The sequence below is a fragment of the Corynebacterium nasorum genome, assembly GCF_022345765.1.
Lineage (GTDB): Bacteria > Actinomycetota > Actinomycetes > Mycobacteriales > Mycobacteriaceae > Corynebacterium > Corynebacterium kefirresidentii.
Window position 1 is genome coordinate 57207 of record NZ_JAKRDR010000005.1, and the last position, 57671, is coordinate 114877.

At 58.5% G+C, this 57671-nt stretch carries 45 protein-coding genes and 1 tRNA gene (1 of these 46 only partly in view); 20 read left to right on the top strand and 26 right to left on the bottom strand.

Annotation, left to right across the window (positions count from 1 at the left end; all coding sequences use genetic code 11):
* Positions 1–228: 228 nt before the first annotated feature.
* The 4 genes from MHK04_RS12265 to MHK04_RS05465 form a co-directional block, all read right to left on the bottom strand.
* A complete protein-coding gene (locus MHK04_RS12265; protein WP_367404176.1) occupies positions 229–1287 on the bottom strand; it encodes an SGNH/GDSL hydrolase family protein in 1059 nt (352 codons plus the stop codon).
* Positions 1170–1970 carry a GDSL-type esterase/lipase family protein gene (locus MHK04_RS05455; protein WP_232212561.1) on the bottom strand — a complete coding sequence of 267 codons (801 nt, stop codon included), beginning with the start codon at positions 1968–1970 and terminating at the stop codon, positions 1170–1172. Before MHK04_RS05455 ends, MHK04_RS12265 begins: the two co-directional genes overlap by 118 nt.
* 48 nt (positions 1971–2018) lie before the next feature.
* Positions 2019–2849, bottom strand: coding sequence for a GDSL-type esterase/lipase family protein (locus tag MHK04_RS05460; RefSeq protein ID WP_239208198.1), 831 nt, complete (start codon positions 2847–2849; stop codon positions 2019–2021).
* 800 nt (positions 2850–3649) lie between these two features.
* The gene (locus MHK04_RS05465; RefSeq protein ID WP_239208199.1) at positions 3650–3973 is read right to left on the bottom strand and encodes a hypothetical protein; all 324 of its coding nucleotides are present in this window, start codon (positions 3971–3973) and stop codon (positions 3650–3652) included.
* Positions 3974–4315: 342 nt separating this feature from the next.
* Between MHK04_RS05465 and MHK04_RS05470 the strand changes: the two genes are divergently transcribed.
* From MHK04_RS05470 to MHK04_RS05500, 7 genes are all read left to right on the top strand, one after another.
* Complete coding sequence (locus tag MHK04_RS05470) at positions 4316–5716, top strand: NAD-dependent succinate-semialdehyde dehydrogenase (RefSeq protein WP_239208200.1); 1401 nt, start codon at positions 4316–4318, stop codon at positions 5714–5716.
* 137 nt (positions 5717–5853) lie between these two features.
* Entirely contained in the window at positions 5854–7800 is a 1947-nt protein-coding gene (locus MHK04_RS05475; RefSeq protein WP_023027781.1) for an alpha/beta hydrolase-fold protein, read from the top strand.
* Positions 7801–7802: 2 nt separating this feature from the next.
* Entirely contained in the window at positions 7803–8234 is a 432-nt protein-coding gene (locus tag MHK04_RS05480; protein ID WP_239208201.1) for a hypothetical protein, read from the top strand.
* A 22-nt stretch (positions 8235–8256) separates the two neighbouring features.
* Positions 8257–9171 (top strand): cutinase family protein, encoded by a 915-nt coding sequence (locus MHK04_RS05485; protein WP_023020061.1) that lies wholly within the window; start codon positions 8257–8259, stop codon positions 9169–9171.
* Positions 9172–9230: 59 nt separating this feature from the next.
* A complete protein-coding gene (locus MHK04_RS05490; RefSeq protein ID WP_239208202.1) occupies positions 9231–10943 on the top strand; it encodes an AMP-binding protein in 1713 nt (570 codons plus the stop codon).
* A 78-nt stretch (positions 10944–11021) separates the two neighbouring features.
* The gene (locus MHK04_RS05495) at positions 11022–15716 is read left to right on the top strand and encodes a type I polyketide synthase (protein WP_239227004.1); all 4695 of its coding nucleotides are present in this window, start codon (positions 11022–11024) and stop codon (positions 15714–15716) included.
* Positions 15691–17247, top strand: a complete 1557-nt coding sequence (locus MHK04_RS05500; RefSeq protein ID WP_239208204.1) for an acyl-CoA carboxylase subunit beta — start codon at positions 15691–15693, stop codon at positions 17245–17247. Before MHK04_RS05495 ends, MHK04_RS05500 begins: the two co-directional genes overlap by 26 nt.
* A 196-nt stretch (positions 17248–17443) precedes the next feature.
* On the opposite strand, the gene MHK04_RS05505 is transcribed toward MHK04_RS05500, so the two are convergent.
* The 5 genes from MHK04_RS05505 to trmB are packed head-to-tail and all read right to left on the bottom strand — an operon-like array spanning position 17444 to position 22323.
* Positions 17444–17773, bottom strand: coding sequence for a DUF3054 domain-containing protein (locus MHK04_RS05505; protein ID WP_239208205.1), 330 nt, complete (start codon positions 17771–17773; stop codon positions 17444–17446).
* Positions 17770–18786 carry a lysylphosphatidylglycerol synthase transmembrane domain-containing protein gene (locus MHK04_RS05510; protein ID WP_200288553.1) on the bottom strand — a complete coding sequence of 339 codons (1017 nt, stop codon included), beginning with the start codon at positions 18784–18786 and terminating at the stop codon, positions 17770–17772. The genes MHK04_RS05505 and MHK04_RS05510 overlap by 4 nt, the downstream gene beginning before the upstream one ends.
* A complete protein-coding gene (locus MHK04_RS05515) occupies positions 18787–20940 on the bottom strand; it encodes an MMPL family transporter (protein ID WP_200288554.1) in 2154 nt (717 codons plus the stop codon).
* Positions 20941–20952: 12 nt separating this feature from the next.
* A complete protein-coding gene (locus MHK04_RS05520; RefSeq protein WP_239208206.1) occupies positions 20953–21546 on the bottom strand; it encodes an NYN domain-containing protein in 594 nt (197 codons plus the stop codon).
* Positions 21547–22323, bottom strand: a complete 777-nt coding sequence (gene trmB, locus MHK04_RS05525; protein WP_200288555.1) for a tRNA (guanosine(46)-N7)-methyltransferase TrmB — start codon at positions 22321–22323, stop codon at positions 21547–21549.
* Positions 22324–22670: 347 nt separating this feature from the next.
* Between trmB and MHK04_RS05530 the strand changes: the two genes are divergently transcribed.
* From MHK04_RS05530 to MHK04_RS05540, 3 genes are all read left to right on the top strand, one after another.
* On the top strand, positions 22671–24494 hold the full coding sequence (locus MHK04_RS05530) for a phosphoenolpyruvate carboxykinase (GTP) (protein WP_239208207.1): 1824 nt from the start codon (positions 22671–22673) through the stop codon (positions 24492–24494).
* Between the two features lie 384 nt (positions 24495–24878).
* Entirely contained in the window at positions 24879–26843 is a 1965-nt protein-coding gene (locus MHK04_RS05535; RefSeq protein WP_239208208.1) for a bacteriocin-associated integral membrane family protein, read from the top strand.
* Positions 26844–26847: 4 nt separating this feature from the next.
* A complete protein-coding gene (locus MHK04_RS05540) occupies positions 26848–27501 on the top strand; it encodes an ABC transporter ATP-binding protein (protein WP_200288558.1) in 654 nt (217 codons plus the stop codon).
* Here the strand turns inward: MHK04_RS05540 and MHK04_RS05545 are convergent.
* Entirely contained in the window at positions 27482–28249 is a 768-nt protein-coding gene (locus tag MHK04_RS05545; protein WP_200288559.1) for a class I SAM-dependent methyltransferase, read from the bottom strand. The two genes, MHK04_RS05540 and MHK04_RS05545, sit on opposite strands and share 20 nt — an antisense overlap.
* Before the next feature lie 24 nt (positions 28250–28273).
* Here MHK04_RS05545 and MHK04_RS05550 point away from each other — a divergent pair, with 24 nt between their 5' ends.
* Positions 28274–29383, top strand: coding sequence for a glycosyltransferase family 4 protein (locus MHK04_RS05550; protein WP_023020049.1), 1110 nt, complete (start codon positions 28274–28276; stop codon positions 29381–29383).
* On the opposite strand, the gene MHK04_RS05555 is transcribed toward MHK04_RS05550, so the two are convergent.
* Positions 29298–30716: an MmpA family trehalose lipid delivery protein gene (locus MHK04_RS05555; RefSeq protein WP_239208209.1), complete on the bottom strand. Its 1419-nt coding sequence runs from the start codon at positions 30714–30716 to the stop codon at positions 29298–29300. The genes MHK04_RS05550 and MHK04_RS05555 overlap by 86 nt on opposite strands.
* Positions 30706–31863, bottom strand: coding sequence for a PorA family protein (locus MHK04_RS05560; RefSeq protein WP_023020047.1), 1158 nt, complete (start codon positions 31861–31863; stop codon positions 30706–30708). The genes MHK04_RS05555 and MHK04_RS05560 overlap by 11 nt, the downstream gene beginning before the upstream one ends.
* Before the next feature lie 51 nt (positions 31864–31914).
* Here MHK04_RS05560 and MHK04_RS05565 point away from each other — a divergent pair, with 51 nt between their 5' ends.
* Positions 31915–33033 (top strand): acyltransferase family protein, encoded by a 1119-nt coding sequence (locus MHK04_RS05565; RefSeq protein ID WP_023020046.1) that lies wholly within the window; start codon positions 31915–31917, stop codon positions 33031–33033.
* Here the strand turns inward: MHK04_RS05565 and MHK04_RS05570 are convergent.
* Genes MHK04_RS05570 through MHK04_RS05580 form a run of 3 tightly spaced genes read right to left on the bottom strand, consistent with a single transcriptional unit; the run spans position 32954 to position 36751 of the window.
* Entirely contained in the window at positions 32954–36022 is a 3069-nt protein-coding gene (locus tag MHK04_RS05570; protein WP_239208210.1) for an alpha-(1->3)-arabinofuranosyltransferase domain-containing protein, read from the bottom strand. The genes MHK04_RS05565 and MHK04_RS05570 overlap by 80 nt on opposite strands.
* Positions 36023–36024: 2 nt before the next feature.
* A complete protein-coding gene (locus MHK04_RS05575) occupies positions 36025–36222 on the bottom strand; it encodes a DUF2613 domain-containing protein (protein ID WP_005325448.1) in 198 nt (65 codons plus the stop codon).
* Positions 36223–36244: 22 nt separating this feature from the next.
* Entirely contained in the window at positions 36245–36751 is a 507-nt protein-coding gene (locus MHK04_RS05580) for a universal stress protein (RefSeq protein ID WP_034655562.1), read from the bottom strand.
* A 58-nt stretch (positions 36752–36809) separates the two neighbouring features.
* Between MHK04_RS05580 and MHK04_RS05585 the strand changes: the two genes are divergently transcribed.
* Genes MHK04_RS05585 through MHK04_RS05595 form a run of 3 tightly spaced genes read left to right on the top strand, consistent with a single transcriptional unit; the run spans position 36810 to position 40006 of the window.
* Complete coding sequence (locus MHK04_RS05585) at positions 36810–37970, top strand: glycoside hydrolase family 3 N-terminal domain-containing protein (protein ID WP_034656046.1); 1161 nt, start codon at positions 36810–36812, stop codon at positions 37968–37970.
* A gap of 34 nt (positions 37971–38004) precedes the next feature.
* The gene (locus tag MHK04_RS05590; protein ID WP_239208211.1) at positions 38005–39693 is read left to right on the top strand and encodes a VanW family protein; all 1689 of its coding nucleotides are present in this window, start codon (positions 38005–38007) and stop codon (positions 39691–39693) included.
* A gap of 13 nt (positions 39694–39706) precedes the next feature.
* Positions 39707–40006: a hypothetical protein gene (locus tag MHK04_RS05595; protein ID WP_023020041.1), complete on the top strand. Its 300-nt coding sequence runs from the start codon at positions 39707–39709 to the stop codon at positions 40004–40006.
* 22 nt (positions 40007–40028) lie between these two features.
* Here the strand turns inward: MHK04_RS05595 and MHK04_RS05600 are convergent.
* Positions 40029–40102 (bottom strand) — tRNA-Gly (locus MHK04_RS05600).
* 65 nt (positions 40103–40167) lie between these two features.
* Here MHK04_RS05600 and dcd point away from each other — a divergent pair.
* Both dcd and MHK04_RS05610 read left to right on the top strand, forming a co-directional pair.
* Complete coding sequence (gene dcd / locus MHK04_RS05605; RefSeq protein ID WP_034656041.1) at positions 40168–40731, top strand: dCTP deaminase; 564 nt, start codon at positions 40168–40170, stop codon at positions 40729–40731.
* Between the two features lie 42 nt (positions 40732–40773).
* Entirely contained in the window at positions 40774–42102 is a 1329-nt protein-coding gene (locus tag MHK04_RS05610) for a UDP-glucose dehydrogenase family protein (RefSeq protein WP_239208212.1), read from the top strand.
* A 65-nt stretch (positions 42103–42167) separates the two neighbouring features.
* On the opposite strand, the gene MHK04_RS05615 is transcribed toward MHK04_RS05610, so the two are convergent.
* From MHK04_RS05615 to MHK04_RS05655, 9 genes are all read right to left on the bottom strand, one after another.
* Positions 42168–43331, bottom strand: a complete 1164-nt coding sequence (locus tag MHK04_RS05615) for a YibE/F family protein (protein WP_156900709.1) — start codon at positions 43329–43331, stop codon at positions 42168–42170.
* 149 nt (positions 43332–43480) lie between these two features.
* Positions 43481–44710, bottom strand: coding sequence for a pyridoxal phosphate-dependent aminotransferase (locus MHK04_RS05620; RefSeq protein ID WP_023020037.1), 1230 nt, complete (start codon positions 44708–44710; stop codon positions 43481–43483).
* Between the two features lie 55 nt (positions 44711–44765).
* On the bottom strand, positions 44766–45368 hold the full coding sequence (locus MHK04_RS05625; RefSeq protein ID WP_034656035.1) for a DUF1707 SHOCT-like domain-containing protein: 603 nt from the start codon (positions 45366–45368) through the stop codon (positions 44766–44768).
* A 96-nt stretch (positions 45369–45464) separates the two neighbouring features.
* Positions 45465–46739 carry a cation:proton antiporter gene (locus MHK04_RS05630; protein ID WP_023020035.1) on the bottom strand — a complete coding sequence of 425 codons (1275 nt, stop codon included), beginning with the start codon at positions 46737–46739 and terminating at the stop codon, positions 45465–45467.
* 34 nt (positions 46740–46773) lie between these two features.
* Complete coding sequence (locus MHK04_RS05635; protein WP_239227008.1) at positions 46774–49557, bottom strand: (Fe-S)-binding protein; 2784 nt, start codon at positions 49555–49557, stop codon at positions 46774–46776.
* A gap of 106 nt (positions 49558–49663) precedes the next feature.
* Positions 49664–50563 carry an oxygenase MpaB family protein gene (locus MHK04_RS05640; RefSeq protein ID WP_200288563.1) on the bottom strand — a complete coding sequence of 300 codons (900 nt, stop codon included), beginning with the start codon at positions 50561–50563 and terminating at the stop codon, positions 49664–49666.
* Positions 50563–51369 carry an NAD(P)-binding protein gene (locus tag MHK04_RS05645; protein ID WP_200288564.1) on the bottom strand — a complete coding sequence of 269 codons (807 nt, stop codon included), beginning with the start codon at positions 51367–51369 and terminating at the stop codon, positions 50563–50565. The genes MHK04_RS05640 and MHK04_RS05645 overlap by 1 nt, the downstream gene beginning before the upstream one ends.
* Positions 51370–51535: 166 nt before the next feature.
* Positions 51536–53122 (bottom strand): succinic semialdehyde dehydrogenase, encoded by a 1587-nt coding sequence (locus MHK04_RS05650; RefSeq protein ID WP_200288565.1) that lies wholly within the window; start codon positions 53120–53122, stop codon positions 51536–51538.
* A 78-nt stretch (positions 53123–53200) separates the two neighbouring features.
* Positions 53201–54277 carry an oxygenase MpaB family protein gene (locus tag MHK04_RS05655; protein WP_200288566.1) on the bottom strand — a complete coding sequence of 359 codons (1077 nt, stop codon included), beginning with the start codon at positions 54275–54277 and terminating at the stop codon, positions 53201–53203.
* Positions 54278–54686: 409 nt separating this feature from the next.
* On the opposite strand from MHK04_RS05655, the gene MHK04_RS05660 reads away from it, so the two are divergent.
* Genes MHK04_RS05660 through MHK04_RS05670 form a run of 3 tightly spaced genes read left to right on the top strand, consistent with a single transcriptional unit; the run spans position 54687 to position 56648 of the window.
* The gene (locus tag MHK04_RS05660) at positions 54687–55265 is read left to right on the top strand and encodes a DUF6230 family protein (protein ID WP_200288567.1); all 579 of its coding nucleotides are present in this window, start codon (positions 54687–54689) and stop codon (positions 55263–55265) included.
* The gene (locus MHK04_RS05665; protein WP_200288568.1) at positions 55255–56022 is read left to right on the top strand and encodes a DUF6114 domain-containing protein; all 768 of its coding nucleotides are present in this window, start codon (positions 55255–55257) and stop codon (positions 56020–56022) included. The genes MHK04_RS05660 and MHK04_RS05665 overlap by 11 nt, the downstream gene beginning before the upstream one ends.
* 59 nt (positions 56023–56081) lie before the next feature.
* The gene (locus MHK04_RS05670; protein WP_238801341.1) at positions 56082–56648 is read left to right on the top strand and encodes a hypothetical protein; all 567 of its coding nucleotides are present in this window, start codon (positions 56082–56084) and stop codon (positions 56646–56648) included.
* An 18-nt stretch (positions 56649–56666) separates the two neighbouring features.
* On the opposite strand, the gene MHK04_RS05675 is transcribed toward MHK04_RS05670, so the two are convergent.
* Positions 56667–57671, bottom strand: partial view of an ABC transporter ATP-binding protein gene (locus MHK04_RS05675; protein WP_275434444.1) — the 3' portion only. Its footprint extends 933 nt past the window's final position; the window shows 1005 of its 1938 coding nt (coding positions 934–1938); its start codon lies beyond the right edge, outside the window; its stop codon occupies positions 56667–56669.

Consider the following 57671-nt stretch of genomic DNA (forward strand, 5'->3'; position numbering starts at 1 on the left):
AAAATCCTTTCTCGCCTGGCTACACGAATGCCGCGGCCGCATTAACGCGTTTTGTAAACAGTCACCGCAACCAAAGGTCTCCGGCAGACGCATGAACGACCAGATAACCGCGCTCGGTGTTTACAATCTGAGGAAATCACGAGCCTCCGAACTACCTAAGGCTCGAATTGCTCGACTGTCTAGGCCAGTAGCCACTGAAATTTTCAACTGCTCCGCTCGGGCAGGAGGTTAGCGAACCTTGCGGGCGATTTCTTGTGCCATGTGTTGTTGGCCTAATGCGGTGGGATGAGCGATTAGATTGCCCTCGGGAAGCCCGTGGAAGTTGGAGTTTCGTTGATGCGGCGGTTTGCACCAACCTTCATCGTCATTTGGGGGGCTGATGTAAGTCGTGTGTGACTCCAAAGCTGCCTGTTTAAGCGTATAGTTCACCTTAGTGAGAAAGCTTTCAATGTATCGTCGATCGCTTAGGGAGAGAAAGCCACTTTCTGGGCACGTGTGCTCTGGGGTCGCGGCTGTGTAGTAACCTGTGAAGAATATTTGGGCTGCCGGTGCGCGTCTCTTTACATCGTTGGCTATATCGATCAGTCGCTGTTTAAGATTCCTGCCAGTGAAATCGGGGTTGTAGATACTTCCATCTGTTACAGGCTCGGCGAGGGGCGCGCACTCGGGTAGTCCGGGAATTTGAACGTGGGGTGCGCAACTAGCAAAAAGGGCGGCTAGGCCTGCGTCGTTTCCCCCGAGACTAATGGTGACTATTTTTGTGTCGGGGGTGAGATGTTGCTTCTGAGGACTTGGAGCGGTGAGAGGCAGAGCGTGATGTTGAGGGTTGTCATATTGGTAGGTAAACGCCCAAGCGCAGGTGGCATCGTCGAGCTGGAGGTTGAGGAGCTCAGCTAGTCGGTGGGGGTAGTTGTCTCGGTCCCTGACGCAGGCCGGGGTGCTCCCCGGAGCAGGCCGTGTGATTGTGCCCGTGGAGGCGTAGGAGTCCCCGAGTGCTACGTATTTGTCTCCTGGTCGGAGGGCTTGAGCGGAGGGTGCTAGGGCCGTGGTTGTAAGTATTGCGGTTAAAAGTGCGGCAGTGATTCTTTGGGCGTGCAAGAGTCTATCCAATGTACTAGGGAAGAAAAGCCTAGGCCTTTGATTGTTTACTCGGAACTGGCGGCATGGGGCTATTTTGCAATGTTTCGTCCAATGAAACGGCCGTATTCGTGTGTGCCGTGGGCATTGAGGTGGAAAGGCAGGTTTCCTGGTGCTGGTGGCATGATGTCGACGAGATTTACCCACCATCGGTCTGGGGAGCAGGCGTCGTGTCCTTGGGACATCGGCCATGCGTCGAGGAAGGTAGCGTTGTTTTGTTGCGTGACTTCACGGAGTGTGTTTTGGAGGCGCTGTTCGGTGCCAGCGGTATTACCGGCTGGGATGGGTAGTGGGTTTGATGACCCCAAGCCACTGTTGTAGCAGGACATGTTATTGAAAGATACATGTGGGTAGCCGACAACAGTGACTTTAGCATTTGGAGCATGGCGATGTGCTACGTTAATGGCGTTACGCAGACCGCTTCGGATTGCGCGTTCCGAAGCAGCAACATCAGACCCGTATGGGTATGTATCGTTGGCGCCTGCGACAATGACTACGTTTTTGGTCTGTGGGTTGAGATCGCCGCGTTGTGCGGCAGTTCGAAGCGTGTCTTCAATGTGTATACCGCCAGTTGCGAAAGAGGCGCCTGCGCATTGGTACTGATCCACGTGGGCGCCCCCAGAAGCGATGGCTATTTCATTGGCAATGGAGCCGTCGGTGACGCAGCCTACTCCGGTATTTGTCTTGACTTTGGCTTTATTTTGCAAGAAATCGGTGAGCGTTGGGTTTGCTACCACGCTGTCTCCGGTGAGGACAGTGTTGCCTGCTACTGCGGCTGTTGCAGTGATATTTCCGGCCATGAGAGCTGCGGCTGCGATGGAAGTTGCAACCATTTTAGTGTGGAGTCGCATTCTTAGGTTCTTCCTGGGATTGTCGTCTGGTTAACGCTTTTGAAGTTCGCTGGTGATGATTCTGGCCATTCCGTCGTGTCCGATATCTGTCGGGTGCATAGGCATGACGGAAGGTGCCGCTTGAGTTTTCAACGCTACAGTCCAACGCTGAGTGGCGTCAGGTTGGCAAGTGTCGTGGGTCTTGGCCTGGTCATAGAGGTTGATGAAGTTGGCTCCTAAAGCTTGTGCTGCGCGTCCGATTTCACGGTTGAATTCGGCTTCCGCATTAGTAGCACCTGGGAAGGAGATAGGCACAACTCTGATGCCATCGTTAATCGCGCACAGCGTGTCATTTACAGTCATTGGCAGGTAGTTGACCATAGTGATCCGCGCTTTGGGGGCAACTCGGCGGATTTTGCCGAACTCTAAGCCAAGCAGCGCTCGATAGTTGGATCCTTTAGGAATGTTTGGGAGGGTGGAGTTGGCTAGGGCATCTATGTGAGTGTCTGGCTGAAGGCCCCCATACATGAAAACGACTTCTTTAGTGTTGAGTCCGATATTGCCGGTACGAATAGCGTCATATACGTAGGCGTCGACCGAGTAGCTGGTCCCGTTACAGGAATAATCTGCGAGGGTGTAATGGAAGTTATCGGCGGTTTGATGCGCCCAGTTCCGTTTGTCATTAAAGCAGGGGTGGAATTGGATGTAGGGCTTGTAGGGGCTTGTAGATGCGCGGCTACCAGGTGCTCCGCCGTTGGCGGTAATAGAATCACCGAAGGTAACCATTTCCTGCCCTTGGCTTGCGTTGGCAGTTTGGGCGAGGGAGAAACTCGCGGTGAGGGCGATGAAGCCGGCAGCTATCCTGTTTTTTATATTTTTCATGGTCTTAGGGATCGGGAACAATAGGAGTGTGTGAGGTTTGCTCATCACCCCGACAAACGTAGTGCTTATACAGAGAATATCCAACTCTGAGGTGCAGTAATTCCTGTTATGGGGGGTGAAAATTGGTAGCCGTGTGAGCTTAGAGGCTCTTGAATCCGAGTCTGTGAAAGTATCATTTTTCCGTTTGTGACAAGTGCGAGTTTCCCGGCCTAAGTGTTTTGAAACAGTAACGCGTGAATAGGCGCTGATGCACCGGTGTATATTTAACTAGCAGAGGGAATAGGTAGGGAATAGGTGCAACGGGAGTGCGCGAACGCTATGAAATACTGCAACGTCGCGTATAGAAAACCGGTTTTCCGCTGACTTGCAACCGTCGTCCGAAACGATGGCCGTACGGCCACTGACAGCCAGTCAGAGGAGGGGGAATTAAAGAGCGGCTCAAACGCATCGCATTGGGGAGGAGATCGACAGGGAAGACTGTCCGAATGGTGCCTCCCCTCGAAAACGCGATTGTCTAACGACTTGATCCAATTCGACATGTAGTAGAGTTTTGGAAAAGAAAACTGGTTAAAGTCGACAATCTTCTACGTCCATGCTGTACTAACCGATTGCTTCGCTTTTCATAAGATCTGAAAGAACCTATGGCCTAGCAATAGGCGCCCAACCTGTAGCACGCCAATCAAGAGGACGTTTTCCCTAAAACTAGATGATAAAAGATTGCGGGTGGGAGGCGCATGCCTAAACTAGTGCCGTGCTGCAGGAGCTTTCAATATCACTAGCATGTGGTAAGGTGCCGAGTGTTAAATGGGGGGGTAACCGCCCAAAACACTGCCTAGTGCGCTGAGATCCAGTTCGGAAGACTGAAAGTCGTTCAGTAGCTCGGAAGAGCCAGTCTCGTTGAGGAAATTCGAGGAACCCAAGTCGCCGAAAGAGGAACCGCCAACCTCAAGGTTAACCTCTTCTGGGTAAGTCGGAGACGACATTGGTGGAAGCTCCGGGAGGTTTACTTCCGGCAAAGATATGTTCGGGAGCTTAATTTCTGGGAAGTTTCCTCCAGAAATGTGAACTAGAAGGTCTTTAATGGGACCAGAAACGATTTCGTTGATTTGAAGCAGTACGGCCATAGCCATTCCTTCAATCGTGGGGATAGTACTGGGTGGTACGTTCACAGGTGTTACAAAAGGGTGCAACAGTTACGTCTCATATGTTTTTGCGTCAGTACAGGTTCCGAGAAGCTACGTGGGCTGCTTCTTAGTGGCATTCAAGCCGGACATAGGTGTTGGATCTGGATGGGGGGCATTGGCCTGTCGCTTGGCATCAAATAATCATTAAATAAACGATCCTTAAATTATTCGTTTACTGGGGTTTCGGGGAGTTGTAAATCCTGCGTAACTAGCCCAATCTAGAGCCGAGTTCGTCGCTCCATAAGCTTGCGTGGGTTGTGATCCGCGACTATACAGGGGCCCATGTTCGCTATTGAGAATCCAAGCACAGGCAAGAGTGAAGACAAGTTTGAACGCATCGATGATTCGCAGCGCGATGACATCCTAGACCGTTCCACCGCGGCCTACGATGCATGGCGTAGTACTCGCATCGAGGAGCGTGCCGCGGTTTTGTCCCGCGCTGCAGACCTTTATGAAGAGCGCATCGATGAGTTGGCAGACCACATCGGTCGTGAAATGGGCAAGCTGACCCGTTGGGCGAAGGCTGAAGTGCAGATTGTTGCCGATATCTATCGCTACTATGCCGAGCATGCGCACGAGCTGCTCGCAGATGAGTACCTGCCGGCTCAGAACGCGCACAAGACCGTGGTACGCAAGGAGCCGATTGGCCCATTGTTGGGCATTATGCCGTGGAACTTCCCGTACTACCAGGTAGCCCGCTTCGCAGCTCCTAACCTGCTGCTGGGTAACACCATCGTGCTCAAGCACGCTTCCATCTGTCCGCTGTCTTCCCAGGCATGTCAGGACATCTTGGAAGAAGCTGGTCTGCCGAAGGATGCGTATATCAACATTTATGCTTCCGGTTCCCAGATGGATGCTTTTGTAGCGGATAAGCGCATCAAGGGCGTTTCTTTGACCGGCTCCGAGGGTGCAGGCTCTGCCGTTGCTAAGACCGCTGGTGAAAATTACAAGAAGTCCGTGCTGGAGCTGGGTGGCAATGACCCATTCCTGGTTATCGATGATGAGAATCTGGAGTGGGTATTGGATCAGTACAACCTGATTCGCATGTATAACACCGGCCAGGCCTGCAATGCGCCGAAGCGCCTTATCGTTCTAGAGGACTTCTATGACCGCACTGTGGAGTACCTGGAAAAGAAGATCGGGGACATGAAGGTCGGTACTTATGATGAGGAGAATGCCGATATCGGTCCGCTGTCTTCCATCGGCGCCCGCGATGAGATTGTGGAGCGCCTCGAAAAGGCCGCGGCCAACGGCGACGCCAAGATTCGCGTAGGCGGCAAGAAGATCGATCGCGAGGGCGCCTACATGGAGCCTACCCTGCTTACCGACGTCGACCCATCCGCCGACGTAGGCTGCAACGAGATCTTCGGCCCAGTGGCGATTGTGTACAAGGCCAAGGACGTCGAAGAGGCCATCGAGATTGCCAATAACTCTGAGTACGGTCTGTCTAGCTCCGTGTGGGGCACTGACTTGGATGCTGCGTTTGAAGTAGCCAACCAGCTCAACGATGGCATGACGTTTGTTAACGAGGCGTCGGTAACCGCAGCAGGCCTGCCATTCGGCGGCGTGAATCGCTCCGGCTATGGCCGCGAGTTGGCGCGCTGGGGCGTAGGCGAGTTCGTCAACGAGCACCTGTACCGCGTGAGCGGACAGGATAATCCGGGTAATTCCCCGGCAATGTAGCGGCGTGTCTGTCTAGCGTAAGTCTCAAGTTCAACTTAAACTTGAGTACACGATAGACAGCTCACGCCGTAGGCATCGGTCCGGGGGAGGGGAACCCTCGGAAAGGTACCGCGGCAAATCTTCAAGGACGTTTACCTATGCGCAAAAGCACTTCCCCGAGCAAGGCTCGCAAGGGCCTTGCTGTGGCCGCAGTACCTACCGCCATCGCCGTGGGTTTGGCCCTGCTGCCAAACGCCACCGCACAATCTTCTGTAGGCGATCTCTCTTCCGCAATCGGCGGCGATTCCAGCCTGTCCGATCATTTCGCACCGAAGGATCCACCCGCCCGCACCCCGCTGAACACCGAATACCCGGATGTTAAGGGCCTGCCGGAGGGCGTGAAGATCAACCGCGTGGAGTACCTAACCAACCGCCACTTGATGGTCTACATCAAGTCTGCGGCGATGCCGGACAAAGAGCAGAAGGTGCAAATCCAGCTCGCCCGTGACTGGTACTCCCACCCAGAAAAGAAGTTCCCAGAGGTATGGGCACTGGATGGCCTGCGTGCACGTGACGATGAGTCCGGCTGGACCATTGAAACCAATATTTTGAACCAGTACGCCGACCGCAACGTCAACCTGATCATGCCGGTAGGCGGCGAGTCTTCCTTCTACTCGGACTGGGAGCAAGCAGACCGCGGTAAGCACTATATGTGGGAGACCTTCCTGACCAAGGAATTGATCCCGATCCTGGACAATGAGTACCGCTCCAACCACAAGCGCGCGGTAACCGGCCTGTCCATGGGCGGTACTGCCGCGATGAACCTGGCTGAGCGCAACCCGCACCTGTTTAGCTTCGTGGGTTCTTTCTCCGGCTACCTCGATACCACTACGCGTGGCATGCCGGAAGCCATCATGGCTTCGCAGCGCGATGCCGGCGGTTATGATTCCCGCAAGATGTGGGGCCAGCCGGGCTCCCAAAACTGGATCGACCATGATCCAAAGCTGGGCATTGAAAACCTGAAGGACATGAAGGTATATGTCTCCGCAGGTTCGGGCAAGGATGACTTTGGCAACGCCAACTCCGTGGCTAAGGGCCAGGCAAACCTCGCTGGCATGGGCTTGGAGGTCATCTCCCGTATGTCCACCCAGACCTATGTTGATTATGCGAAGCGCGCCAAGATTGACCCTGTGGTTAAGTTCCGCCCATCCGGCGTGCACAGCTGGGAATACTGGCAGTTTGAGATGCAGCAGGCATGGCCATACATCGCAGATGCATTGCAGATGGACAAGGCCGACCGCGGTGCGGACTGTGAGGCAATCGGAGCCATCGCTAAGGAGACCAAGAGCGGCGTTATTGGCTCTTGCTTGAATAATGAGTACGACGTCGCTAAGAAGGGCAAGGCCCAGGACTTCGAGTCTGGCACCGCTTACTGGTCTCCAGACACCGGTGCGCATGCCCTCTTCGGCCGCATTGGTGCTCGCTACGCCGAAATCGGCGGACCAACCTCCTGGCTTGGCTTCCCGAAGACCGGCGAGTCCAAGACGCCAGATGGCAAGGGCCGCTTCGTGCACTTTGAGCACGGCTCCATCTACTGGTCCCCGGAGACTGGCGCTTGGGAGATTACCGGCGATATGTTCCAGGCTTGGGGCAAGAATGGCTACGAAAAGGGCGACCTGAAGTACCCGACCGGCTCGGTAAAGAAGGTTGGTGAGGGCTACATGCAGGAATTCCAGGACGGAATCCTTACCCGTAACCCGGATGGCTCCAACCAGGTAGTACACGGTGCTATCGGCGCCAAATACAAGGACATGGGCGGCGCGGAGTCTGCGCTCGGCTTCCCGACGTCAGGAGAGAACGCCGTCAATGGCGGCTTCTTCCAGACCTTTGAAAAGGGCAGCATCTACTGGTCCCCGAAGACTGGTGCGCACTACATTCTGAAGAGCAAGATTATGGACCGCTGGGGCCAGGCTGGCTGGGAGCAGGGCGAGTTCGGCTGGCCTACCTCTGACTACTCCGAGATTGCCGCTGGTGGCTTGAGCCAGGAATTCCAGCACGGCAAGATCAGCGAGGTTCTGGGCCAGGTTCGGACCGAGAAGAAGTAGTCATGCGCAAGCTAGTAGTAGTGGGCGCGGCGCTGTGCTTGACCCTTGCGGGGTGCGGTTCTGCCACGGTGGATAGCAAACCTTCGCAAGAGACCGAGGTCGCGCCCCTCGAGCGGGAGTCGGAGGCCCCTACCTCTGCGGAAGAGACATCCTCTAAGTCGCAGGAAGACCGCGGTGCGCGTGAGATCTCTGAAATTCCCACCGCCGAGCTGCCGGAATCGGAAGCCAAGTACCTAGGCAGGCTAAAAGACGCCGGCGTCAACGTTGATGGCGTAGAAGATCAGCTCCTCGGCGCGGGCAAAGCAGCCTGTGATGAGAATGATGTCACCCTCTCTGCGGTCGCCGGCCAGCTTGTTGAGCAACAGCGCACCACGATGGGCTTTGAAGAGCTTTCTAAGCTGATTACGGATTCCGCACGTACAGGGATTTGCTAGGTTCACCTGGTACAACTAATCCATGAGAAAAACCATTACCGTTGTCGCAGTCCTCGTCGTTTTAGCTGTTATCGGCGTGGGCGCGTCGCGTTACCTCAATAGTGGAACGGATGACTCCCCAGCTCCGCATTCCACGGAGCAGGCTGCGCCACCGCCGCAGCAGCCCGAGTGGTGCCCGCGCGTGGAGTTCATTTCCGCCCCGGGTACGTGGGAATCTGCGGCTGACGACGATCCCCTTAATCCTTCTGCCAATCCGCGCTCGTTCATGCTGTCTATTACGAAGCCATTGCAGGAGGCCTACGGGGAGGACGTGAAGGTATGGACCCTTCCTTATACCGCGCAGTTTAAAAACATCAATGCACAGCATGAAATGAGCTACGACGATTCCCGCAATGAGGGAACCGCCAAGATGAATGATGAGCTGCGCAGTGTGCATGAGAGCTGCCCGGCAACCAAATTCATTGTGAGTGGCTTTTCTCAGGGGGCGGTCATTGCAGGTGACGTTGCCGATGAGATCGGTGGCGGCCAGGGTGCAGTGCCGGCGGAAAGCATTGCAGGTGTGGCCCTTATTGCAGATGGTCGCCGCCAAAATGGCGTTGGCCAAAACCCAGGCCGCAAGGTCGGCGGCGTGGGTGCGGAAATTGCCCTCCAGCCGGTATCCGGTTTAGTTCAGCCCATCGTTCCGGGTGCGTCCATGCGTGGTGCGCGCCCGAATGGGTTCGGTAGCTTGGCGGATCGGACCTTCCAGATTTGTGCGCCCAATGATTCAGTCTGTGATGCCCCGCCAAACGTGTCTAATGCGCTGGAGCGCGCGCAGGGTTTGATTGCCGCGAATGGCGTCCATGCGCAGTACGCCTCTAATAGTGGTGTCATTGATGGCACGACGGCTAACCAGTGGGTAGTGGGCTGGGCCCGACAGCTTATCGACGCCGCGTAACAGCAATTCCCCACCCTCCGATAGTTTTATTAAAGAAACCATTCACTTAAGGAGATTCCATGGATCTGAAAGCGCAGATGGGGCAATTCCTAGCGCCCGAGTTCAGTTTGGCCCAGCTGGCAGAAAGGCTCTACCAGGCGGAGACTGACCCAGACCGTGTGGTTATGCGCCAGTGGATCTACGGTGAGGAAGAAACCTGCCGGGAGCTTAGCCGCGCGCAGGTCAATAAACGCATCAAGGTGGTGGCGGCGCGACTGCAGCAGGTAGCAGATCCGGGCACCCGCGTTGCCATCTTGGCTGGTAATTCACCGGAATACGTCTTTGGCTTCTTGGGTGCACTGTACGCGGGTATGGTGCCGATTCCGCTTTATGACCCCAATGAACCGGGCCACGCGGACCACCTGGAGGCGGTATTCGGTGATTGCGAACCGCCTATCGTGGTGACGAATCGTGTTTCTGCCGCCGCTGTGCGTAAGTACTTCTCTGCCCAGCGTGAGCGCCCGCGGATTATTTCCCTCGATGCTCTTCCTGATTCCTTGGCTGGTTCTTGGACACCCGTGGAGGGAAGCGCGGAGGACACCGCTTTCCTGCAGTACACGTCTGGGTCCACTCGGACCCCGGCCGGCGTGGAGCTCACCAACCGAGCGATTATCACCAATGTTGCGCAGATCTTCCAAGCACTGCAATTGCAGATGCCGGCTCGCATCGTCTCCTGGCTGCCAATGCACCACGATATGGGCATCATTTTGGCCGTATTCGTTACCATTTTGGGCTTGGACTTCGAGATGATGACCCCACGCGATTTCATCCAACACCCAGACCGCTGGATCCGGCGTTTGACCGCCGGCGAGCAAGCTACGTACTCCGCTATCCCCAACTTTGCGCTGGAACTGGCCGCGCGCCATGCCAAGGATGCTGATTTCTCGCACGTAGCAGGCATCATTATCGGCTCAGAGCCGGTAACGGAGGCGGCCGTGGATTCCTTCTTGAATGCCTTCAGCGTGGATCGTTCCGTGCTGCGCCCGTCCTATGGTCTGGCAGAGGCGGCGCTTATTGTATCTACCCCGCAAACCGACAAGCGCCCAGTCATCTCCCACTTCAATCGTGCCGAACTGGCCGCGGGACGCGCCATCATCGAGGATAAGTCCGACGCGACTGTGGCCTATGCGTCCAATGGGCAGTGCGTGCCGCATCAGCACCTTGCCATCGTGGACCCGGAAACGCGCGCTGAGGTCAAGGACGGCGTAATCGGTGAAATCTGGGTGCATGGTCCCAATATGGCTACCGGCTACCTCAATCGGCCTGAGGAAACCGCCGTGACCTTCCGCAATACCTTGGGTGAGCGCCAGCAGGACGGCCTGCCAGAAGACGATTACTGGATGGCAACCGGTGACCTAGCCGCCATCGTGGATGGTGAGCTTTATATCACTGGCCGCCTGAAGGACCTCATCGTCATCGCTGGGCGCAATCACTATCCGCAGGATATTGAAAGCACCGTACAAGCAGCGTCCACGCAGGTGCGACCGGACTCCGTTGCCGCCTTCTCTGTGGAAGGCAAGGATTCTGAATCTCTCGTATTGTTGGTGGAGCGCGCCGATGATGCGCAGCCGGCCGGCGATGCAGAGGCGTCCGCAGTCATCCGCACCGCCGTCACCTCGCATCATGGAATTACGCCAGATGACATCGTGTGGAAGGCCCCAGGGGAAATCAACCGTACTTCTTCCGGCAAGATTGCGCGCCGTGTAGCTAAGAAGAACTATGTAGGGATCTGATTTATCGCTAACAAAGTGACAAAATATAGCGATATACCCTCTTGCCATTTAATAACTTCTCGTAATGAAAGACCTTTTATGACCATCGAGCAACTGCGAGCATGGCTGCGTGACTGGGTCGCCCAGGCCACCGGTGTTTCCCCAGAAGAGATCCTAGATTCCAAGCCCCTGGAAAACTATGGTCTTTCTTCGCGGGATGCTGTAGTGCTATCTGGCGAACTGGAAAATCTACTCGGTACCCGCCTCGATGCCACCGTGGCATACGAGTACCCAACCATCGAATTGCTGGCAAATCGCCTGTTGAACGCTCCAGCGCCTCAGCCTGAGGCGCACTCTCCTCGCATAGCGCATGGAGCCGATGTCGCGGTTATTGGTCTTTCGGGCCGCTTCCCGGGTGCAAAAAATGCCCAGGAATTCTGGTCCATGCTGGCCGAATCCCGCGCCGGAACAGGTCCACTGCCGGTAGGACGTTGGTCCGAGTACTCGGCGGACCCTGTAATGAGCGAGAAGATCGCCCAGCAAAATACCGATGGTGGCTATATCGAGGATATTGCTTCCTTCGACGCTGAATTCTTTGGTCTTTCTCCACTCGAAGCCGCCAATATGGACCCCCAGCAGCGCATCCTGTTGGAGCTGGTGTGGGAAGCGCTAGAAAACGCTGGTGTTCCTGCCAACGAGCTGCGCGGCACGCAGACTGGTGTGTACATGGGCTCGACCAATAATGACTATGGCATGCTCATCGCCGCCGATTCTGCCGAGATGCATCCTTATGCGCTGACCGGTATTTCTTCGGCTGTGGTGGCCAATCGCATTTCCTATGCCCTGGATTTCCGCGGCCCTTCCATCAATGTGGATACGGCCTGCTCCTCCTCCCTCGTAGCCGTCAATCAGGCGGTGAAGGACTTGCGCACGGGAAGCGCGGACGTGGCGCTGGCCGGTGGCATAAATATCCTCGCCGCTCCCCACGCGTCGACGGCGTTTTCTGAATTGGGCGTTACCTCTCCGACGAGTGCCATTCACGCTTTTTCTGACGACGCCGATGGCATCGTGCGCGCCGATGCCGCTGGTGTCCTCGTCCTCAAGCGTTTGGAGGACGCGGAGGCGGACGGCGACGATATCTTGGCTGTCATTAAAGGCTCGGCCGTCAACTCCGATGGGCACTCCAATGGCTTGACCGCCCCGAATCCGGAGGCACAGGAGGATGTTCTCCGCCGAGCTTATGCCGATGCGGGCGTGAATCCGCAGGACGTGGACTATATCGAAGCCCACGGCACCGGCACCATCTTGGGTGATCCGATCGAAGCTTCCGCTTTGGGGCGGGTGCTCGGCGCCGGTCGTGGCGCGGATGCGCCGATTTTGCTGGGATCTGCCAAAACCAATATCGGCCACTCCGAATCTGCTGCGGGCGTGGTGGGCCTTATCAAGGTCATCCAGGCCATGCGCAATGATGTGATTCCGGCGAATATCAATTACTCGGCGCCGAACCGTTATATCGATTTCGAAGCCGAGCGCCTGGAAGTAGTCGAGGACCCGCGCGAGTGGCCCGAATACTCCGGCCGCAAGGTCGCTGGCGTATCCGGTTTTGGCTTTGGTGGCACCAATGCGCACGTCGTGCTCACCGATTACCGCGGCACCCCGGCCGAGCGCGAGCCGCAGCTTTCCACCGACACGGTCGCGTTGCCGGTCTCTGGCCTCTTGCCATCGCGCCGGGCACGCGCTGCGGCCCTGTTGGCGGACTTCATTGAGGCGGAAAAGCCCGCGCTTGTCGACGTCGGCCGTACCGTCGCCCGCCGCAATCACTCCCGCTCTCGCGCCGTCGTGGTGGCTAGCTCCGCCGAGGAAGCAGTCAAGCGCCTGCGCCAGGTGGCCGAGGGCAAGGTTTCCGTGGGAATTGCCGCTGCGGATTCCCCGCAGGTGCCGGGTCCGGTATTTGTGTACTCCGGATTTGGCTCTCAGCACCGCAAGATGGCCAAGGACATGATTGCGCTCTCGCCACAGTTCAAGGCCCGCTTGGAAGAGCTAGATAAAATCGTGGACTTTGAGTCCGGGTGGTCCATCATGGACATTGTCAACGATGATGCGCAAACATATGACACCGAGACTGCTCAGGTAGCCATTACTGCTATCCAGATTGCAGTGACGGACTTGCTGGCCTCCTTTGGTGTGCGCCCTGCCGGTGTGATGGGCATGTCCATGGGCGAGATCGCAGCGGCCTATGCCGCGGGCGGTATTTCCGCCGAGGACGCTATGGTAATCGCCTGCCACCGCGCGCGGTTGATGGGTGAAGGTGAGGCGTCGCTAAGCGATGCCGAACAAGGAGCCATGGCCGTAGTTGAGCTCTCTGCCGAGGATATTGCCGCGCTTGATGGAAACATCGAGCCTGCCGTGTACACCGGTCCAGGTATGACCACCGTGGGCGGCCCGCGCCAAGAGGTGCTGGACTTGGTGGAAAAGCTCGATGGCGAGGGCAAATTCGCCCGCGCTCTCAATGTGAAGGCGGCCGGGCACACTTCGGCCGTAGACCCCATCCTGGGAGAGTTGCATGCTGCCATCGCAGGTATGGAAGCCAAGCCGCTGCACACCCCGCTATTTTCCTCCGTCGATAAGGGCACGGTCTATCGTCCTGGAACCACCGTGCATGATGAGGATTACTGGCTGCGCATGACCCGCCACTCGGTCTACCTGCAGGATGCCACCGAGGCGGCCTTCGCTGCCGGGCACAACCAGCTGGTAGAAATCTCGCCAAACCCGGTTGCGCTCATGGGGCTCATGTCCACCGCCTTTGCGGTAGGCAAGGCCGATGCGCAACTGCTGTATGCCCTAAAGCGCAAGGTAGATCCCACCGAGTCTCTCCTCGACTTGCTCAGCAAGCTCTATGTCGCCGGCATGCCGGTGGACTTCGGTGCGGTCTTTGGCTCTGGCGCACGCGTAGAGGCTCCCTATACCCAGTTCAACCGCCAGCGCTTCTGGACCAATGCCCGTCCATCGGCTGGCGTTTCTGGCCTGCCGGGCGCACGCGTTAACCTGCCCGAGGGCAAGGTTGCTTTCTCCACCAATGCGGACCAAGCGCCATCCGCCCTGGCCATCGTCGAGGCTGCGGCCGAGGCCGTCAAGCCAGGAGCACGCATCATCGCCACCGAGGAACACGCCGATTTGCCACCGCACGGCGAGGTCACCACGGTGGTAAATCAGTCCATCGGCGGTATGTCCGTGGCTGTCTACGCTGTTCGTGGTGCACAGACAGAGCTGGTGGCGGAAGGCTTTGCCTCCGCTTTGGATTTGGGTGCGGCGCCTATTCCAGGCGTGGCTGAGGTTCCTGAAAGCGCGCCTGCAGCGACGGAAGAAGTCGATGCCGTGCGCTGGGATCCCACGGAGGAAACCGTGGAGGACCGTCTCGCGCTCATCGTTTCTGAGTCCATGGGCTATGACGTCTCTGACCTGCCGCGAGAGCTGCCGCTCATTGACCTGGGCCTGGATTCCCTGATGGGTATGCGCATTAAGAATCGCGTGGAAAATGACTTCCAGATTCCGCCGCTGCAGGTGCAGGCGCTGCGCGACGCCTCCCTGGCGGACGTCATTGCCATGGTGGAAGAGGCCGTAGCCGGCGGTAACGTAGATACCAGCGAGATTGCTTCCGAGGACACTCCTGCGCCAGAAGAAGATGAGCCGGGCCAGGGCGTGGGTGTTGCCCCGCGCGATGCCTCCGAGCGCATGGTCTTTGGCACGTGGGCTACCTTTACCGGCAAGGCCGCGGCGGGAGTGACCTCTGCACTGCCCAAGATAAGCGACGAGGTTGCTAGCAACATTGCCGAGCGCCTTACCGAACGTGCAGGCATCGAAGTCACTACCCAGCAGGTCCACGAGGCTGAGTCCTTGGAGAGCCTGGCTGACTTGGTCCGTGAGGGACTAGAGACCGAGGTAGAGGGCAATATCCGCGTGCTGCGCGAGGCCGACGGCCCCGCTGTATTCATGTTCCACCCAGCCGGTGGCACCACGGTGGTCTACCAGCCACTGACCCGCCGCCTGCCCGAGGATGTGGCTGTCTACGGAGTCGAGCGCATCGAGGGTTCGCTAGAGGAGCGAGCCAAGGTATATGTCGAGGACATCCTGCACTACGCTCGTGGCCGCAAGGTCGTGCTCGGCGGTTGGTCCTTCGGCGGCGCGCTGGCCTACGAGGTGGCCTACCAGTTGCACAAGCGCACCCAGGACTCGGTAGAGGTGGCGTTTATTGCGCTGCTAGATACCACCCAGCCATCCCACCCGGCCCCGGATACCCCGGAGGAAACCCGTGCTCGCTGGGAGCGCTACGCGGCCTTTGCCAAGAAGACCTACGGGCTGGACTTTGAACCGCCGTACGAGATGCTCGAGACCATGGGCGAGGATGCGCTCATGACCATGTTGGCGGAGTTCCTCGCTACTACCGACGCCTCCGAGCACGGCCTAGCCGCGGGCGTGCTAGAGCACCAGCGTGCCTCCTTCGTGGATAACCAGATTCTGGCCAAGATTGACTTCCACCGCTGGGCCGATGTGACCGTGCCGGTTCTGCTTTTCCGCTCCGAGCGCATGCATGACGGTGCGATTGAGCTGGAGCCGCGCTACGCTGAGATTGACCCCGACGGAGGTTGGGGAGTTATCGTTAAGGATCTAGAAATTGTGCAGCTGCAAGGCGATCACCTTGCAGTACCGGACGAGCCGGCCATCGGCATCGTGGGCAAGCATATGAACGAATGGATCGAGGAGAAGGTACGTGGCGGCCAAGCAGACAACCGCTGAGAAACTCGCTGACCTGCGTGAGCGTCTGGATAAGGCGCAGGACCCGGGAAGTGAGCGCTCGCGCAAGCGCCGCGACGAGGCTGGACGCACCACGCCTCGCCAGCGCATCAATGAACTGCTAGATGAGAGTTCCTTCGTCGAGACTGGTTCTCTGGGTAAGACCCCTGGTGACCCTGAGGCCATCTATTCTGATGGCGTGGTCACCGGCTATGGCCGCATCTCCGGCCGCCCAGTGTGCATCTACGCTCACGATAAGACCGTCTACGGTGGATCTGTCGGCGTGACCTTTGGCAAGAAGGTTACCGAGGTCATGGATATGGCCATCAAGATTGGCTGCCCTGTCATTGGCATTCAGGATTCCGGCGGCGCCCGTATCCAGGATGCGGTGACCTCGCTGGCCATGTACTCCGAGATCGCCCGCCGCCAGCTGCCGCTGTCCGGCCGCAGCCCGCAGATTTCCATCATGATGGGTAAATCCGCCGGTGGCGCTGTCTATGCCCCTGTGACTACGGACTTTGTGATTGCCGTGGACCAGGAAGCGGAAATGTATGTCACTGGCCCCAACGTGATTCGTGAGGTCACCGGTGAGGACATTACCTCCGCCGAGCTGGGTGGAGCTCGCCAGCAGGAGCTCAACGGCAACGTTTCGGCCGTCGTTCCCTCTGAGGAAGACGCCTTCGACATGGTGCGCGATCTCTTGGACCACCTGCCGCTAACGTGCTTTGATGAGGCCCCGGAATTCGCCGCGCCTTCCGACGCCGACGTGGCCGAAGACGAAGACCTCAACTCCTTCATGCCGGATGACACCAATGCCGGCTACGACATGATGGATTTGTTGACCCAATTGGGCGATGACGAGGACATCATTGAAATTCAAGAGAACTTTGCGCCCAATATGATCACCGCCTTTGGGCGCATCGATGGCAAGACGGTGGGATTTGTAGCCAATAATCCCATGCACCTTGCAGGCTGCATTGATGCGGACGCCGCCGATAAGGGCGCACGTTTTATCCGCATCTGCGATGCCTACAACATTCCGTTGGTCTTCGTGGTGGATACTCCGGGCTACCTACCAGGCGTAGAGCAAGAAAAGGTCGGCCTTATCCACCGCGGCGCCAAGTTTGCTTTCGCCGTGGTAGAAGCCACCGTGCCCAAGGTTTCGCTCATCGTGCGCAAGGCCTATGGCGGTGCTTATGCCGTGATGGGGTCGAAGAACCTCACCGGTGATATCAACTTGGCGTGGCCAACCGCGCAGATCGCCGTTATGGGTGCCGCAGCCGCCGTGGTGATGATCGCCGGTAAGCAGCTAGACGCAGCCGAGACCCCTGAGCAGCGCGAGATGACTAAGAAGATGTTCATGGACTTCTACGATGAGACCATGACCGCTCCCTATGTCGCCGCCGAGCGCGGCTATTTGGACGCCATGGTTCAGCCGAGTCAATCCCGGTTGGCTCTCCGCCAAGCGCTGCGGCAGCTGGCAACGAAGCAGGAAAGCGACCTGCCGAAGAAGCGCACCATTGCCCCGATGTAACGTCATGTGCTTGGATTAGCGATAGGAATATAAAGTCCCAATCCTAGTCAAGGAGTTATTTATGATTCTATCTAGCGCTGTGGATCTCATCAGCGAGATCATTGGTTTCGTAGCCGATATCCTCAATCAAGCAGGCGTACCGGTAAGCTCCAAGTAAAACGAGTAAAAAATAAGGAGGGTTCAACCCTCCTTATTTTTATTTGCGGGCGAAAAGCCGCCAGCCGAAGAAGAATAGCGCGGACATGACGGTTGCCACGATGAGGAAGCTCCAGTGCGGTAGCCGGCCATTGACCAGCATCCACAGGGCCATGCCGCCCACGATGGTGCTTAGCCAGACGACGCCGCCTTCCTTCCACTTGCCCTGCACCTTGGCGGCCAGGATGATAGCCCAGCCGATGAGCGCGCCGATGGCCCATGGCCAGAAAGCATCAACCCAGGTGGAAAAACTTAGTCCGCCGTGGGCGAGACGGGCGGCCACAGCAAAGAGCATCAAGGCGATGATATCGATGACGGGGGCGATTCTCATGCGTTTTCCTTTCGATTCAAGGCGGCGTAAGTAATGCCCTTGCGAGCATAGTGCCAGAAGTAGATTACCCAGCCAATGATGGTGATAAGGGCAAAGGAAATCAGACGATAAATGATTGCCGCGCCGGTTGCATCCACCGCGGTCATACCGGTGGCAACCAGGGTGGCGATAATGGCGGCCTCTACCGTGCCCAGGCCGGCGGGCGTGACCTGGGCGGAGCCGGCCAGCTTGGCGGTAAGATACGCTAGCGCCACACCGGCCATCGTCGTGGTGTCCTCTCCCGCGTGCAGGGCGGGCAGGTGGCCGGTCACGGCCCACACACAGCCCCACAGCGAGACCATATCGATGAGGCGGTTGGCCAGGGAGTAAAAGGAAACCCAGGCGAATTGGCGGCGGGTGAGGTGGACCTCTTCCAAATTTTTGACCTGATCCACGAGCGCTTCGCGCTTGGAGCCCTTAATGAGCTTTTGGCGGTTGAGCCAGCGGATGATGGTATCCGGATGATTGGTCAGCCAGAACAGACCGCCAGAAAGCGCCAGCATGAGCACCAGGGTGCCAATGAGGGACCACAGAGCCATGTCGGCATTGAGGAAGAGCACGCCGCCCAAGCCGATGAGCACGAGCCACATCGTGGAAATTGCAGAGGACAGCACGAAGAACCAGCCACACAGCATGACGGACGCGCCCCACGTGCGTTGCACGTAGAAGGTGAGAATGGCGGAAAAGGCTGGTCCGGCCGGAAGAGTGGTTGACCACGCATTAGCGGCTAACGTCAGTGCTGCGGTTTCTGAGGCCGGTACCTTGACGCCGCCGGCGCGAATGAGCAGACGCATGACCTCACCCATGGCGAGTACCGCCGCGATGGAGGCGACGATGACCAGTGCTATCGCGGCCGGGTTGGAATTGGACAGCCGCGAAAAGCCTTCGCGCAAGAAGTCCAGCTCATCGCGGAAGACATAAACCAAGACCAGCAAGACGATGAGCGAGAGGATGAGGCGCAGCCAATTCTTCACTTACTTACCCCCTTCGAGGCGTTGTTTGAGTTCAGAGAAGGGAACAGTCTTGCCGCGGTGGGTGGTACCGCCGGTCAAGGTGGTGGTGGCGTGGCGCAGCCAGCTAGGGGCCCACCAGTTATCCTCGCGCAGCAAGTGCATGACGGCCGGGACGAGGAGCATGCGGACAATGGTGGCGTCGATAAGCAGGGCAAAAATCATGCCGTAGGCAATGTATTTCATCATCACGATATCGGAGAAGCCGAATGCGCCCGAGACCACGATCATGATAAGCGCCGCTGCGGTAATGATGCCGCCGGTATGCGCGGTGCCGGCTGCAATGGACTCGTCGGTGGAAGCGCCGCGCCGGCGAGCCTCCACCATACGGGAGACCAAAAAGACCTCGTAATCGGTGGACAGGCCGTAGACAATGGCGATGATGAGCACCAAGATCGGGCTCATGAGCGGGCCGGGCGTGAAGTTGAGAATGTCCGAGCCCAAGCCGGCAACGAACATCAACGTCAGGATGCCCAGCGTTGCGCCAAGAGTTAGCAGTGTCATCACAATGGCCTTGAGCGGCAGTACAAAGGAGCCGAAGACTAGGGCCATGAGCAGGAATGTAGCTAGCACCACGTAGAGCGCCATCCACGGCAGCGTGTGGAAGAGCGCATCGAGGGACTCCACCTCCATGGCGGGAGTACCGCCCACGTAGAGGTTCACGCCTTCAGGGGCCTTGACCTTTTCCAGCTCGTGCACGATCTTCGCGTAGTCATCGCGGTCTTCAATGCCGGCGGAAAGGACGGTAGTGCCGTCCTTGGTGGCGGTCGTCGGCGCCATGGGCTCGGTGAGGCCGTCGAGGCCGCGGACCTGCATGACGACGTCGACAAGCTGCTGGTTCGAGGCATTTTCCACCACGAGCTTGACCGGCTCTGTGCGGAAAGCTGGGAACTCTTCGTTGAATTTATCCTGCGCCACGCGGGTGTCCTGGTCGGGCGGCAGGTAGGACTCGTTGATGCCGCCAAAGGTAATGCTCATGATAGGCAGGGTGAGTGCGATGAGCAGGCCGCATACGGCGATGGTCAGTCCGCGGGCATGGCGCATCGCCCAGCGCGGAAGCTTATACCACCAGGTGTCTTGAATCGTGCGTGCCGTCCGAGAGGCGCGGCGTACAGACCAGGTATCGATCTTGGGGCCGAGCATGCCAAAAAAGGATGGCAGCACGGTGACCGAAAGGAGCGCGGCCAAGCCGACTGCAGAAATGGAACCATAGGCCACGGACTTGAGGAAGGCCTGGGGGAAGAGGAAAAGGCCAGAGAGCGCAACGGCAACCATGGCTGCAGAGAAAACCACGGTTTGGCCGGCCGTTGCAGTGGTGGTGGCCACGGCTTCCTCAGTGGAGCGGCCCTTGTCGAGCTCCTCGCGGAAGCGCGAAACCATAAAGAGGCCATAATCGATGGCTAGGCCGAGCCCCAGCAGCGTGACGACGGCCTGGGCAAAGACATTGACCTGCGAGAAGCTGGCCAGGATGGACAGGATGCCCAAAGAACCCAAGATGGAGAGACCGCCGACCACCAGCGGCATGCAAGCCGCAACGACGGAACCAAAGACCACCAGTAAGAGGATGCCTACCAGTGGCAGCGCAGCCTTTTCGGCGCGGGAGATGTCATGGGACATTCCCTCATCCAGGGCATCTGCAACTGCGGTAGCGCCCGCGATTTCTACTGGGGCGGAGGTATCCGTCAGCGCGCCTTCGATGGCGCGGAAATCCTTCAGCGTCTGTTCGTCATCGCCTTTGAGGCCGATGGCTGCGAAGGCGAGGGAGTGATCGTCATTGACCAGGTTCGGGTTCTTCGTGTCGAAGTAGCTGGTCACCGAGTCAATCTGGTCCGGGTACTCCGCTTTTAGCTGCGCCAAGTGCTGCTTGGCGGCGTCGAAGTTCTCATCGGGGGAGTGGAAGAGCAAGATAACATCGCCGGAGTTATCGCGGCCGAATGTTTCCTGCTCGATCTGGGCCGCGCTTGTCGACGCCGCATTGGGATCCTCCCAGCCCTCCTGGCTCATGCGATCTTCGAGCTGCATGCCAAAGCCGATGAAGAGCGCAAGGATTGCGGCGACGATGATGGCGGGGATGAGCCGGCGGTGCGCATAGGAAAAACGTCCCCATTTTTCAAACATTGGGGCAGCCTCCTAGCGGTTATTAAGCAGCGCAGCCAGGGGGCGGAATGGCTGCAGCCATGCACCACCCTCCGGCAGGTTATCCAGATTCACACGCGGTAGCGGCTCGCGGAATACGCCCTCGATATCCTCCAGGTCCACAAAATTGATATCCGCGTGGCCTACGGCCCATGCGGCATGCTCGTGGAAACCGAGGACCGTCACTGGAATCCCCGCGGCGATGAGCTCCTCCAAAGGCTCTTGGAAGTTTTGGCCATCGGCGGAGGCGACAATGACACCGGCCAGATCCGCACGAAGATTGTCGATGTGGTCGAGCATATCCGGATCTACGTCATCGTCTTCGTGGATCTTGGGCTTGGCAAAAACACCGAAACCCACGTTGCGGATGGCTTCTACCCATGGGCGAATGACATCTGCGCCGCCGAGGGTCACATTAGTAAAGACATCGGCGCGCGGTTCCGCATCAACGTCCTGGGCAAGGTGTACCAGCCAGCGGCCGATGGCGTCGAAGCGCGGGCGGTGTGCGGCGGTGGGGCGGCCGCCGAGCAGGGAGCCTAGGCCCATGTCCATATTGGGTGCATCCCAGACAAGCAGATAGGTGCTCATTTATTTCTTCTCCCAGAGATACTCCGTAATCACGTGTTCTTTATCTAGGCCCTTGCCTTCAAACTTGGTGATGACCTGACGATCTACCAGCTGCGGGCACTCCGGCCATGGCCAGCCCTTGTAATCCAGGCTTGGTTCTACTTCAACTAGTTCATCGATCCACTCGGCATACCCGGCGTGGTCGGTAGCGACGTGCAGCACACCGCCCTTCTTTAACCGGGAGGCAAAAAGATTGAGGGTGCCCGACTGAATAATGCGGCGCTTGTGATGGCGCGCCTTTGGCCACGGATCCGGGAAGAAGACGCGGATTCCGTCGAGGGATTCCGGTTCAAACATGCGCATCAAGACTTCGATGCCATCGCCGCGGATCATGCGGATATTTTCGATACCCTCACGCTCAATCTGGCCGAGCAGCTTGGCAAGGCCTGGTTTGTAGAGCTCGACGGCGATGATGTTGGTATCGGCTTCTTTCGGTGCCATGGCAGCGGTGGAGGTGCCGGTACCGGAACCGATTTCCACGATCGTCTTGGCGCCGCTGCGGCCGAACCAGGAAGCGAGATCAATGACCTCGTCTTCCAGCACGCGTCCGAGCTCCGGCCAGCGCTTTTCAAAAAGTTCATGCTGGTTATCGGTGAGCGTTCCGCGGCGGAAAGTGACGTTGCCTAGGCGCGGGTAGTCAAGCTCGTTGTGGAAAACGGCGTTGAAGTCGGTTTGTGGCGGGCGGCCAGGGGGCATTTCCCCAGCGCGGGTGTTTTGAGAATTATCTGTGCTATTCATTGCGGCCTATTTTCCCCTGCTTAGCCCCGCCAAGCAATACGCCGCGCCGAGGGATACATGTGGCGATGACATCCCGGATATAACCAGTGGGCCCAGTTGGGGGTGGTAGAAGATCGTTTCGAGGCGGAAAAGTGGGACAATGAACCCCCAGAAAGGGGGGGTGGAAAAGGCGATTTTTAACACATTACCTTCGTATGCGCTTGGTGAAGTTCTGGTTAACGTGGTGGATATAACCGGTGTAGCAAGTTCTGCGCAAATTATTCGGGCGAGCACGTTAATCTTGAGGTGGAAGGCACAGTTGGGGCTTTTTGCTCCAATTTTCACACCCACCCTCAGGAGAATTACTAATGACCGCCACTATCCCAGGGCTCGTCGGAGAGCTGCCGACTAAAAATGAAAAGCTTATCGGCTGGATTAGCGAGAATGTTGAGCTTTTCCAGCCGGACCAGGTGGTCTTTGTAGACGGCTCCCAGGACGAGGCTGACCGTTTGGCCGGCGAGCTGGTGGAAAAAGGCACGCTTATCAAGTTGAACGAGGAAAAGCGACCTAACTCCTACTTGGCTCGTTCCAACCCTTCCGACGTTGCACGTGTGGAATCTCGCACCTTCATCTGTACCGAGAATGAAGACGGCGCTGGCCCTACCAATAACTGGGCTCCGCCTGCGGCGATGAAGGAAGAGATGACGGAAGCTTTCCGTGGCTCCATGAAGGGTCGCACCATGTACGTGGTTCCCTTCTGCATGGGCCCGATTAGCGATCCGGAGCCGAAGCTGGGCGTGCAGCTGACTGACTCCGCCTATGTTGTGCTCTCCATGCGCATCATGACCCGTATGGGCGCGGAAGCCCTGGAGAAAATTGGTGCTGACGGCAACTTTGTCCACGCGCTGCACTCCGTGGGTGCCCCGCTGGAGCCGGGTGAGGAAGACGTGGCATGGCCATGCAATGACACCAAGTACATCACCCAGTTCCCTGAAACTAAGGAAATTTGGTCCTACGGTTCTGGCTACGGCGGCAACGCCATCCTGGCTAAGAAGTGCTACGCGCTGCGCATCGCTTCCGTTATGGCCAAGGAAGAGGGCTGGATGGCCGAGCACATGCTCATCTTGAAGCTGACCAACCCAGAAGGCAAGAAGTACCACGTTGCAGCCGCCTTCCCGTCGGCATGTGGCAAGACCAACCTGGCCATGATTACCCCAACCATTCCGGGCTGGAAGGCTGAGGTCGTCGGCGATGACATTGCGTGGCTACACCTGCGCGAAGACGGTCTCTACGCCGTAAATCCGGAAAACGGCTTCTTCGGCGTGGCTCCTGGCACCAACTACGACTCCAACCCGATTGCCATGCGGACCATGGAGCCGGGTAACACCATTTTCACCAACGTTGCGCTTACCGACGACGGCGATGTCTGGTGGGAGGAGATGTCCAAGGAGGCACCAGAGCACCTCATCGACTGGACCGGTCAGGACTGGACTCCGTCTTCGTCCACTAAGGCTGCACACCCTAACTCCCGCTACTGCGTGCCGATTTCCCAGTGCCCGAGCGCCGCTCCAGAGTATGACGACTGGCAGGGCGTAAAGATCGATGCCATCCTCTTCGGCGGCCGCCGCAAGACCACCGTTCCGTTGGTCACCCAGGCTTTTGACTGGAACCACGGCACTATGATTGGTGCCCTGCTGGCCTCTGGCCAGACCGCTGCAGCAGAGGGTAGCGTTGGCACCCTGCGCCACGACCCGATGGCTATGCTGCCGTTCATTGGCTACAACGCCGGCGATTACCTGCAGCACTGGATTGACATGGGTGAAAAGGGCGGCGACCGTATGCCGTCTATCTTCCTGGTTAACTGGTTCCGCCGCGGCGACGATGGCCGCTTCCTATGGCCGGGCTTCGGCGAGAACTCTCGAGTGCTCAAGTGGATCATTGCCCGCATCGAGGGCAATGTTGAGGCCGAGGAGACCGTCGTAGGCCACACCGCTCGCGCCGAGGACATCGACCTCGAGGGCATCGACTTTGATATCGAGGATGTGCGCGCTGCTCTCGCCGTCAACCCGGAGGACTGGGAAGGCGATATGCAGGATAACGCCAGCTACCTCAACTTCCTAGGCTCCCGCGTGCCATCTGAGGTGTGGGACCAGTTCCACGCCCTGAAGGAGCGCGTAGAGAACGCCTCTTAAAATCAAGGCTCCAGCTAGCCCCCAGCGACACCATTGTTGCTGGGGGTTTTCGCATTGCCTTACCTAGATATAAAAAGTAAACAATAAGTTAATCTTAGTTAATAAAAGTGAAACTCTTTACCAGTAATGGTGAAAAAGATATAAGAATATGAAAATATCTGAAATGTCCAAATAGGGGCTTTCATTTGTCAATCATGGTAGTTCCGTCAACGGCCACCAGTACGTTGACTCTGGCTGCCAACCAGCGAATACGTGGGCCCGTGCGCAGGCATCATCTCGTTGGCTCGGGGCGGATGGCGCTTATTACCGCTTGTGTTAATAGAAGGTAAGCGTCACAAGGGTCGTCGTCATGGGCGACCCTTGCTTTAGTTAAGGAAGTATTTCATGAAAGAAGGCGTTAGCCTTTCTCAACGAATTCTCGCCGCATTTTGCGTACTATCCGCATTGTTCTTGGGGTACTGGGCATTTGCGATGACGCAGTCGGAGGGAATATTCGAAACCGGCTCTTTTATCAACGTCGGATCCTATGGTGGTCAGGGCTCTGAAATTCTTGCTGCACTCGATGAGGCTGCGCAATCGAAGGGTGAACGCATTGCAGTGGAACTCGAGCAACCGGACCATACCGACGTCTACGCCGCTGGGGACTTTGGTGGCACCTGGTACAACACGATTGCGCCGGGCAGTCCAGTTCACATACACGATCTGACGGAATTACCGGATAAAGATCCGCGTCAGCTCCTACAACTGTCCGGGGGCGAGGAATTCAAAAATACAGTGTATGGAATTCTGGATGCCCACAGCGCGCAGCACCAAGAATTGGAAAGCCTAGAATGGTCGTTCCTTTTCACGGATACCGCGCTAGCTGGGATTTATTTTTTGATTCTGGCTACGTGTTTTGCTGTCGTCGTGGCCGGTGCGATCGCGCGAACGAGAGATTATGCCGTGTGGCAACTCATGGGACTATCGCCTAGGGCCATATTTGCACGTGAGTTTCGGCGTTCTTATGCAAGTGCATTTCTTGGTGCACTGGCTATCGCGGCGGTGGTGCTGGTGCTGTGCGCAGTATTGGTTTCACCACGTGTGATGCTAGGGATTATGCGCTACTCGGCAGTATTTCTGCTTCCGCTTCTCGTGGTCATGGTGGTGGCATTTCTCCTGACTGTATGGGCGTGTAAAAAGCTAGCGTTGAGGGAGCGGCTCAAAGGGAAGCTGCCGCAGCGCAGTACCGTGGCTGTTATCGTCTTGCTGAAGCTAGTACCTTGCATTGCAGCTGCAGGACTTATAGCTCCAGCACTCAACCACCTGCATGAAGTAGAGGTGCAAAAAGGCGTTGGTAATTTCTGGAAGCAAGCTGATGATCTGCAGCTCCTGGAACTTTCAGGGGCGCGTGATAGCGACGGCATCGTAGATTCAACACACAAGTTAGCAGAGCTTGCGCGGGCTAAATCTGCGGTTGGTCAGTTTCAATATGTACAGTTTTCTGAGGACACACCGGCAGAGTTCGGCGGAGTCGGCCGGGATATGCTCAGTTTCAATTACACGGCGGCAATGCGTTCGGTGGAAGGCCCACTGCGCGAGAAATTGCAGAATAATCCGCCGCACGAGCCCACAAGGTATATTCCGCGAGGACTAGAAGGCAGTGCAGATTCGGTCCCGAAGGACTTCTATTGCAGCGAGCACGAATGTCCAGTGGAAATCCTCGATAGTGATGACTTCGACGTAGCTACTTGGCAGATAGATGAAACTGGTTGGGGCGAACAGATAAAAACTGCGGGGCCGGTGATGACCATCTATCCGGACGACCAGCTGCCGTCAGATAGAACCATTGTTGCCGGCATGACTCAGAATGGCACTGGCTTTCTGGGTGAGGTTCCGCCTGAGCTTCGCGATGATCCGGACCTTAGCAACTTCGTTTTGAAGACCAACTCGGCTGCACATCTTTGGGCCAAGGGAAACGCGTCGTTGCGTGCCGATACCGTTGCGTTGGTTCTCGGTGTCATTGCTGCGGCTTTGATTGCGCTAACCATGGCGGTCATTGCGGGCTTTTTGTATCGAAAGCTGTTTGCACAGCGGCTTCGCGTGTACCGGTTCATGGGAATTCCCATGGCTCGTGCGTATCGGTACTTGTGGCTTGCTGACGCCGCAATCTGTTGTGTCACCATAGGTTATTTATGGTTCAAAGGCGGCCAAGCACGAGAGTTGGAACGGATGAATAGTATGCCCGCCGTCGTCGCCCAGCTGAAAGTAACGCCAGAAGCAATGGCCTACGGGATTGGGCTTTCGGTTCTTGTGGCTGTCGTTTCGGTAGTGACAATGGTGCACATCTCATATCGGGTAGGAAAGAGATAGAAAAATGAATGAGGCCGTAATAAAGATTCGGGAAGGTCGTTACTCCATTGCTCAACGCACCTTGTGGTCGGGAGTGGATTTAGATATCGCGCCGGGACAAGTAGTGGCCTTAACTGGGCCTTCGGGGTGCGGGAAAACCACGCTATTAAATTGTTTAGGCCTTCTAGACTCGCTCAGCGGCGGAAGCATGGAAGTGCTCGGTCACGATGCTACGCGTATGAAAGAAAGGCAGGCGCGAAAAGTACGCCGCCACGATATTGGCTATCTATTTCAGGATTTTGCACTGGTCGATACCGATTCGGTTGCCGATAATTTGGCCGTAGCATTGCCTCCTAAAACTCCGCAGGCTAAGAAGACTGAAATTATTGCCGGTGCGCTGGAGCAGGTGGGCCTAGCTGGACGAGAGAAGGAGAAAGCATTTTCCTTAAGCGGCGGCGAACAGCAGCGAGTTTCTTTTGCCCGCATCTTGGTACGCACCCCGAGTCTCATCTTGGCGGATGAGCCAACTGCGGCCCTCGACAGTAAGAACAGTGACCGCGTGCTGTCCCTGCTACAGGAACAAGCCGCCGCTGGTGCTGCGGTCATCGTGGTTACCCACGATGACCGAGTCCGAGATCAATGTAGCGAGGTATTCGATCTCAGCGCGTATTGCCATTGAAACTCTTAGGTTGCAATACCAATGTCAGGTTAGAAACCGCGAATTCCCGCACACCTGGCACGCGAGTTAGCCACCAAGCCCAGCTAGGGTGGTAACGGGGGAAGGCGAGTTTGAGCGCGCCGGTGCGCTGTGCCCAGTGGAGGCCGGCGGAGCAGGGGACGTCGAAAAGCGAAGTGCCAAAGACATTCTTGGGCGGGTGACCGTGGCGGCGGGTGTAGCGATCGCGGGCAAACTCGCCGCCCACATAGTGCTCCCACAGGCCGGTCTCGTGGCCGCCGAAGGGGCCGAGCCATACCGTATAGCTCAGGATAGTCAGGCCACCCGGGCGGGTCACGCGCAGCATCTCCTCGCCCATATCCCAAGGATTGGGGATGTGCTCAGCCACGTTGGAGGAATAGACCACGTCAAAAGAGTCATCGGCAAAGGGAAGGTTGGTGCCGTCCCCGCGCACCGAGTTGCTCAAGTGGATGCCAGCCGCAGACATTTCGCCGGCATCTGGCTCTAGTCCCACATAGTGGGCCCCGCGCCGGGCAAAAGCATCCGCAAAATAGCCCGGTCCGCCGCCCACATCGAGTACCCTCGCCCCGGGAAGCTGCACGCCCAGGTCGCGGCCGAGGTTATCTACCAGTGCGGCCGTATCTTCCGCTAGCCCACCGTAGAAAATCTCGGGGTGCGTCTGCTCAAAGCGAAAGGAACGCAACAGCTGCAAGGAGCGACGCAGCGTGGCCATCTCACGGGTATGTCTCATAACCCACTAGGCTAATACCTCACAATGAAGATTCTTTTACTATGCTGGCGCGATTCCACCCACCCGCAAGGCGGGGGCTCGGAGCGTTACTTGGAGCGCGTGGGCGAATACCTCGCGGCGCAGGGCCACGAGGTGGTTTTTCGCACCTCCAAGCACATGAATGCCGCGCGCCGGGAGGTGCGCGACGGTGTGCGCTACAGCCGCGGCGGCGCCAAGTTTGGCGTATATCCACGCGCGTGGGCCGCGATGCTGGCCGGCCGTTTGGGGCTGGGTGACCTGCGCGGCGTGGATGCGGTAATCGATACCCAAAACGGCATTCCTTTCTTCGCCCGCTTGGTATCTGGGGCGCCGACGGTGCTGCTTACCCACCATTGCCATCGCGAGCAGTGGCCGGTGGCAGGTCCCCTCCTGGGCCGCCTCGGCTGGTTCCTTGAGTCCCGGGTGGCTCCGCGTGTGTATCGCGGGGCTCCTTATGTCACCGTTTCTGAGGCTTCCCGCGAGGATCTAGAGGCACTGGGAATTAAGGGTGCGCACATCATTGCCAATGGTCTGGACCCGGTTCCGGACCATGTGCCTTCCCTGGAACGAGAGGCCGACGTGCACTTGGTAACGCTCTCGCGCCTGGTGCCGCATAAGCAGATTGAGCATGCCATGGATACTGTGGCGCAGACCCCGGGCGCGGTCCTGGATGTCATAGGCTCCGGTTGGTGGGAGGCTAACCTGCGTGCCTATGCCGAGGAGCATGGTGTCAGCGATCGCGTGCGCTTTCGCGGTCAGGTAACCGAGGACTATAAGCATGCCTTGCTCGCCCGTGCCGATGCCCTGCTTATGCCCTCCCGCAAAGAGGGGTGGGGCTTGGCAGTAATGGAGGCAGCCCAACATGGGGTCCCCACTGTTGGCTATACGTTTGGCCTGCGTGACAGTGTTATTAACGGTGAGACCGGCATCCTGGTAGAGCGCGAGGAAGACTTCGTGGCGGCCACCAAGCAGCTGCTTGCTGACGCCCCCTTACGCCGCACCCTCGGCTCCAACGCGCGCGATTTTGCCGCTAGCTTCTCGTGGGAGAAGACCGGCGAGCAATTCGCGGAATTGCTGCAAGGGCTAGTAGCGGACAAGCCATCCACAACGCCGTAAACGCCCATGGAACCTGTGGCCGTGGTGCGTCCGTCTCCGCGGCTATAGCACCGTCTACGACAACGACGCCGACACCGATCCGGGCCAGCTGCTTCATATCGTGTACCTCCCACGCGCGCAGCGCCGCCCGATACTGCGGCGAAGCCTGATCCACCACGGTCCCGTCCACGCTCAATTCCCCGGATTCCACCATGGCCAGCGCCTTGGAATAGGGATCTACCGCCACACCGCCAGGCACCTCTACAAGGTTGGCGCGCTCTGGAAAGAAAGCCACCCGGCCGTCAATCTCGCGCACCAGCTGCTTATCTACCCCCGTATCCCGCGGCGTGAGCACCCCTAGCCGCCCCGGAACCGGAATCAGCTGCACGGCCGCGGCCACGGTGGCTAGTGCCGCCGGCAGGTTCGGCAGCGCACCCAGCGAGGCCACATAAAGCGGCAATGCCAGCATGGTCAGCTTTCCGCTATCGCGCAGTAGCGCCGCCCCTGGAACGTGATCGATGAACCACACCAACGCGCCGGGAACCAGCCAGAAAAACATCGCCCCGCCAAGACCAATAGCTGCCAGTATGCTCAGCCGAACGGGAACCCGCCACGCCCCGAGCAGGGCGATGATCGCCACGATGACACCGCATATCGCAAACCCGATGGCTGCTTGTGCATTCCAGATGCCGCCCAAGCGCAGCAGCGCGCCCCCGGTGCCGACGTGCTCTTCGGCTCGCGGGGCAAACGCAGCCACCGCCGCAGCGGTATCGCCGGGCGCAGCGGGATAGAACATGCCCGGAATGGCCCACGGCAAGCACAAGACCACGCCGCCAAGTGCTACCCGCTTGCGGCAGGTCACCGCCGCGGTCACCACGGCAAAGAGTCCACCCGTAGGGGTAAATGAAGCACCCCACATAGCCAGCCACGCCACCCAGCTGCGCTGTTTTCCTGCCCACGCGATGACCGGTAGCAGCCACGCGGCCACCGCAAGGGACCACTGACCCTGCAGGAGGCGCTCGATAACGAAAGGATTGGCCACCGCCACCCCCATCGCGCTCACCGCGGAGGCTGTGGAGCGCGCCCAGCGCGCCGCGGTGAGCGCGGAGGACGCGGCGGCGGCAAAAATGAGCACCCGCGCCGCCCACGCGCCGCCTACTACAGCCAAGAAGCCGTCTTGCGGGGCATTGCGGGCAGGCAAACTGCCGCCGCCGAAAGCCGAAGGGGAAAGCGCCGGATGGCCAAGCAGCGCCATATCGCGCCACAGGAACTCACCGGGCAGGGCGAAGGGCCAGCACACCGCGGCAACGAGGATGAAGCCCCAGGCGAGGAGTAAAAGACGCTTAGCCTTCACGGTGGCGGCGCATGTACATATAGGCAGCACAGAGCAATAGGCCGACGCCGATGGCTTTGCCCGCCCAGCCGACGACCATCAAGGCACGAATGGTGCGAATGACCGGACGCACCTCGTCGAGGCGCTCCGCGCGAGTGTCATCGGACCAGCGCATATCGGCAGCGAAGATGGAGCGATCCTCCGTATCGTTATTGGCCACCATGGTGCCGGCTTGCTGTTCGTCGGCAGCGAAGAAAATCTTGATATTTTCCCGCAGATCCACCATGGTGCCGGTGGTGGGTTCCACGGAGATATCCCGGCCGACGGTATAAAAAGGTTCCACCGTGACCCGGTCAGTGGGATCTAGGCCGAGGAGCTTGCGCGAGTCTTCGTCATAGAACCGCTTCGCCGGACCAGAGATGCGGAAGTCCTTAGCGGCCAGCTGCTTTTCGCCGCTGCCGGAATCGACCGCCTCGGTGGTGATGTTTCTGCGCATATCGGCCAGGGAAATGGGCTGAATATCGTGGTGGAAGGAATAGGTAGGGATACCATCTAGCTTTTCCGTAGTGGTGAAGTCCACCGCCGTGGAGGATTGTGAGGCCAGATCGAAAAAGGGATAGGAGCGCTGCTCGGTCCCGGAGGGGAAAAAGTAGTTGATGCCATCTCGTTCGAAATCTGTGCGGGCCATTCCCGTATCCACTGCCGGCAGGAGGAATTCCCATTTATCCTTAGGGGCAGCCACCGGGTAGGTGGATTCTCGGTTCAACACAGAGTGCTCGGTGATTTGGGCGAGCGGAGTCTCTCCGGCGAGCAGGCGCGATAAAGAATCAGAGTGAGCGAGCGCATCGTCTTCTGCCACCTCAGCGGTCGTGGTGTTGCGCTCGATGGTGAGCAGGTCATGGTGCAGGTAGCACCAGATGGGTGCCTTCTTTTCTTGGCACTGCGGATTCTTGCTATCGCCTGTGGCCTTGGCGCCGGCGATAAAGGCGGGCGCATCCATCCACACGCCGGCAGAGGGAGCGGTCACGGTGTTGATGTTTTGGTCGAAGGCGAGGGGCCGAGTCTGATTGTTATATAGCGGTGGCACCACAGTGCCCAGCACTAAGAAAATGACGGCGGCAATGACAACCCACGCCAGTGGCGAGCGTGGCCAAAGGTAGCGTTTCATTGCAGTAATATGTCCAATCAGTTTCAGGTCGATCCGGGGTTAGGAGCAAGCGTGCAGCCGCAGGCATCTGTGAAAAGCGTACCCCAGCATCTGCCGGAGCTAGACGGTCTACGCGCGGTCGCCTCCCTTGGAATCATTGTCACCCACGTGTCTTTTCAGACCGGAACTGGGTGGGGGTTTGCCGGGCGCTTCGATTTTTTCGTCGCCGTTTTCTTTGCACTCAGCGCGTTCCTCTTGTGGCGCCGCCGCGGCTTGCACAGCTTAGCCGGCTATGCGCGCTCGCGCGTGGCACGTCTGTTGCCGGCCTATTATGCCTGCGTGGTGGCGGTGATGCTCCTGCTTCCCGACGCCCACTCACTCACCCTCACCCAATTGCTGAGCAACCTGACTTCCACGCAAATTTATGTGGTCGACGGGTTGGCCCCAGGTCTTACCCATCTGTGGTCGCTGTGCGTGGAGTTCTTCTTTTATCTCTTCTTGCCTGTGCTGGTGTGGCTGCTTGGAACGCTGCCGCGGCGCTGGCGCATTGCCGCCATTATCTTGGCAGGAGTGCTCAGCTGGGCGTGGGGATTCGTGCCCTTTGTAGCCGATTACGCCAAGGACCAGGTCAACTCGCAGATCTGGCCGCCCGCGTATGCCTCGTGGTTTGCCGTGGGAATGCTGGCCGCCGAATTCGAAGAAGCCGGCATCAGTCGGCGAGTGCAGCGGGTACTGCGGCCGCGCTGGGCGTGGTGGCTTGCGGCGGCGGTGGTGCTGTGGGGTGCCAGTCGCGAGTGGTTTGGGCCGCAGGGGCTTATCCATCCCGAACCCGCGGAATTTTCCCGCCGGATCATGGCGGGAGCGGCCTTTGCCGCAGTCGTGGTGGTACCGGTGGCTCTAGCTCCGCGGGAGAAATCTTGGCTGACCAGCCCACTCATGCAGGCACTGGGTACATGGTCCTATTCCATCTTCTTGTGGCATGTGGCTATCTTGGGCCTGGCCTTTCCCCTTACCGGGGTGCCGCTTTTTAGCGGGAAACCCCTGGACTTTTGGGTCATTCTGGCCGTGACTGTGGTGGGCACCGTGGTGGTTTCGGCCGCTAGCTATACGCTCATCGAGCGTCCCGGCCGGGATCTTCTCCTCGGTCGGCGGCGAAAAGACAGGCCACGCCCGCGGCACACAAGCAGCTAGGCAAGAGCGAATCACCCGCATAGGAACCAGACGTCCACGGTGCGCGGGCGAGGATGGCTCCGGCCGCAGCGACTACGCCGGGGGCGAGATAGGCGCGCGGGATGGTGGTCCAGCGCACTACCAACCACGCAGCCACGGCCGCCACTGCCGCCGGCCAGCCGGTAAGGGCCAGTGCACCAAGTGCCACGGCGGCTGAGGCAGCGCCCCCACGCGGTGCGTGCCAGGCGGGCTGGGACGGGCGGCGCGCGGCCGCCAGGAGGCACAGGCCGAGCGTCAGCAATCCCAAGGAGCCTCCCAAGAGGAGGGTGGCGCGATAAACCGGCTGGGCGGTGAAGGACATATGGAAGTCGCCGGAACGGCCGGCCGGAATGACAAAAGCCTGGGTGGCGGCGTCGATCTCGCGCGGGGTGAGCTCTTCATTGTCCAAATACCCGCGCAGGCCCTTATTAAAGGCGCGTCCGGTGACCAAGAGGCGGTCTTCCTCGCTGGCTTTAATCGAGTATCCAGTGGGCTCCGAGGGCTCCGGCGGGCGCCAGCCCACCTCGCGAAGGCTCACCCACGGTCCAGTGGTGCGCACACGGTGCGTGCCGGGGCTCAGGGTGAGGGAATCGCCGGGGGAGTAGCGGTGGGCGTCGATAAGCACCGGCTTGGTGGAATCTACCTTTACCCGCATGGGGCGCGGCGCCGTGAAGTCGCGGATGAGCACACCGGTATCTTGCAGCATCTGCTGGAAGAAGAATTGGTGCACATCGGGGGAGGTATCCGGCACGGTCACTACGCGCTCGACCGGCTGGCCCTCTACCCCTAGTTCCGCGATGCCGGTGCGGTGAGACAGCTCCACGCGAATGGCCTCGGTATCGCCGCCGGGAACGCGTACCTCCTGTGAGCGGAAGGGCTGTAAGTCCACGTCTACTGCGGCGCTGCCGGAGCGCACCGTAACCGTGGTGGCGCTGGTGGCCATGAGCTTTAGGCGCGGTTGGGTGAAATGACCGCGCAGCTCAATCCACCCGGAGTCATCGCCCGGCGCGGGCCACCACGCGGTGGAATTTTCCCCATCCACCGCGGCCGTGGCGGACTTGTGCGGTTGGGCGCCACCGAAGGCCGTGGCATCGGCCGCAGAGGAAGAAACCGCCACGGAACCGCCGTGAGTCTCGACCTGGCTAAGAGGCCCCGCGGAGGGATAATCGCGCAGGCGGTTATTTACGTGGCTGGGGTCGTCTGAAGCCAGGGGCGCGGAGATGGGGCCGTCGAGGGTGCCGTAGTTGCGGTCCGTGAGCGTCGGGGTATCGGTGACGATATCGGCGTCGCGATCGACGAGCTGGCGGGTGGTGGGGCCATGGTGGGCGTCGAGAAGCGCCAAGGCTTCCCCGCCGCCGGCCACGCGGACTGGGTCTGTGGGCCCTAAGGACATGCCGGCGTGGTTGAGCAAGATGACATCGACCTCGCCGAAGCGGTGGACCTCGCCGCCAAATTTACTGGCTAGGGCCTCGTCCTCACCGGTGAAGAGATCGTGGCGCACCATGACCGCGCCGATGCCCAGGCGCTGAAGGGAGCGCACGCCGGTGGCTGGGTCCTCCTTCAGTGCGGCCATGACGCCGTCGAGCCCGCGGATGGCCTCTGGTGGCACGAGCGGAATGGCATCGCGCACGGCCCAAGGGACATCGAGCAGCGGCTGGGCCGGCTCATCGCGCGTCCACCCCCAGGTCTGCCGGGCAAAAGACGCCTCTGGGTAGATAAGGGTGCGGGTATCGGCGGCATGGGTATTGATAAAGTCCGTGGCCTCGTGCCAGTAGGAGGGAACCTCCTTATACGCCCCCAGTGGCAGCAAGCGCTGTGACCATGCCGGGGAGATGACCGCGATGCACAGCAGTAGCGTGAGCGCGCCTACCGTCTGCTTCTTGGTAGGCCGCAAGCTGTGCGGTAGCGGCAGGTGCGCGCAGGCGCGCGCGACGCCTAAAAGCAGCGGGATGCGCACCAGCGGATCGAATTTATGCAGGTTGCGCAGCGCGGCCAGCGGGCCATCGAGAGCATCGAGGTACCACCCCGCCTGGCAGCCCAGCACCGCGATGCCCACCACTAGGACAACGGCCCACACACGCGGCAGTTTGGTGAGCCCGTAGATGCCCACGGCCGCGATGCCCATGGTGACCAGCACGAAGAAGGATTCGGTAGCCAGTGCATTGCCCGCCACGCGCTCGGTATCTACAAACGGTGTCCAGCTCGTGGTCCCGCGCAGGATTTCTGGCAGGTTGAGCCAGCGCGTGGTCACGCGAGCGGATTCGATGAATTCCGTAAACGGCGGGGCGTAGCGGCCAAGTACGATAAGCGGGCCGATCCACCAGGCCGATACTGTTAGGCACCCTAGAAGCCAGGCCGCGCCGGGTTTGAATGCGCGGCGGTAGAGCACAATTACCGCGGCCGGGGTGCAGGCGGCGATGGTGGCGGTGGCATTGACCGCACCCATGAGCGCTACGGGGATGGTGGCTGCGGCGGCGTCGCGCCACGTGAGCTTGGCATTGAGGAAGGGCAGGATGACCCAGGGGGCGAGCATGACCGGCCAGGTCTCGGAAGAAATGGCGGTCAGGGTAGAAAGCGCGCGAGGGGAAAGCGCGTAGAGCATCGCCGCCACCCAGACCCACCCGCCGCGCAGGCCTACCTTGCAGGCGAGCTTATGAAAGCCGATGAAGCCAACGCTTAAGACCACCAGCCACCACAGGCGCTGGGCCAGCCAATCGGGCAGTGGCTGGGTTAAAACGAAGAAGGGCCCTTGGGGAAAAAGATAGCCATAGGCCTGATTTTGTAGTTGTCCCAGGGTAAAGGTATCCGTATAGGCGCTCAGTGCCCCGCGGAGAAAATGCAGCGGATTGGCGGCCAGATCATGCTTGGTATCGGCAGCTGTCAGCCCCCACGGCTGCACGAGGAGGATGAGCGCTAGGGCAAAGATCCCCAGCGGGTAGGGGCGGGCAAGCCGCCCGCGGAGGGTACGCACACCTAGTTGCGGGATCCGTACTCAGGGCCGCCCAAAACCGCATCGGAAGCAGAAACCGCATTGCCTTCTGGCACGGTATCGGTGCCGGAGAACTGCGCGATGCCGATGATGGTGATGACGCCGAGCGCGATGCCCACAACAGCGCTACCGATGGCGGGGCCAAGGGTGCGCTTGTTCAAAGAATCGGTTTCCAGAGCCATGGCTAAAAATACTAGCAGCTATTTAGAAGTATTCTGCCTCATCATCGTCCGCGTCTTCCTCGTTTTCCTGCGGCACGATAAAGACGGGAAGGCCGGCATTGCGCACAATCTGATCGGCGGTGGAGTTGGTCCACCAGGCGCGGAAACCTGTCAGGGCGCGGGTGCCGGTCACGATGACATCCACGTCCAGCTCGTGTGCTGCATCAATGATGGCGGAGGAAATAGTGGTGGCGGATTCCACCAAGTGGGCGCGGCCAGCCAAGCCCAGGCTTTCGGCTAGTTCGATGCCCTGGCGGCAGATTTTCAACGCTTCCTCGTAGGCCGGATCCTCTTCGACGCCGTCCGGGGAGACGGTGGACTGGTGCATTCCAGTGCGGCTGACGGCGCGGGCGGTCTGCCGGGCTACGGGTTCCCAAGCGGTGAGGATTTCCACCGTGGTGGGCCGCAGCAGCTGGGCCGCGTGCTCGAGGGCGCGGCCGGCTCGTTCGGTGCCATCGTAGGCAATTAGCATTGTCTCGCCGTTACTCATGTGGCTAGTCTACCCACCGTTTCAGACAGAAGGCGAGGAATATTGCACACTGGAAGGCATGAAAACTCCGCGCATTCTCGCCAGCCTTGCCCTCGTGACGGCCTTGGGCGCCTGCTCCACCTCCCCTCAGGAGGACGCCGAGAGTCAGGACTCCACAACCCCAGCGGCATCGAGCTCACCGGCCGCGACGCAAGAGACGCAAGAAGAGACTTCGCAGGAAGCAGCCCCGCAGCAGGACATCCGCGCCATGGCCGCCTCTGTGTTGATGCCCCCGGTCACCAATTACGACGATGCTAAGGCCAAACTGGATGCTGGCGTGGGCGGAATCTTTATTCCCAGCTGGGCGGATCCCAACCTGCTGCAGGAAGAGGGCCGCGATATTAATGCCCTGCGCCAAGAGGTAGGCCGCGACTTTGAAGTCTCCATCGATTTTGAAGGCGGGCGCGTGCAGCGTTTCTCAGAGATCTTGGGCGAGTATCCCGCACCGCAACAAATGGCAGCCGAGCGTTCCCCGCAAGAGGTGGAACAGCTGGCCCACGAGATTGGCACGAGCCTCAAGGCTCATGGCATCAACGTGGACTTTGCGCCGGTGCTCGACGTCGATGGCAATGGCCTAGAGGTGGTGGGCGATCGGTCCTTTTCCACCGACCCCGCACAGGCGGGTGAATACGGCGCCGCCTTTGCCCGCGGGTTGGATTCCGCTGGGGTCAAGGCCGTATTCAAGCATTTCCCGGGACACGGCCGTGCTTCTGGCGATACCCACCTGGCCGAGGCCGTTACCCCGCCGCTGGAAGAGCTGGAGGGACACGAGTTCATTCCTTTTAAAACCGCCCTCCCTCAAGCGCCGAATGCCGCGCTCATGATGGGCCACCTCGCCGTGCCCGGTTTGGGCGATGGCCAGACTCCTGCTTCTATGCTGCCGGAGGCTTATGGCTTGGCTCGCGAGACCCTGCAGTACGACGGCCCTATTTATACCGATGACATCGGTGGCATGAAGGCGATTGCGGATTCGCTCCCGCTTGCCGACGCCGTCGTGACCTCCCTCAATGCCGGTGCCGATATGCCCCTGTGGTCCACCGAGGGCGATATCAATGCGGTAATCGATGCCGTTGTCGGTGCCGTGGACGAGGGGCGCCTGCCGCGCGAGCGTCTCGAGGACGCGGCCCGCCATGTCAGCGTTCCACCGGCCGACGTTGCAGCCGAGGCCGCACAGGACTAGGAAAAATACCACTAAAACCGTTAACCTTTAAGGCGTGAAAAAGGCAGAAGGAAAAAACGGTGCTAAAGGCTGGCTCATCGCGCTCGGTGTATTTGTCGGCCTTGTCCTGATCGCGGGTATTGCTTATGCCTGGGATGTCGCGGCAAACCAGGACAAGATTCCGCGCGCCGTTTCCGTCAACGGCGTGGACATCTCCGCCATGGATCGCACTGCCGCCGTGGAGAAGCTCGAAGATGAGCTTGCGGGCGTAGAGACCGAACCCGTTTCCGTCACCTCCGGTGACCTTCACACAGAACTCGTCCCTTCCGAATCGGGCCTTGCCCTGGATAACCAGCGGGCCGTGGACAATATTAAGGAGCCTTCCCTCAACCCTTTCACCCGCCTGTATAGCTTCTTCCGTTCCACCCGGGATATTCCGGTAGAGACCAACGTAGATGAAGCCCAGCTGCAGCCTGCCTTGGAGCGGGTGAAGAAAAACCTTTCCACCGACCCTGTCGATGGCATGTTGGAGCTTAACAACGGCGAGCTCAAGGTCACCGACCCGAAGCTTGGCCAAACCGTGGATGCCGGCTCCTTGCACAACGCGGTCACAGAAAACTGGCTCGATTCCGAGGGCGTGGGCGTGGACCCAGAAGAGGTAGAACCGGCCATCAATGATGCGGCCATCGAGGCCATGCGCACCGGCGACGCCGCTAAGGCGCTGGATAATCCGATTACCTTGAAGGCTAAAAATAATGTCACGGCTACCCTGAATAAGCCGGAAATCTCCCAATTCACCAGCATTGAAAAGAAGGACGGCAAGCTCAAGCTCGCCGTGGATACCAACCGCGCGCAGGAGCTGTTGGCGGAGCGCTCTGAGGGCGCCGATGTGCCCGGTGTGAATGCCAAGATTTCCTTCAACGGCAACGACAAGCAGGTCACCCCGTCCGAAGATGGCGAAATCATCGACTGGGAGCCGACCATGAAGGACTTTGACAAGCGTGTGACCGGTGACGACCGCGAGTGGGACGCTACTTATAAGCCGGACCCTGCCGAGTTCACCACCGAAGACGCCAAGAAGGCGACCTTTAACGATACCGTTGGCGAGTTCACAACCGAGGGCTATTCCGCTGCCTCGGGCAAGAACATCGAGCTGGTGGCCCAAGAGGTCAACGGCGCTGTAGTCAACCCCGGCGAGACCTTCTCCCTCAATGGCTACACCGGCCCCCGCGGCACTGCCCAGGGCTATGTGGAATCCGGCATCATTATTGATGGCCACTCCGGTTCCGCCGTCGGCGGTGGCATCTCCCAATTCGCCACTACCTTGTACAACGCTGCCTACTTTGCGGGCATGGAAGATACCGCCCACACCCCGCACTCGTACTATATTTCGCGCTACCCCGCCGGCCGCGAGGCCACCGTTTACGAAGGCGCCATCGACCTGCAGTTCACCAATACCTTCAACACCCCGGTCCGCATTGAGACCGACTTCGGGGGCGGCAAGATTACCGTGCGTTTGAAGGGCACCAAGACCGTTGACGTTGAGTCTGTGAACAATGGCCGCTGGGCCAATACCGACCCACAGCCGATGTCTGTGCCAGGCAGCGACTGCTCGCCTTCCTCTGGTGCGCCAGGCTTTACGACGTCTGATACCCGCATCATCAAGGACCTCGGTGGCAAAGAGCTCTCCCGCGAGACCACCACCACGGTCTACGACCCGCAGCCCATCGTCCGCTGCGGCTAGTAGGCTCGGAGCCATGGAAGAGAGAACTCTGACAACGCTCATCTTTGGCAATGTGGTTATCGAATCGAACCTGCGCGGGGCAGAGCTGCGCGTTTACAGCGAAGATTGGCGCGGATATCAGCTCCGGACTGACCTTGGAGTGACGTTCCGTGCCCCGCTGGATAATATCCGTGGCACCGTGCCTCAGCGTGATATGGCCGAGCTTGTGGAGAGATTCTTGAAGCCGGCCGCCGCAGAACTAGAGGCGCACTATCCAGGCGGGGTAGAGCGGACACAAAAAGAACTTGCCCAGTGGTTAAGCGCCACAGACTAGCAAGAAAATTCCCCCCGAAAATTGGAGCCGACGACGGGAATCGAACCCGCGCTAGCAGCTTGGGAAGCTGCAGTTCTACCATTAAACTACGTCGGCACTGCGCGTTGATGCGCTCCGGCCTACTATACACCTTGGCCTTCGGCATGAGTAGAATTGGGGCCGTGCTTCTTTCAGATCGTGATATCCGTTCCGCCATCGACGCCGAAGAGTTGGGCATCGAGCCCTTCGACAGCGAGCTTATCCAGCCCTCCTCGGTAGACGTGCGCTTGGATAAATATTTCCGCGTATTCAATAACTCGCGGTATACGCATATTGACCCCAAAGAGGAAATGCCGGATCTCACCACCTTGGTGGAGGTAGAAGAAGATCAGTCCTTCATCCTGCACCCAGGCGAGTTCGTGCTCGGTGCTACGTTGGAAAAGTTCACCCTGCCTGCGAACTTGGCTGGCCGCTTGGAGGGCAAGTCTTCGCTCGGCCGCTTAGGATTGTTGACCCACTCCACCGCGGGCTTTATTGACCCAGGCTTTTCCGGTCACATTACGCTCGAGCTTTCTAATACCGCCAACCTACCCATTGCCTTGTGGCCGGGCATGAAGGTGGGGCAGCTGGCGATTTTCAAGATGACTTCAGCAGCTGAAAGCCCTTATGGCACGGGTTCGCTGGGGTCGAAGTACCAAGGCCAGCGTGGCCCGACGCCATCGAAGTCTTACCTGAATTTTCGATAGGCTTAAACCGGTATTCACATAAGGCCTTTAAGATAAGGCCTTATGCGTATTACTGTAATCGGCACCGGATACCTGGGTGCAACCCATGCTGCCTGCATGGCCGAGCTCGGCCATGAAGTACTAGGCGTGGACGTAGATGAAAATAAGATTTCCGCTCTCAAATCGGGCCAGGTTCCATTCTATGAACCGGGCTTGCCCGAGGTTCTGGAGCGCAATATCGAGGCCGGCCGCCTCGATTTCAGCACGGACTACGAAGAAGCAGCCGAGTTCGGCAACCTGCACTTTTTGGGCGTCGGTACTCCGCAGCGCCGTGGTTCCTATGCAGCGGATATGACCTACGTTAAGGCCGTTATTACGGACCTGGTGCCCAAACTCAAGGGCGATCACATCATCTTCGGTAAATCTACCGTCCCGGTCGGCACCGCCGCGGAGCTCCAAGAGCTAGCCAATGAGCTTGCCCCAGAAGGCACCACCGTGGAAATTGCCTGGAACCCGGAGTTCCTGCGCGAGGGCTATGCCGTCAAGGACACCATCACCCCAGACCGCATCGTGCTCGGCGTTGGTGAAACCAACAATGAAAGTCGAGCTGAAGAGGTCGCGCGTGAAGTCTATGCCCAGCCGCTCTCGCAAGACACCCCATTTATTGTCACGGACTGGCAGACCGCGGAGCTGGTCAAAGTCTCCGCTAACGCATTTCTAGCCACCAAGATTTCCTTTATCAACGCAGTCTCCGAAATCTGCGAGATTGCGGGCGCGGACGTGACCGCGCTTGCCGACGCCATTGGGCTCGACGAACGCATCGGCCGCAAGTTCTTAGGCGCCGGTCTCGGCTTTGGTGGCGGTTGCTTGCCCAAGGATATTCGCGCCTTCATGGCCCGCGCCGGCGAACTTGGCGCCGACCAGGCGCTGACCTTCCTGCGCGAGGTAGACGCTATCAATATGCGCCGCCGCGACCGCGTGGTAGACCTTGCCAAGGAAGCCTTCAATGGTTCTCTGCTTGGTCACCGCGTGACCGTGCTGGGCTGCGCGTTTAAGCCAAATTCCGATGACGTGCGCGATTCGCCCGCCCTTTCCGTGGCCGGTTCCTTGTCCTTGGCCGGTGCGGCAGTAACCGTCTATGACCCAGAGGGTATGGACAACGCCAAAAAGGTATTCCCCACCTTGGATTACGCCGCAGACACTGATGACGCCCTGAGCGAGGCCGAGCTGGTGATTTTGGCTACCGAGTGGAAGCAATTCAAGGAATTGGATCCGCAGCAAGCGGGCCAGCTCGTGGACAATAAACACATTATCGACGGCCGCAATGTGCTGCCTGTCGCGGATTGGCAGCAGGCAGGCTGGAAGGTTGAGGCCCTAGGCCGCACCCTCTAGGTTCTCAACTGCCTAGATACGAAAGGCTGAGCAGCGTCGATGCTGGCTCAGCCTTCCGCTTAGGCTTAAGCTTTTGTACGCTTTGGCACCGTGAAGGCCGCAATGGCCGTAGTGATGGGAACCGCGAGGGTCAATGCCATCGCGCCCACTCCAGAACGCAGCAGCTCAGTAGCGACGAGATCGCTGCTCAAAATCTGTCCGGCAGGGCGTTCTGCTGCGGTAATCAGCATGAGCAGCGGCAAGGTCGCGCCGGTATAGGTGAGAATCAGCGTATAGACCATGGAGGCAATATGGTCGCGGCCCACCTTCATTGCGGAGAGGAAAAGCTGTGTAGGGCGGGCATCAGGATCCGCTTCGTGGAGTTCGGTAATGGTGGATGCTTGGGCCACGGCGGCGTCGGCAAGGCTGCCCAAGGCGCCAACTACAAAGCCGCACAAGAGCACGCCCACGATGGATACATCAGGCATATAAAGAAGTAGCTTGAGGTTGTCCTCAGAACTGTAGCCCTGCAACTGCGAACCATCGATAGTGGCCCATGCCAGCACCGCTGCGAGAATGAGAGCGGTGAGGGAACCACCCACCGCCGATGCCGATTTCCAATTCATGCCGTGGACGAGAGGAACGGCCAGCAGAATGATGGCAGAGCAGGCTACAAGGGCGGACCACAGGGGATTATGAGCGTCGATAAGAGCGGGGACGAGGAACGCAAAGATCACGCCTAGGCTGAGCGCTAAGCCGATAAGGGCGCGTACGCCATGCCACGCCGCAAAAGCGATAATGACGACGGCGACGATAACCGCCCACAGAGCTAGGCTTCCGGTGCGCTGATAATCAGCAAAAGCATAGGACACAGCGCCGGAAGGGTCATCTGCCTTAGAAAGAACAATCTTGTCGCCCGGTTTAAGCTGCGGATCGCCGGCATTGCCGTAGGTGACCAATTGGGTCATGCGTCCTTCGTCCTCGCCGGAGGTGATATTGACTAAGGCGCGGTCGCACTGCACTTCCTCAGACCCAGGAATGAGCGGCGGTTTATCAAAGGCCTGTCCAGTAAGTTCCGATTGGCAAGCAGAGTGATCTGTCGTGTCGACCGTGCCCTCGACCTGTGGGTGGTTGAGGGCATAGGTTTGCTGAAAATCGGTGGAGGTGTGCTCGGAAGCTGGACTCTGAGGCCACAGCAATGCCATGCCCGCAATGGTGGCTATAAGCGCTGTGACGAGCACGCCGAGCAAGGCTAACCGCCATGGATGGTGAGCTAACGAAGTAGAGAGCCGACCCCATGAACTTCGAGTCGGCTGAGGCTTAGGTGCCGCAGAATGTCTTCCCATGCACCATATTGTTATGGATTATTACTATCATTAGCAACTGGCGGGGAAGAAAGCTACTGCTTATAGCTCACCAGGAAGTTGCCAAGGCGCTCAATGGCGTTTTCGATCTGGGATGCCCACGGCAGCGTGACTACGCGGAAGTGATCTGGGTTCGGCCAGTTGAAGCCGGTTCCCTGAACCATGAGGATCTTTTCCGCCTTCAAAATATCCAGCATGAGCTTGGCATCATCATGGATTTCATACACATTCGGATCCAGGCGCGGGAAGAGGTAGAGCGAGCCCATGGGTTTTACCGCGGAAACGCCGGGAATCTCATTGAGCTTCTCGTAGGCGATATTGCGCTGGCGTAAAAGACGCCCGCCGGTACCGGTGAGCTCAAAGATGGACTGCCGGCCACCCAGCGCCACCTGGATAGCGTGCTGCGCCGGTACGTTCGGGCACAGGCGAGTTCCGGCCAGAAGCTCAAGGCCTTCGATGAAGCCACGGGCGTGGTGCTTAGGGCCGGTAAGTACCATCCAGCCGGCGCGGTAGCCGCACACGCGGTAGGCCTTGGAGAGACCGTTAAATGTGATGGTGAGTAGGTCAGGGGCTAGGGAAGCGATGGAGATGTGCTGCGCGCCGTCATAAAGAATGCGGTCATAGATCTCATCGGCCAAGATGAGCAGGTTATGCTCGCGGGCGATGCTGACAATCTTCTGCAGTACTTCGCGCGAGTAGACCGCACCCGTTGGGTTATTCGGGTTAATGACCACGATGGCTTTGGTCTTATCCGTAATCTTGGACTCGATGTCCTCGATGGATGGATTCCAATCATCCTCCTCATCACACAGGTAATGCACTGGGGTGCCACCTGCCAGGGACGTAGCAGCGGTCCACAATGGATAATCCGGTGCCGGGATGAGAACCTCATCGCCGTTATTAAGCAGCGCTTGAGTGGTCATGCTGATGAGCTCGGAGACGCCATTGCCCAAGAAGACATCGTTGATATCGAAGGGTGGGAAATCCTCCAGCTCGTAGCGGGTAACGATGGATCGACGGGCAGGAATGATTCCTTTGGAGGTGGAATAGCCCTGGGAAGTAGGCAGGGCGGCGATCATATCGCGCATGATGACATCGGGTGCTTCGAAGCCGAAGACGGCCGGGTTACCGGTGTTGAGTTTCAAGATGGTGTGACCATCGAGCTCCATGCGTTCCGCTTCCGCAGAGACCTCGCCGCGGATGTCATACGCGACGCCCTTGAGTTTGTCGGATTGGTCAAAGATGCGGTGTTTGGGAGAAGTCATGGGAATATTGTGCCACGAATCACAGCTGCACAAAATGCTTCAACACCGGCGATGACTATTTTTTACTCCACTCGCTGAACTTCCGCTTGGCCAGATCCATGGCTTGGCCGGTAATTTCGCCAGCTTGCATACGGCGATCGGCCCACATCTTTTCCTCGATCATTTTTTGCTGCGCGCGCTCATGCGCCGTGAGAGCGCGAATCTCGCGCAGCTGCTGCCGCTCAACCTGGCGCACGGATGGGGCGTGCCACGAGGAGGGGCCGACCTTGGCGACGTAGAGCATGATCCACAGGATAGGGATGAGTGCGGCTGCCGTGACGCCACCTAACAGTAGCCATGGGTTGCTCATGGTAGCGCTCAAGAAGATCAGCGTGGGGCTTGCTACTGCAAGCACCACAGAGCCGGAGAGAGCAGTCGCAAACTTCGGTTTCTTGCCTGCATTATGGGCGCGCGTGACTTCTCCCCGAGAATAGATCTTGACCTCGTGGGAACCACGCGCCGGAATGTCTTGGAAGACGGGCACGAGGTCTTGGTGGGTGCTGGCGCGCATGACATCGTCCGAGCGGTCCTCGAACTCCTCCATGGTTAACCGGCCTTCACCCACGGCGCGGGCGAGGTCATTGATGGCATCGTTGCGCTCGGAATCGGACAGGCGCAGAGTCCGATTGACAGGGGAAGAACCAAAGTTATTACTCACGTTTTCCAGTCTAGGAAAATTCTGCCCTTCCAGGGACGTGCTCTCAGCGAACGCAGCCTATAGTTCCTTGGATTCAGCGTCAGGGGTCTTCTCGTCCTTCTTTTCTTGCTGGTTTCCGCCCACCAGGCTGGCCAAGAATGGGAAGATGGCGACGGTAAGCGCTCCACCGGAGACGAAGATCGAGGCATTCTCGGCCTCCATGATTCCGGAATTGACCGCCAGGGACGTTACCGCCACGATGATTGGCAGACCGGTAGCGGAATACAAACCTACTTGGAGGCGCTCGCGGAAGGTTTCAATATCAGATCCGGTATGCCCAACATTTTCGCGCAAGAAGACGGGCAGGCCACGCGTCACTAAGATGAGAGCCGGAATGCCCAGTACCTTCCACGGATTATGAGCGATGGTATCCCAGCTAATGCTCATGCCAGAGACCACAAAGAAGACCGGAATAAGCATCGAATAAAACACCACATCGAGGCGGTGTTCTAGGCGGCGGTGGAATTCATCCGGGATAATACGGTTCAAAATGATGCCGGCAGCAAAAGCACCGAGCACAATATCGAGTTCAAAGACTGCGGTAACGGCCATAAGAATGGCCAGAATAAGGATGATAAGACGCAGAATCGTTTGGTTGGTTGAGCCCGCACCAGAGATAAAAGCGGTCTTTACCCAAGGGATCGTTGATGCGATAGCCGCCGGCATGATGGCGACGGCAACGGCGATGATGATGAAGAACAACAAAATGATCATCGTCGTCAGCGTGGAACGAGTACCCAGCAATAGTGCCATTGCGGTAATGGGGGCGACCTCACCAATGGCACCGTGAATCATCACAGAGTTGCCCACCTTGGTGCCCAGAATGCGGTCCTGCTTCAGCATCGGCGTGAGCGTGCCCAGCGCCGTTGAGGTCAGTGCCAAGGCGACCACGATGGCTCCTGGCACGTTATCTACTAGGAAGTAGGCGCCCACTCCACAGGCGAGGGCACAGATTGCCCAAGTGGATAACGCCGTTCCGGCTTCCTTTGTTTTGAGGGTGGAGATTTGAATTTCAAAGCCCGCGAGGAGAAATAACGCTCCCACGCCGAGCTCCTTGAGCATTTCGATGCCTTCGTCCTCGGCGGCTAGTTCAAGCACCGAAGGGCCAATAATCATGCCGAAAATCAGCAAGAGGGCTACCGATGGAAGACGGTGGCCCAACATATAGGAGACCAGCGGCGCCAGCAGGGCCGCGGCCATGATCCAAGCGAAGGAGACGAGGGAGTGTGTATTTTCGGTCGCGCCTGCTGCTAGCAGTAGGGCATCGGTGGGGAGTCCCGCATTAAAATGCATGGACTACAGCGTACGCACCCATGCCCCTGCGCGCCTACTCAGATTCAGGCGGCTGTGGCGCGCTTTCCGACGCCGGCGGTGCCGGAGCTGCAGGCGGAGCCGGCGGCGCAGCTTGTGTGGGCTTCGGGGCTGCAGGTGGCGTCGGTGCCGACGGAGCAGAAGGTGCACTTGGTGCAGGCGCAGCCGGTGCGCTTGGAGCTGCCGGTGCCGCGGGTGCGTTCGGCGGTGTTGGAGCGGCTGGTGCTTTCGGTGCAGGTGCTGCTGGGGCACTCGGTGGGGTAGGCGCGGTCGGTGCTGCGGGAGTTGCCGGTGCTTGGGGAGCTTGCGGTGCAGCTGGCGTTGTCGGTGCTGATGGAGCAGAAGGTGCACTTGGTGCAGGCGCAGCAGGTGCCGCGGGCGCTGCGGGTGCGTTCGGCGGCGTTGGAGCGCTTGGTGGTGTTGGAGCGGCTGGTGCTTGTGGTGCAGGTGCTGCCGGGACACTCGGTGGGGTAGGCGCGGTCGGTGCTGCGGGAGCTGCCGGTGCTTGGGGAGTTTGCGGTGCAGCTGGAGGCGTTGGCGCTGATGGAGTAGAAGGTGCACTTGGCGCAGGCGCAGCCGGTGCCGCAGGGGCGGCGGGCGCGCTTGGTGCCGCGGGTGCGCTGGGAGCTGCCGGGGCCGAGGCGGAGGGGGCGGGAGCGTTAGGAGCGTCGGAAGTGGGGGCGTCGGCAAGCGGGGCATCATTGGTGCCGGTGGACTTCTGGTGGCGCACCGGAGTGGCAAGGAAGGCCTTGGGGTGGGGCTCAGGCAGGGTGCCGGTCTTGTCGAGGGAAATGGAATTGCGCAGCATAACTGCCACGTCATTGACCTTGGTGGTGGGGGCAGAATCCTGCGCCAAGGACTTCACGCCGCCGGTCATCATGACATTACAGAAGGGGCAGCCGGTGGCAATTTCTTCCGCGCCGGTTTCCAAAGCCTGTTCGGTGCGGAAGTCATTGATGCGGGTGCCAAGCTTTTCTTCCATGAACATGCGGGCACCGCCGGCGCCACAGCAGAAGGCCTCGTCGCGGTTCTTGTCCATCTCGCGCAGTTCCACGCCGGTGGCCTCGAGCAGCTCGCGTGGGGGATCGAAGACCTTGTTGTGGCGGCCGAGGAAGCAAGGGTCGTGGTAGGTAATCGGCTTGCGGTTTTCCGGCGTACGCGGCACCGGCTTGAGCAGGCTTTCGCGTACCAGGCGGTTGAGCAGCTGGGTGTGGTGGAAGACGTCGAAATGCCCGTCAAAGTCTGGGTACTCGTTGCGGATGGTGTTAAAGCAGTGCGGGCAAGTGGTGATGATCTTGCGCTGGCCCTCCGGTACGCCGTCGAAGGCGTTGTTGAGGGTCTCCACGTTTTGCTGCGCCATCATCTGGAAAAGGAACTCGTTGCCAGCGCGGCGGGCAGGATCGCCCGTACAGGTCTCGCCGGTGGAGAGGACACCAAACTTCACGCCCGCGGTATGCAGCAGGTCTACGACCGCACGGGTGGTGCGGCGGCCGTCGTCATCATAGGCGCCGGCGCAGCCCACCCAGAGCAGGTATTCCATATCGGAGAAATCGGCCTCGTCCTCACCGATGATGGGCACGTCGATGCCATCGGCGCGGGCCTCATCGATCCAGGCGCGGCGCTCAGAATTATTCCGGCCCCACGGGTTGCCCTTGTTTTCCATGTTCTTGAATAGGCCGGTGAGCTCAGATGGGAAGTCAGATTCAGCGAGCACCTTGAAGCGGCGCAGGTCTGCGATGTGGTCGATGTGCTCAATATCGGTAGGACACTGATCCACGCACGCACCACAGTTGGTACAAGACCACAGCACATCATCATCGATAACGCCGGCCATGGACAGTACATCCAAGCCCTCGTGCGGGTTGTAGTTATCCAGCGCTCCCTGGCGCAGGTCCATCATGAGCTTTTTGGGGCTCAGTGGCTTCTCGGTATTCCAGGCTGGGCATAGCTCCTGGCAGCGACCACACTCGGTACATGAAGTGGAATCCAGCAGCATCTTCCAGCTGCCTGGTGTGATGTCCTCTTCCAAATCCGGGGTGGGCAAGGACTGCAGTGCCTTTTCACCGGTGGCATTGCGTTGGAAGAAAATATTGAAAAAGCTGGTGAAGCGGTGCCACATGACGCCCCACTGGAAATTGCGGGAGATAAAGACGATAAACAGCATGCCGGACAGCAGCTTGAACAGGGCGAAGAAGCTCACCAGGGCCGGTGACTCGGGGAAGAGCTTGGCCAAGTGGATACTCAAGAAATCCGCCCAGGCGGAACCGCCGCCGTAGGTGGCGATCTTGGTGGACTTCACCAAGATCATGCCGAGGCCCTCGGAAAAGACGATGAACTCTACCCAGCGTGCGGAGGCGGTCTGGGAGTTGAAGAAGCGGCTGCCACGCTCGGTATCGCCGAGCTTGAGGCGCACACCGATGAGGAAGCCAATGCCGAGCACCGTCGCGATGCCCAAGACTTCTTCCACAAAGTGGTAGACCGGCCAGTGGCTGAGCCACGGCCAGCCCTTATTCGGTGCGAAGGTTTGGATATAGGCCTCGAACCACACCAGGATGCCGAAAAGGAAGCCCACCATCACCAGCCAGTGGGCGGCATTGACCAGAGGTTTTCCCTTGAAATGGGAGTGGCCAAAGACCTCTGCCAGCACGCGCCCGACGCGCTTTACGGGGCTGTTGGTGCGCTCTAGTTGGGTTGGTCCGCCCGAGCGGATGAACTTAATGAGCGCGCCTATGCGGGCGAAAAAGTATAGCCACACCGGAATCGATGTGGCTATAGCGATCCAACCGGACACGGTTGTCATTCGTGCTCCTTCACTACTGATGCTCCACGTTGTTATCTACCTTAAGGCCTCAAGGCGCAATCATGGGAGTCAGTATTCAGTAACTATGAGTGAAGGGATAAAGGCCTTAGTAGTGGAAGCCGCCTTCAGCTTCCGCCTTCTCAAAGGCGCGGGTAGCAATAGGAACCATGCGTGCCTTACGCGGGAGGATGGAGAAGACGCCACGGACGGCGCGGGAGAAGATCTTGAGCTTGCGCTCATCCTTCTTGGTCCACTCCCAGCCAATCTTGTTGCGCAGCTTGTCTGGAATCATGCCGATTGCAACCCACAACAGCAGGCGGGATGCGTAAGGTGCAACGGGCTTCCACAGCCAGTTGGGCACCTTGGGATCTGGGGTGTCGAGGGTAAGGCCGTTGATGATGCGGGAGCGCTCGATGGTCTCGCTGATATCGAGGTTTTCGATCATGTTGTCCACGTACTCTTCAAATTCAGCGTACGTCTTGGGCGCATCGTCGGGCTCTGCAACCCCGTAGAAGGTGTACCAGGTACGGGTCTCCTGGAAGAGCTGCTCCCGCTCCTCTGGGGTCAGAGGATCCATGAAGTTGCCGGCCAGCTGGTACGGCATAGCAGCGAAGGTGGCGTGTGCCCAGTAGTAAACATCCGGGTTCAGCGGGTGGTAGCGGCTTCCATCTGGGTGGGTGCCCTTGATGTCCTTGTGGAAGTCACGAATCATGACGCCAACTTCTGGGCCTTCGTAGATCGTGCGGATGATCGGGAAGGCGGAGCGAACCAAGCGCGCAACCTCGTTATCGAAAACGTTGGAGTGCTGCACTAGAGACCGGCTGATGTCACGCTGGGCAATCTGCAAAAGACCAGCAGACAGTGCGACGAATGCGGAGCGCCAGTCACCAAAGCGCTGCCACAGGATGGAATCCGGACCCAGCTCAGGCAGGTTATCGGTGTTGTTATCTGCAGTCTGGGTGTGCTTGTCGTTTACAGTGCTTTCAGGATTGCTCAGAGTAGTCATTACGCCTCCTTAAGGGCAGTAGCGGACTTTTGATGTTTCTGGCGTTCGGACGAGGCGGACTCAGGGGCGTAGTTGGATGCTCGCTTGAAATCATGGGCCGGTGCATCGAACCCTGCGAGCACTTCGCGGATTCCGCGTACAGTGCCGGGCTGAACCAACCATTTATCGTGCTTGACGGTTAGTTCGCCTGGTCCACGAATTTCGAGCTGGCGGACGTAGCGGCGGCAGTGATCGGCGCGGGCTTCGATGACAGCTAGTGGGCGACGCTTGAGGTAAGAGTCGCGCGGGGTGGGGCCGTCAACAAAGAGGGCATTAGGCAGCCCAAATACCTCTACACCGTGGTGGAGGTACATGTCATCGACGCTGGCCTTTGACCGTCCCGGTACGGAAATCCACGGGGATTCCTCGCCGGTGGCGCGAATCAACACATCGAAAGCTTGGGTTTCCTGACCGGAATCACCGAGGTAGGAGATTTCCCATTTGCCTTCTGCTCGGTCGAACTCGGCACCAGTAACGGCGGTGGAACCGCGGAACTCGGCGCCACTGGCAGCAACAGCCTCTTCAAGGTGGCGTATTACAGAAGCTGGCGAGCCATCAGTTTTGGTGAGACGGAGGTACGGGGTACGGAAGTGGTACTTCCGGGAAACCTCAGTGGCTTCAGCGGAATTGAAGTGACCGCCGATGTGTGGTTCTTGTTCAAAAAGAACGGTGTCGAATCCAGAGAATGCGCATTCAGAAGCTGCGGCGCATCCGGCTACTCCGGCACCAACCACTGCGACAGTCGGTCGGCGGTATGGCTTGAACATACTGTTCCTTTCGAGTTTCACAGGGCGCTTACTGGCCGCTGTGTGTTGTGCAATTTATGCATTCAGCAGAACACATTTCTGAGTATGTTGTGATCGTACACACATACCCTTTGAATGTGAAGTGAGTTACTGAATTTAAAAGGTGGCTGCTTATGCTGCGCAGTACTCAGGGGAGGAAGCGCAAGGCCTTTCCTAAGCGCAATGCGGAGCTCAGCAAAGTGCCGTAGTACTTATTGGGAAGCCAGCTTGGCCCGCGCATCGGCATGATCCTTTGCGAGGAGATATTCTTCGCTTCTGTATATTTGGTCAGACCCTCGTGGCCATGACGGCGGCCAACACCGGACTCCTTGACGCCACCCAACGGGGTGGAAATCGAGGCCCATGTGGAGGCGTAGCCGTCATTGATGGTCACGCTGCCTGCATCGATTTTCTCAGCGATGCCCTGCGCGGTCTCGGGTTGGCCGAATACAGAGGAGTTCAGGCCGTAGGGCAATTTATTTGCCTGCTCGATGGCCTCTTCGACATCGCGCACGCGTTGCACGTACACCACAGGGCCAAAGACCTCTTGCTCTGCAAGCTCGGCGCCTTCACCCAAATCAGTGAGAACCGTGGGTTCAAAGTGATAGGGGCCAATATCCGGGCGGGGCTTGCCGCCAGTAATAACGGTGGCACCCTTATCCACCGCATCGTCGACAAAGTGCTGCACCACATCTAATTGGTTTTGGCCGATGAGTGAACCCATCGTGTAGTCCCAGTTCAAACCGGAACCAAGTTTGATGGACTCGGTTGCCCGGCGGAATGCGTTAATGAATTGATCGAAGATGGCATCGGGTACGTAGATGCGTTCAATCGACACGCACAGCTGGCCCGAATTGGAAAAGCAAGCGGTAGCGATGGTGTCAATATGCTTGTCGATGTCCGCATCCGGCGCGATGATCATAGGGTTCTTGCCGCCCAGTTCTGCGGAATATCCAACGAGGCGCTCGCCTACAGTGGTACCCAAAATCTTGCCGGTCTTGGTGGAACCGGTAAACATCAGGTAATCGCAGCGTTCGGAGATAGCGGAGCCGACGACTCGACCGGAGCCGGTAACGATCTGCAGCAAATCCTTCGGCAGTCCTGCTTCCCTCAAGAGGTAGAGGGAAATCAGGTTAGAAAACGGGGTGGATCCATCGGGCTTGGCCACAACGCCATTGCCGGCAAGTAGTGCCGCAACGGCATCGGAAATGCCCAGTGCTAATGGGTAGTTCCATGGGCTGATTTGCCCCACAACACCCTTAGGAACTCGCTGCAAGTGAGTTTTGGTGATGAGCGGAAATGCGCCCGGCTGCTTCTGAGTGGCCAGTAGCTTTGGCGCATTATTTGAGTAATAACGCGCGTTATTTAGTACATCGAGTACCTCATCAAAGGCGGCCGTGCGGTCCTTGCCGGTTTCCAATTGGATGAAGTCCGCCAACAGCTCGCGGTGTTTAGCCACGAGGTGGTGGAAGCGCTTCATTACCTTTACGCGCTGCTTAACGTCGGTATCGGCCCAGGCCTTTTGGGTCTGACGCGAACGGCGGAAAGCCTCATCTACGTCTTCTTCGGAACCTACTCCAACCCAGCCTAATTCTTCTTCAAATAAGGGGGAGTGGACCGCTTTGCGTTCGCCTTTATCCAGCGAGCCGGTGGAGTAGTTAGTGGTGAGATGTTGTAGCTCAGTTAGTAATTGCTGTGGCAAGGGCCGTTCTTGTAGACGGCGTGGTAAAGACATGTAATGCACGCTCCAGAAAGATCAATGAAAAGGTTCGTGAGCTAAAAAGCTCACGAACAATTGGGAAGCCGGTGTGTTTTAGAACGGGCAGCCGGCTGCACGGCGTGCGGCTACTGCATCATCGGAATCCGGCTTGTCGGTAGATTCCGCGGTGGCAGCAGAGTCCTTAGCCTGGGCGGCGTTGTAGCCTTGGATCTTCTTCGGCTCCTTGTACTTGCCCTCGATCATGCCGTTCTTGATCATCAAGGAACGACCCGGCTCCATGTAGCGCTTGTCCTCAGGGAGGTGGTCCATGATGAAGCGAACGGACTTAGCGATGCGGTCGAAGCGCTTCTGGTCGCGCTTGGTCCACTTCAGATCCAGGATGTCGCGGTACTTCTGCGGCAGGGTAGCCACAGTCAACCAGATGGCGCTGCGCATAATGGGCTTCCAGATAACCTTCCATACTGCCTCTGGAACGCCTTCCGGAGCTTTGACCGGCTCTACGCGTGCGGTGCGCAGTGCGAAGTCAACGGTCTGGTTGCGCTCGAGCACGGTGTCTGCCATGTCATCCATGTACTTGATCAAGTCATCGTAGTTATCGATGACCGGACGCTCAGACATGCCGTACTTATCCCACCAAGTCACGCCCTCGCGAACGATTTGGTCGCGCTCTTCCTTGGTGAACGGGGTACCGAAGAGTTCCTGGGCGTAGATAACGCGGTAGACGAAGGTAGCGTGTGCCCAGTAGTAAGTCTCCGGGTTCAGGGAGTGGTAACGCTCGCCATTTTGCAGCGTGCCCTTAATGGTGACGTGGTAGTCGCGGATGCGCTCACCGATGTCCCCATCATCGTAGATGGACTCAATAATCTGCGGCGTAGAGCGCTGCAGGCGAGCGAAAGGCTCGTCGAAGAACTTCGAGTGGTCCAAAAGGGATTGACCAATCGCTGGGTGCATATTCTGCAAAATGCCGGTGTAGCCGCGCAATAGCTGCAGGCGGTTATCCGAGCCCCACTTCCACAACAGGGAATCCGGGCCCAAAGGAGCGCGGCGCAGCTCGCGCTTTTCTTCCTTCTTGTCCTGAGCGTTTACTTCTTCCGCACCGGACTGAGTGGAATCAATGTGGGTATTTTCTTCGTTTGCCTGTGCATTTTCGGGTTTCAGTGAGTTGGACAATTCGACCCTCCGTAGTCGATAAAATCTGATGGTTGTGAAGCGTAACACACACCGGTGCACACTTATTACATGGCGCACAAATTTGGGGGTACAGTGTTGTGTGCTGCAGGTTTAGTGGGGGATTGGAAGTTGACAATGGCAGGAGTGCGATAATCTTCTTTAAACACATGATCTGGGCTACACCGTTGCGGGCGTATTTAATTGCACCCCTTTTTGTGTGACGTGTCTCAGGTAGTGCTAACGTGTGTTCAAGCTCATTTTATCAGTGGATTGCGTAAGTCTATTTCTCATCGTGGGCTTGTATATCTCTTGCCGCGGTAAAGAGTGGGCTGAAAATTCACCGTAGACGGGGGACGCCGCTAAAACAGGCAGCTACCCCGCCTTTTCAATTCCACAGAAAGGTTCCTTCATGGGCAGGATTAGTATTCCAAAGTTTGCAACCGCACTGGCTGCCGGGCTTGCAGCTTTTGGTGTAACAGGTTTTGCGGTAGCCCAAGGTGGCTTGACCGCTAATATCGCACTTTCAGGAACCTTCTTTAAGGTGAACATGAGCCACCTAGAGGGCGAAGGATTGTCGATCTTCGTTGATAGGGACAAGATGGGAGAAGAAACCATCCCCGCCGCGCGCTTGAAGTTTGAGCACGCCGTGGCTTCCAATTTGTGCCTGTCCGCCAATCTTCCTGATGTCCCAGGCATTGGCGAGACCACCTTCGCCCTCCGTGCGAATGGTGATGACAGTGTGGAGGTAGAGAATCTCTTGGTTGGTGCTACCGATATTAAGGGTCAGCTGGATCTGACGAATGCCAACGTGGGTGTTGACGCCAGCCAGGTTAATGACAAGGCAGATCCAGGTTCGTGGGGATTGTACGCGCAGAAGGTGACCCTGAGCGCGGACGATATTCGTACGACCTCGGTGGGAGCAGAAAGGCTCGCTGCCTCTGGTGTGAATGTGACGGTGAAGAGGGGAAGCAACAACAATGGCTGCTAAGTCTTCTGATGATGAGACTTTGCGCATGCCTGCGGTGAACGAAACCGGTGCCGATAACGGCGAAGCTGCACGCAGCGCCCAAGATTCCACCCATGAGCCGGCCGAGAAAACCGCTGGCGAGGCCGCCACTGGCACTGATCACGCTAGTGCTGCGGAGACGAAGGCCGACGACACCGCTAAGGCTGGCGCTGAAGCCACGGCCGCGGCGGAAAGCGATGGAGACAACGCATCGCAGTCGGTAGCGGATGCGGTTAAAAGCGCTGGTGAATCGCAGGACTCCGCAGCGAATAACAAAAATGACAAAGCCGTAACCCGAGTGGCTCCTAAAGAGAGCTGGTGGAAGCGGTTTAAACACTGGCGTAAGCGTCGTCCGTTCGCGGGTGGATTGTTGCTTATCTTGTCCGGCATCGCCATCGCAGCGCCGGCCTATATTACTGTGCGCATTTCTGATCTGTTGGTCATGATTTCCACGGTGTCGGGCGTTTCGACGCTCCTTATTGGTGCGGCACTTATCATGTTCGGCCTTGGAGCTTGGTTTCGGCAGGAGACCTCGTCTTACCTGGGTGTTTTAGCCATCTTGGTGGCGATCATCGCGCTTCCCACCACGAACCTGGGCGGCTTCGTGATCGGCAGCCTTTTGGGCATTATCGGTGGTGCGCTCTCATTTGCTTGGCAGCCACAGGATCGCCAGAAGTCTCCAAAGAAGCACAAGAAGAAGAAAAAATCCCAGGCCAAAGAGCTGGCGGGTTCAGTATGAAGCTATTCAGGCTGAGCTCACTACCGCGTCGTCGCTCCGCTCGTGTGGTAAAAGGTAGTGTGCTCGCAGTGCTCTGCGCTTTTACCGCGGTGTGTGCGGTGAACCAACCTGAGGAAACCCGTGCGCAGGAAGGCTTGGCCTTAGCGCAATCTGAACTCAGCACGGTGACTGCTGATAATGTCACCCTGACTGGAAACGTAAGCGCCTCGCTTATTACTGTGCCTACCGCACAGGGTGAACAACGAGCACTGAAACTCGTAGGTGACAAGTTGGCCGCGCGAAACCTCGCGTTGACCCTGCCCGCGGCTGTGGGGCAAGGCAAGCTAACCACTGGTGACGTGGAAACCACCGTCACGGACGGGCCGGTCACCGTCCTGACCACTGGACTACAGACAACGCCCGCGGTGGTGGATCACCCCACCATTCCGGTAAACGTCGATTTATCCAACGGCGATCTCAACGCGGTGCTTGATCAATTGGGCGTTCCCGACCCGCACGTGGTGCCCGATGCTCCTATCCCCAACGTTTTGATGGAGCACATTTCGCTACAAGATGTCACCATGGAGCTGGTCAACCTGCAGGGCGCTAATTTGCACGCCCCGCAGGTCCAGCTCAACGTGCAGTAACCACGCTGCAGCTTCCCTTTAAGCCTTATTGAACTGCGATTGGTGCAGGCACCAATAGGCGCCCTGGGTTTCAAGGAGATCATCGTGCGAGCCCTGTTCGACGATGGTGCCGTTTTCCATGACGAGGATGAGATCGGCATCGCGAATAGTAGACAAGCGGTGGGCGATGACGAAGGAGGTGCGATCTGCGCGCAGTGCGTTCATCGCTTCTTGGACGAGTACCTCAGTGTGGGTATCGACCGAAGAGGTGGCTTCGTCGAGAATGAGCAGCGCGGGCTGGGCCAAAAACGCGCGGGCAATGGTGATGAGCTGGCGCTCGCCGGCCGAGATGGCGCCGCCGTCTTGATCGATAATGGTGTCGTAGCCCTCGGGCAGCGCGTGGACGAAGCGGTCCACATAAGTCGCTTTAGCTGCGGCGATGACTTCCTCATCCGTCGCGTCCAAGCGGCCGTAGCGAATGTTGTCCATGATCGACCCTTTGAAAAGCACGGCGTCCTGGAGCACCATGCCCACCTGGGAGCGCAGCGTCTGGCGGGGCATGCGGGCGATATCGTGCCCGTCAATGAGAATCTGACCGCCGTCTAATTCATAAAAGCGCATCAGCAGGTTGACCAAGGTTGTTTTGCCGGCTCCGGTGGGGCCGACAATGGCCGCGGTCTGGCCGGGCTCCACGCGCAGGTTGAGGCCGGTGATGAGTTCTTTATCCTCCGAGTAGGAGAAATCAACGTCTTGGAACTCAACGAGTCCGCGAGCGCGGCCGGGGAGGTCCTCGTCGGTGGTGTCGGGGGATTGTTCTTCGGCGTCGAGAAGCTCAAAGACGCGTTCGGCCGAGGCCACGCCGGATTGGACCTGCTGCATCATGCCACCAAGCTGGCCCAGCGGCTGGTTGAACTCGCGAGAATACTGGATGAAAGCAGTGGCTGCGCCCAAAGTCATGTGGCCATTAGCCACGCGCAGGCCACCCAAGACCGCGATGGCAACGTAGGACAGATAGGACAGGAACTGCATGATTGGCATCATGCT

Coding starts and splice junctions, on each gene's coding strand:
- MHK04_RS12265 (WP_367404176.1), bottom strand. CDS start 1,287: ATGGTGGGTAAATCTCGTCGACATCATGCCACCAGCACCAGGAAACCT.
- MHK04_RS05455 (WP_232212561.1), bottom strand. CDS start 1,970: ATGGTTGCAACTTCCATCGCAGCCGCAGCTCTCATGGCCGGAAATATC.
- MHK04_RS05460 (WP_239208198.1), bottom strand. CDS start 2,849: ATGAAAAATATAAAAAACAGGATAGCTGCCGGCTTCATCGCCCTCACC.
- MHK04_RS05465 (WP_239208199.1), bottom strand. CDS start 3,973: ATGGCCGTACTGCTTCAAATCAACGAAATCGTTTCTGGTCCCATTAAA.
- MHK04_RS05470 (WP_239208200.1), top strand. CDS start 4,316: ATGTTCGCTATTGAGAATCCAAGCACAGGCAAGAGTGAAGACAAGTTT.
- MHK04_RS05475 (WP_023027781.1), top strand. CDS start 5,854: ATGCGCAAAAGCACTTCCCCGAGCAAGGCTCGCAAGGGCCTTGCTGTG.
- MHK04_RS05480 (WP_239208201.1), top strand. CDS start 7,803: ATGCGCAAGCTAGTAGTAGTGGGCGCGGCGCTGTGCTTGACCCTTGCG.
- MHK04_RS05485 (WP_023020061.1), top strand. CDS start 8,257: ATGAGAAAAACCATTACCGTTGTCGCAGTCCTCGTCGTTTTAGCTGTT.
- MHK04_RS05490 (WP_239208202.1), top strand. CDS start 9,231: ATGGATCTGAAAGCGCAGATGGGGCAATTCCTAGCGCCCGAGTTCAGT.
- MHK04_RS05495 (WP_239227004.1), top strand. CDS start 11,022: ATGACCATCGAGCAACTGCGAGCATGGCTGCGTGACTGGGTCGCCCAG.
- MHK04_RS05505 (WP_239208205.1), bottom strand. CDS start 17,773: ATGAGAATCGCCCCCGTCATCGATATCATCGCCTTGATGCTCTTTGCT.
- MHK04_RS05515 (WP_200288554.1), bottom strand. CDS start 20,940: ATGTTTGAAAAATGGGGACGTTTTTCCTATGCGCACCGCCGGCTCATC.
- MHK04_RS05520 (WP_239208206.1), bottom strand. CDS start 21,546: ATGAGCACCTATCTGCTTGTCTGGGATGCACCCAATATGGACATGGGC.
- trmB (WP_200288555.1), bottom strand. CDS start 22,323: ATGAATAGCACAGATAATTCTCAAAACACCCGCGCTGGGGAAATGCCC.
- MHK04_RS05530 (WP_239208207.1), top strand. CDS start 22,671: ATGACCGCCACTATCCCAGGGCTCGTCGGAGAGCTGCCGACTAAAAAT.
- MHK04_RS05535 (WP_239208208.1), top strand. CDS start 24,879: ATGAAAGAAGGCGTTAGCCTTTCTCAACGAATTCTCGCCGCATTTTGC.
- MHK04_RS05540 (WP_200288558.1), top strand. CDS start 26,848: ATGAATGAGGCCGTAATAAAGATTCGGGAAGGTCGTTACTCCATTGCT.
- MHK04_RS05545 (WP_200288559.1), bottom strand. CDS start 28,249: ATGAGACATACCCGTGAGATGGCCACGCTGCGTCGCTCCTTGCAGCTG.
- MHK04_RS05550 (WP_023020049.1), top strand. CDS start 28,274: ATGAAGATTCTTTTACTATGCTGGCGCGATTCCACCCACCCGCAAGGC.
- MHK04_RS05560 (WP_023020047.1), bottom strand. CDS start 31,863: ATGAAACGCTACCTTTGGCCACGCTCGCCACTGGCGTGGGTTGTCATT.
- MHK04_RS05575 (WP_005325448.1), bottom strand. CDS start 36,222: ATGGCTCTGGAAACCGATTCTTTGAACAAGCGCACCCTTGGCCCCGCC.
- MHK04_RS05580 (WP_034655562.1), bottom strand. CDS start 36,751: ATGAGTAACGGCGAGACAATGCTAATTGCCTACGATGGCACCGAACGA.
- MHK04_RS05585 (WP_034656046.1), top strand. CDS start 36,810: ATGAAAACTCCGCGCATTCTCGCCAGCCTTGCCCTCGTGACGGCCTTG.
- MHK04_RS05595 (WP_023020041.1), top strand. CDS start 39,707: ATGGAAGAGAGAACTCTGACAACGCTCATCTTTGGCAATGTGGTTATC.
- MHK04_RS05610 (WP_239208212.1), top strand. CDS start 40,774: ATGCGTATTACTGTAATCGGCACCGGATACCTGGGTGCAACCCATGCT.
- MHK04_RS05620 (WP_023020037.1), bottom strand. CDS start 44,710: ATGACTTCTCCCAAACACCGCATCTTTGACCAATCCGACAAACTCAAG.
- MHK04_RS05630 (WP_023020035.1), bottom strand. CDS start 46,739: ATGCATTTTAATGCGGGACTCCCCACCGATGCCCTACTGCTAGCAGCA.
- MHK04_RS05635 (WP_239227008.1), bottom strand. CDS start 49,557: ATGACAACCGTGTCCGGTTGGATCGCTATAGCCACATCGATTCCGGTG.
- MHK04_RS05640 (WP_200288563.1), bottom strand. CDS start 50,563: ATGACTACTCTGAGCAATCCTGAAAGCACTGTAAACGACAAGCACACC.
- MHK04_RS05645 (WP_200288564.1), bottom strand. CDS start 51,369: ATGTTCAAGCCATACCGCCGACCGACTGTCGCAGTGGTTGGTGCCGGA.
- MHK04_RS05650 (WP_200288565.1), bottom strand. CDS start 53,122: ATGTCTTTACCACGCCGTCTACAAGAACGGCCCTTGCCACAGCAATTA.
- MHK04_RS05660 (WP_200288567.1), top strand. CDS start 54,687: ATGGGCAGGATTAGTATTCCAAAGTTTGCAACCGCACTGGCTGCCGGG.
- MHK04_RS05665 (WP_200288568.1), top strand. CDS start 55,255: ATGGCTGCTAAGTCTTCTGATGATGAGACTTTGCGCATGCCTGCGGTG.